The sequence below is a fragment of the Methylobacter luteus IMV-B-3098 genome, from assembly GCF_000427625.1.
Taxonomy (GTDB): domain Bacteria; phylum Pseudomonadota; class Gammaproteobacteria; order Methylococcales; family Methylomonadaceae; genus Methylobacter; species Methylobacter luteus.
In genome coordinates this window covers 1-57671 of sequence record NZ_KE386569.1, presented here as the reverse complement: position 1 = coordinate 57671, position 57671 = coordinate 1, and the positions used below count along the sequence as shown (strand labels likewise).

48 protein-coding genes (1 of these 48 running past the window's edge) are annotated in these 57671 nt (G+C 51.2%); 19 read left to right on the top strand and 29 right to left on the bottom strand.

What is annotated here, in order from left to right:
* Both oadA and METLU_RS0102190 read right to left on the bottom strand, forming a co-directional pair.
* Positions 1 to 860, bottom strand: the start of a protein-coding gene (gene oadA / locus METLU_RS0102195) for a sodium-extruding oxaloacetate decarboxylase subunit alpha (protein WP_027156792.1). 922 nt of this gene lie to the left of the window's left edge; the window shows 860 of its 1782 coding nt (coding positions 1–860); its start codon is at positions 858 to 860; its stop codon lies beyond the left edge, outside the window.
* A gap of 138 nt (positions 861 to 998) precedes the next feature.
* Entirely contained in the window at positions 999 to 1235 is a 237-nt protein-coding gene (locus METLU_RS0102190; RefSeq protein ID WP_027156791.1) for an OadG family protein, read from the bottom strand.
* A 243-nt stretch (positions 1236 to 1478) separates the two neighbouring features.
* Here METLU_RS0102190 and METLU_RS0102185 point away from each other — a divergent pair, with 243 nt between their 5' ends.
* The 10 genes from METLU_RS0102185 (at position 1479) to METLU_RS0102140 (ending at position 15687) form a co-directional block, all read left to right on the top strand.
* Complete coding sequence (locus METLU_RS0102185) at positions 1479 to 2372, top strand: RnfABCDGE type electron transport complex subunit B (protein WP_231383530.1); 894 nt, start codon at positions 1479 to 1481, stop codon at positions 2370 to 2372.
* 84 nt (positions 2373 to 2456) lie between these two features.
* On the top strand, positions 2457 to 7454 hold the full coding sequence (locus METLU_RS0102180; RefSeq protein ID WP_027156789.1) for a 2-oxoacid:acceptor oxidoreductase family protein: 4998 nt from the start codon (positions 2457 to 2459) through the stop codon (positions 7452 to 7454).
* Between the two features lie 201 nt (positions 7455 to 7655).
* The gene (gene rsxC / locus METLU_RS0102175) at positions 7656 to 8999 is read left to right on the top strand and encodes an electron transport complex subunit RsxC (RefSeq protein ID WP_027156788.1); all 1344 of its coding nucleotides are present in this window, start codon (positions 7656 to 7658) and stop codon (positions 8997 to 8999) included.
* Positions 8992 to 10041, top strand: coding sequence for an RnfABCDGE type electron transport complex subunit D (locus METLU_RS0102170; RefSeq protein ID WP_027156787.1), 1050 nt, complete (start codon positions 8992 to 8994; stop codon positions 10039 to 10041). Before rsxC ends, METLU_RS0102170 begins: the two co-directional genes overlap by 8 nt.
* Positions 10042 to 10043: 2 nt before the next feature.
* Complete coding sequence (locus METLU_RS0102165) at positions 10044 to 10745, top strand: FMN-binding protein (protein ID WP_027156786.1); 702 nt, start codon at positions 10044 to 10046, stop codon at positions 10743 to 10745.
* A gap of 11 nt (positions 10746 to 10756) precedes the next feature.
* Positions 10757 to 11434: an electron transport complex subunit RsxE gene (rsxE, locus tag METLU_RS0102160; protein WP_027156785.1), complete on the top strand. Its 678-nt coding sequence runs from the start codon at positions 10757 to 10759 to the stop codon at positions 11432 to 11434.
* Positions 11435 to 11476: 42 nt separating this feature from the next.
* Positions 11477 to 12067, top strand: coding sequence for an electron transport complex protein RnfA (locus METLU_RS0102155; protein ID WP_027156784.1), 591 nt, complete (start codon positions 11477 to 11479; stop codon positions 12065 to 12067).
* Between the two features lie 19 nt (positions 12068 to 12086).
* Positions 12087 to 12269 carry a hypothetical protein gene (locus METLU_RS0102150; RefSeq protein WP_036242794.1) on the top strand — a complete coding sequence of 61 codons (183 nt, stop codon included), beginning with the start codon at positions 12087 to 12089 and terminating at the stop codon, positions 12267 to 12269.
* A gap of 279 nt (positions 12270 to 12548) precedes the next feature.
* Entirely contained in the window at positions 12549 to 12758 is a 210-nt protein-coding gene (gene tatA, locus METLU_RS0102145; RefSeq protein ID WP_027156782.1) for a twin-arginine translocase TatA/TatE family subunit, read from the top strand.
* 274 nt (positions 12759 to 13032) lie between these two features.
* The gene (locus METLU_RS0102140) at positions 13033 to 15687 is read left to right on the top strand and encodes an MMPL family transporter (RefSeq protein WP_051299743.1); all 2655 of its coding nucleotides are present in this window, start codon (positions 13033 to 13035) and stop codon (positions 15685 to 15687) included.
* Positions 15688 to 16046: 359 nt separating this feature from the next.
* Here the strand turns inward: METLU_RS0102140 and nhaD are convergent, their stop codons facing one another.
* The 22 genes from nhaD to METLU_RS0102015 all read right to left on the bottom strand — a co-directional run bounded on the left by nhaD (position 16047) and on the right by METLU_RS0102015 (position 43594).
* A complete protein-coding gene (gene nhaD, locus METLU_RS0102135) occupies positions 16047 to 17486 on the bottom strand; it encodes a sodium:proton antiporter NhaD (RefSeq protein WP_027156780.1) in 1440 nt (479 codons plus the stop codon).
* A 245-nt stretch (positions 17487 to 17731) separates the two neighbouring features.
* Complete coding sequence (locus tag METLU_RS0102130; RefSeq protein ID WP_027156779.1) at positions 17732 to 19810, bottom strand: cation:proton antiporter; 2079 nt, start codon at positions 19808 to 19810, stop codon at positions 17732 to 17734.
* A 585-nt stretch (positions 19811 to 20395) separates the two neighbouring features.
* Positions 20396 to 20890 (bottom strand): thiol peroxidase, encoded by a 495-nt coding sequence (gene tpx / locus METLU_RS0102120; RefSeq protein WP_027156778.1) that lies wholly within the window; start codon positions 20888 to 20890, stop codon positions 20396 to 20398.
* Between the two features lie 111 nt (positions 20891 to 21001).
* Positions 21002 to 22402 (bottom strand): ribosome biogenesis GTPase Der, encoded by a 1401-nt coding sequence (der, locus tag METLU_RS0102110; RefSeq protein ID WP_027156777.1) that lies wholly within the window; start codon positions 22400 to 22402, stop codon positions 21002 to 21004.
* A gap of 1 nt (position 22403) precedes the next feature.
* Complete coding sequence (gene bamB / locus METLU_RS0102105; RefSeq protein ID WP_027156776.1) at positions 22404 to 23597, bottom strand: outer membrane protein assembly factor BamB; 1194 nt, start codon at positions 23595 to 23597, stop codon at positions 22404 to 22406.
* The gene (locus METLU_RS0102100; protein WP_027156775.1) at positions 23597 to 24244 is read right to left on the bottom strand and encodes a YfgM family protein; all 648 of its coding nucleotides are present in this window, start codon (positions 24242 to 24244) and stop codon (positions 23597 to 23599) included. The genes bamB and METLU_RS0102100 overlap by 1 nt, the downstream gene beginning before the upstream one ends.
* A 68-nt stretch (positions 24245 to 24312) precedes the next feature.
* Positions 24313 to 25593, bottom strand: a complete 1281-nt coding sequence (hisS, locus tag METLU_RS0102095) for a histidine--tRNA ligase (RefSeq protein WP_027156774.1) — start codon at positions 25591 to 25593, stop codon at positions 24313 to 24315.
* Positions 25594 to 25610: 17 nt separating this feature from the next.
* Complete coding sequence (gene pilW, locus METLU_RS0102090; protein ID WP_027156773.1) at positions 25611 to 26375, bottom strand: type IV pilus biogenesis/stability protein PilW; 765 nt, start codon at positions 26373 to 26375, stop codon at positions 25611 to 25613.
* Positions 26365 to 27477: a 23S rRNA (adenine(2503)-C(2))-methyltransferase RlmN gene (rlmN, locus tag METLU_RS0102085; RefSeq protein ID WP_027156772.1), complete on the bottom strand. Its 1113-nt coding sequence runs from the start codon at positions 27475 to 27477 to the stop codon at positions 26365 to 26367. The genes pilW and rlmN overlap by 11 nt, the downstream gene beginning before the upstream one ends.
* A complete protein-coding gene (gene ndk / locus METLU_RS0102080; protein WP_027156771.1) occupies positions 27452 to 27883 on the bottom strand; it encodes a nucleoside-diphosphate kinase in 432 nt (143 codons plus the stop codon). The genes rlmN and ndk overlap by 26 nt, the downstream gene beginning before the upstream one ends.
* A gap of 111 nt (positions 27884 to 27994) precedes the next feature.
* Positions 27995 to 28921, bottom strand: coding sequence for a protein translocase subunit SecF (gene secF / locus METLU_RS0102075; protein ID WP_027156770.1), 927 nt, complete (start codon positions 28919 to 28921; stop codon positions 27995 to 27997).
* Positions 28922 to 28944: 23 nt separating this feature from the next.
* Positions 28945 to 30792, bottom strand: a complete 1848-nt coding sequence (secD, locus tag METLU_RS0102070) for a protein translocase subunit SecD (protein ID WP_027156769.1) — start codon at positions 30790 to 30792, stop codon at positions 28945 to 28947.
* A gap of 75 nt (positions 30793 to 30867) precedes the next feature.
* Positions 30868 to 31221, bottom strand: a complete 354-nt coding sequence (gene yajC / locus METLU_RS0102065) for a preprotein translocase subunit YajC (RefSeq protein WP_027156768.1) — start codon at positions 31219 to 31221, stop codon at positions 30868 to 30870.
* A 40-nt stretch (positions 31222 to 31261) separates the two neighbouring features.
* Positions 31262 to 32377, bottom strand: coding sequence for a tRNA guanosine(34) transglycosylase Tgt (tgt, locus tag METLU_RS0102060; protein WP_027156767.1), 1116 nt, complete (start codon positions 32375 to 32377; stop codon positions 31262 to 31264).
* A 521-nt stretch (positions 32378 to 32898) separates the two neighbouring features.
* The gene (locus tag METLU_RS24320; RefSeq protein ID WP_051299742.1) at positions 32899 to 34854 is read right to left on the bottom strand and encodes a hypothetical protein; all 1956 of its coding nucleotides are present in this window, start codon (positions 34852 to 34854) and stop codon (positions 32899 to 32901) included.
* A 135-nt stretch (positions 34855 to 34989) separates the two neighbouring features.
* Positions 34990 to 38139, bottom strand: coding sequence for a TonB-dependent receptor domain-containing protein (locus tag METLU_RS0102045; protein ID WP_027156765.1), 3150 nt, complete (start codon positions 38137 to 38139; stop codon positions 34990 to 34992).
* A 161-nt stretch (positions 38140 to 38300) separates the two neighbouring features.
* Positions 38301 to 39419, bottom strand: a complete 1119-nt coding sequence (locus METLU_RS0102040) for a tetratricopeptide repeat protein (RefSeq protein WP_196806480.1) — start codon at positions 39417 to 39419, stop codon at positions 38301 to 38303.
* A 107-nt stretch (positions 39420 to 39526) separates the two neighbouring features.
* Positions 39527 to 40177: an energy transducer TonB gene (locus METLU_RS0102035; protein ID WP_027156763.1), complete on the bottom strand. Its 651-nt coding sequence runs from the start codon at positions 40175 to 40177 to the stop codon at positions 39527 to 39529.
* An 8-nt stretch (positions 40178 to 40185) separates the two neighbouring features.
* Positions 40186 to 40590, bottom strand: a complete 405-nt coding sequence (locus tag METLU_RS0102030) for an ExbD/TolR family protein (protein WP_027156762.1) — start codon at positions 40588 to 40590, stop codon at positions 40186 to 40188.
* A gap of 35 nt (positions 40591 to 40625) precedes the next feature.
* Positions 40626 to 41216 (bottom strand): MotA/TolQ/ExbB proton channel family protein, encoded by a 591-nt coding sequence (locus METLU_RS0102025; protein WP_036242792.1) that lies wholly within the window; start codon positions 41214 to 41216, stop codon positions 40626 to 40628.
* A gap of 120 nt (positions 41217 to 41336) precedes the next feature.
* Positions 41337 to 42827, bottom strand: coding sequence for a MotA/TolQ/ExbB proton channel family protein (locus METLU_RS24315; RefSeq protein ID WP_051299739.1), 1491 nt, complete (start codon positions 42825 to 42827; stop codon positions 41337 to 41339).
* Positions 42824 to 43594 carry a DUF3450 family protein gene (locus tag METLU_RS0102015; protein ID WP_051299738.1) on the bottom strand — a complete coding sequence of 257 codons (771 nt, stop codon included), beginning with the start codon at positions 43592 to 43594 and terminating at the stop codon, positions 42824 to 42826. The genes METLU_RS24315 and METLU_RS0102015 overlap by 4 nt, the downstream gene beginning before the upstream one ends.
* A gap of 720 nt (positions 43595 to 44314) precedes the next feature.
* Between METLU_RS0102015 and METLU_RS26560 the strand changes: the two genes are divergently transcribed.
* From METLU_RS26560 to METLU_RS0101990, 5 genes are all read left to right on the top strand, one after another.
* A complete protein-coding gene (locus METLU_RS26560) occupies positions 44315 to 45094 on the top strand; it encodes an energy transducer TonB (RefSeq protein ID WP_196806479.1) in 780 nt (259 codons plus the stop codon).
* Between the two features lie 99 nt (positions 45095 to 45193).
* Positions 45194 to 45859, top strand: a complete 666-nt coding sequence (locus METLU_RS0102005; RefSeq protein ID WP_027156758.1) for a MotA/TolQ/ExbB proton channel family protein — start codon at positions 45194 to 45196, stop codon at positions 45857 to 45859.
* A 2-nt stretch (positions 45860 to 45861) separates the two neighbouring features.
* Positions 45862 to 46272, top strand: a complete 411-nt coding sequence (locus METLU_RS0102000) for an ExbD/TolR family protein (RefSeq protein ID WP_027156757.1) — start codon at positions 45862 to 45864, stop codon at positions 46270 to 46272.
* A 101-nt stretch (positions 46273 to 46373) separates the two neighbouring features.
* On the top strand, positions 46374 to 46739 hold the full coding sequence (locus METLU_RS0101995; protein ID WP_027156756.1) for a helix-turn-helix domain-containing protein: 366 nt from the start codon (positions 46374 to 46376) through the stop codon (positions 46737 to 46739).
* Entirely contained in the window at positions 46660 to 47322 is a 663-nt protein-coding gene (locus METLU_RS0101990) for an IS630 family transposase (protein WP_155920403.1), read from the top strand. The genes METLU_RS0101995 and METLU_RS0101990 overlap by 80 nt, the downstream gene beginning before the upstream one ends.
* 59 nt (positions 47323 to 47381) lie before the next feature.
* Here METLU_RS0101990 and htpG read toward each other — a convergent pair whose 3' ends face one another.
* The 4 genes from htpG to leuS all read right to left on the bottom strand — a co-directional run bounded on the left by htpG (position 47382) and on the right by leuS (position 53746).
* Complete coding sequence (gene htpG / locus METLU_RS0101985) at positions 47382 to 49304, bottom strand: molecular chaperone HtpG (RefSeq protein WP_027156754.1); 1923 nt, start codon at positions 49302 to 49304, stop codon at positions 47382 to 47384.
* Positions 49305 to 49758: 454 nt separating this feature from the next.
* Complete coding sequence (holA, locus tag METLU_RS0101970) at positions 49759 to 50784, bottom strand: DNA polymerase III subunit delta (RefSeq protein ID WP_027156753.1); 1026 nt, start codon at positions 50782 to 50784, stop codon at positions 49759 to 49761.
* A gap of 1 nt (position 50785) precedes the next feature.
* Entirely contained in the window at positions 50786 to 51289 is a 504-nt protein-coding gene (locus tag METLU_RS0101965; RefSeq protein ID WP_036242791.1) for an LPS-assembly lipoprotein LptE, read from the bottom strand.
* Between the two features lie 3 nt (positions 51290 to 51292).
* Positions 51293 to 53746 (bottom strand): leucine--tRNA ligase, encoded by a 2454-nt coding sequence (gene leuS, locus METLU_RS0101960; RefSeq protein WP_027156751.1) that lies wholly within the window; start codon positions 53744 to 53746, stop codon positions 51293 to 51295.
* An 82-nt stretch (positions 53747 to 53828) separates the two neighbouring features.
* Here leuS and METLU_RS0101955 point away from each other — a divergent pair, with 82 nt between their 5' ends.
* Together METLU_RS0101955 and METLU_RS0101950 are read left to right on the top strand one after the other, a co-directional pair.
* Entirely contained in the window at positions 53829 to 54314 is a 486-nt protein-coding gene (locus tag METLU_RS0101955) for a zinc ribbon-containing protein (RefSeq protein ID WP_027156750.1), read from the top strand.
* Positions 54315 to 54376: 62 nt separating this feature from the next.
* Positions 54377 to 55153 (top strand): ParA family protein, encoded by a 777-nt coding sequence (locus METLU_RS0101950; protein ID WP_027156749.1) that lies wholly within the window; start codon positions 54377 to 54379, stop codon positions 55151 to 55153.
* A gap of 80 nt (positions 55154 to 55233) precedes the next feature.
* On the opposite strand, the gene lnt is transcribed toward METLU_RS0101950, so the two are convergent.
* Positions 55234 to 56748 (bottom strand): apolipoprotein N-acyltransferase, encoded by a 1515-nt coding sequence (gene lnt / locus METLU_RS24305; RefSeq protein ID WP_036242790.1) that lies wholly within the window; start codon positions 56746 to 56748, stop codon positions 55234 to 55236.
* Positions 56749 to 57161: 413 nt separating this feature from the next.
* On the opposite strand from lnt, the gene METLU_RS28230 reads away from it, so the two are divergent.
* Both METLU_RS28230 and METLU_RS27100 read left to right on the top strand, forming a co-directional pair.
* Positions 57162 to 57341 carry a hypothetical protein gene (locus METLU_RS28230; RefSeq protein ID WP_196806477.1) on the top strand — a complete coding sequence of 60 codons (180 nt, stop codon included), beginning with the start codon at positions 57162 to 57164 and terminating at the stop codon, positions 57339 to 57341.
* Positions 57322 to 57534, top strand: coding sequence for a hypothetical protein (locus METLU_RS27100; protein WP_081678998.1), 213 nt, complete (start codon positions 57322 to 57324; stop codon positions 57532 to 57534). Before METLU_RS28230 ends, METLU_RS27100 begins: the two co-directional genes overlap by 20 nt.
* The last annotated feature ends 137 nt before the right edge of the window (positions 57535 to 57671 follow it).

Here is a 57671-nt window from a genome sequence, read left to right as displayed (position 1 = left end):
CCTTCGAAGGCCGCGTATTTCTTGCGCACGTCGCGGAAATAGGCCGCGATCTCTTCCAGTTTGGCCAGGTCCAGGCCGGTGTCGCGGTCGGTGCCCGCGAGGCTGGCCACGATGGTTTCGGTCGGCGTATGGCCGTAGGTCATGCTCATGGAGGAGATGGCGGTGTCGACGTTGTCGATGCCGGCCTCGGCGGCCTTCAGCACGGCACCGGTGCTCAGGCCCGTGGTGGCGTGGCACTGCATGTGGATCGGGATAGCGACGCTGGCTTTCAGGCGCGTGACCAGCTCGAAGGCGTCATAGGGTTTGAGCAGGCCGGCCATGTCCTTGATGCAGATCGAGTGCGCGCCCAGGTCTTCGATCTGCTTGCCCAGGTCGACCCACAGGTCCAGGGTGTGCACGGGGCTGGTCGTGTAGGAGATCGTGCCCTGCGCGTGCGCGTCGGTCTGCAGCACGGCCTGCACGGCGCGCTGGATGTTGCGCATGTCGTTCATGGCGTCGAAGATGCGGAACACGTCGATGCCGTTGACGGCGCAGCGCTCGACGAAGGTGTCGACCACGTCGTCGGCGTAATGGCGGTAGCCGAGCAGGTTCTGGCCGCGCAGCAGCATCTGCTGGCGGGTACGAGGCATGGCTGCCTTGAGCTGGCGCAGGCGCTGCCAGGGGTCCTCGCCCAGGTAGCGGATGCAGGCATCGAAGGTGGCGCCGCCCCAGGTCTCCAGCGACCAGTAGCCGATCTGGTCGAGCTTGTCGCAGATCGGCAGCATGTCATCGATGCGCAGGCGCGTGGCCAGCAGGGATTGATGGGCATCGCGCAGGACGACTTCGGTGATGCCCAAGGGCTTGTTGTTATGTTGAGCCATGCTATAACCTTTTTGGGTTGGAGTTCGCGGACCTTATGGGTCGGTTTGCGGTTGTATGGGAAATTGGAACGCAGCCTGTCCCCCACGGCGCAGGCCGACGCGCATGGCACCCAGCAGCACGCCGGATGCCGACAGTCATTAATGCCGGGACCGGTACTGATGCACGGCCGCGCTAATCGCGGCGATCACGCTGGCGTCAGTGCTGGTGCTGGCCGCCGGCCGCACTGGGCTGGCGGCTGGCGGCGCATCCGGAAAATAGCGTTGCACCAGTGCCGACATCAGCTTCATGGCCAGCACCAGCATGGCCAGAAACAGGAAAACGAGGCCCATGCCGACCATCATTAACTCTACTCCGCTCATCATCAGTTCTGTCATATGGTTAAACCTTGCTGTTTAAAATTATCCGCCCATTATCCATAAAACTCATACTCTAAACAAACTAAGATAACTAAATTGATGTATTTTTTGGTTTATCATAAAGATATACTTATAATAACCATCAATCATACTTTTCCTAAATACTGAATTTTCGTGTAAAGTAGCGGCCTCTAAGCTAGCAGTTTTTTTACTATGGAAACTGCTGTAGGTCTGCATTTGTATTTTAAGAGTCAGTAATTAATGTTATCACTAGCTAGTATTGGGACCGCTGCCCTGTTTATGATCGCGCTCGGCGTGGTCCTCGCAGCAATCCTGGCTATCGCAAGTAAAAAGTTATTTGTCTATGAAGACCCCCGAATCGATGCCGTGGACGAGATGCTTCCGCAAGCTCAGTGCGGCGCTTGCGGGGTTCCCGGCTGCCGCCCTTTCGCCGAAGCGGTTGTCGCCGGCATTCGAAGCCCCTCCGGCTGCACCGTCAATACACCTGAAGCCAATCAATTGATCGCCGATTACATGGGCGTCGATGTCGGCAGCCAGGAAAAAGTCGTCGCCCGCCTGGCTTGCGCCGGCGGCACACACGTTGCTTATAAGCGAGCTCAATATCAGGGCATGAAATCCTGCCAGGCGGCATCGGTAATTGCCGGCGGCGGCAAAGGTTGCAACTGGGGCTGCCTGGGCCTGGGCGATTGCGCTGATGTCTGCGACTTTGACGCCATATTCATGGATGAGCACGGCCTGCCCATCGTCATTGAAGATAAATGCACGGCCTGCAACGATTGCGTCGTCGTCTGTCCCAAGGATTTATTCTCTCTGCAACCGGTCAGCCATCAATTGTTCGTTGCCTGCAAAAGTCTTGATGAAGGCGATGAAGCGCAGCACGAATGCGAAGTCGCCTGTACAGCCTGCGGAAAATGCGCTGTGGATGCGCCTAAAGGTTTAATCGAGATCAAAAACAATCTGGCCGTCATTGATTATGAAAAGTACGCAGATTTCACGGTAGACCGAACACCGATAGAACGCTGCCCGACCGGCGCTATCGTTTGGATAGACAGCAAATTGGGTACGACCCGCTCCAGCCACGGCAAAGAATCGAAGAAAAAGGTTCTGCGCACGGAATCACTGCCTTTGGGCTAACAGAATTTTTTCACATATTTAATTCTACAAAGCGCCTGAACCGGACGAGCCGGTTTTTGTACGCTTTTACTAGAGGAACCTTGAATGGCTTTTTTCGGCAAAAAAGAAACCAAAACGTTTAGATATCCTGGCATCCGCATGGCCATGGACGGCAGTGCGGCCGTCATCATGGTCGAGCGCGAATCCAGCGATGCTGCCGGCGCTTACCCGATCACCCCTTCGACCGACATGGGCGAAGGCTGGGCCGTGGAAATGGCCAATGGCTATCTGAACATCTCCGACCGGCCGCTGATTTTTGTCGAGCCTGAAGGCGAGCATGCCGCGGCCGGCGTTACCGCCGGCATGTCAATGTCCGGCCTCAGAGCCACCAACTTCACTTCCTCCCAGGGCGCCGCCTACATGCATGAATCCCTGTATGCGGCGGTGGGCAAACGGCTGCCTTATGTCCTGAACATGGCCTGCCGCGCGATCACGAAATCATCGCTGAACGTGCACTGCGGCCATGACGATTACCATTGTATCGATGATACCGGCTTCATTCAGGTCTTCGCCAAGGACAACCAGGAAGCGGCCGACCTGAACATCATCGGCCGTAAAATCGCCGAGCTGTCGCTGAACCCCATCGTCGTGGCGCAGGACGGTTTTTTAACGACGCATCTGATCGAAGCGCTGAACGTGCCGGAAAGAGAGCTGATCGAGGAATATCTGGGCCGCCCCGACGACATCATCAACACGCCGACCCCGGCGCAGCGCATTCTGTACGGCGCGACCCGCCGGCGCATCCCCGAACTCTGGACAGTCGACAAACCGATGATGTCGGGCGTAGTACAAAACCAGGACAGCTACATGCAGGCCGTTGCCGGCCAGCGCCCTTATTTCTTTGACCACGTCAGCGTATTCGCCGACGAATGCATGGACGAATGGTACGAATTGACCGGCCGGCGTTATCACCGTATCGGCCAGTACCGCTGTGACGATGCCGATTATCTGATCATCGCGCAGGGCAGCGTGCTTCATACGGCCGAAGTCACGGCCGATTATCTGCGCGAAAAACGCGGCATCAAGGTCGGCGTCGTCAACATGACCCTGTTCCGCCCGTTTCCGGGTGATCTGATCTCGCATGTCGCCAGAGGCCGCAAAGGTGTCACGGTCATGGAAAGAACCGACCAGCCCATGGCCGAAGATTTGCCGTTAATCCGCGAAATCCGCACTGCCATGGCCAAGGCCGTGGAAAACGGCAACTCCAGTGAATTGCCTTTCCCCGGCTACGCTACTTATAAAAGAGACACCGATTCATCGCCGCTGTATTCGGCCTCTTTCGGCCTGGGCAGCCGCGATTTGCAGCCGGAAGGCATTATCGCCGCCGTCGAGAACATGCTGCCGGACGGCAAGCATCAGAAATTCTTTTACCTGGGCATCCAGTTCGTGCGCGACCAGGCTTACTCGCCCAAACAGGAAATTCAGCAGCAGGCCGTCATCGATGCCTATCCGCATATCCGCGATCTGGCACTGACCGGCTCCGAAAACCCGAACCTGATGCCCGAAGGCGCGATTACCGTGCGCATGCACTCGGTCGGCGGCTGGGGCGCGATCACGACCGGTAAAAATCTGGCCATGACCCTGTTCGACCTGCTCGACTACGAGATCAAGGCCAACCCCAAATACGGCTCCGAGAAAAAAGGCCAGCCGACTACATACTACCTGTCAGCCGCGCCGGAAAAAATCCGCCTGGCCTGTGAATATGCGTTCGTGGACGTGGTCATTTCGCCCGATCCGAACGTCTTCACGCATTCAAACCCGCTGGCCGGCCTGAAGGAAAACGGCGTGTTTATCATTCAAAGCAGCCTGTCTTCGCCTGAAGAGGTCTGGCGCTCGTTTCCAAAAGCCTCACAGCGCTATATCGTCGACAAGAAAATCAAGGTTGCCTACATCGACGGCTTCAAGATCGCGCGCGAGGAAGCCAAAGACCCCGACCTGCAATTCCGTATGCAAGGCATTGCCTTCCAGGGCGCTTTCTTCGAGGCAGCGCCGCTGGCGGCCAACCTGAACAAAAGCAAGGACGAGATCCTGCATTCAATTTACGATACCCTCAACGCCAAATTCGGCAGCAAGGGCAAGCAGGTCGTCGAGGACAACTTCAGGACCGTTAAACGCGGCTTCCTTGAAACCCATGAAATCGATGTCAGCGCCATGGTCGTCGGCGATGTCGCGCCCTGGGCCGAGAAAAAAGAAGCCACAGCGCCGCTAACGTTATTGCGCAAGCCTGCCAACGACGATGCTATTTCCGACATCCATCGTTTCTTCGAGCAGACCGGCAGCAACTATATCAACGGCCGCGCCAATGAAAATCTGGCCGATCCGTTCATGGCGCTGAGCATCGTGCCGGCCGCGACGGGCATCTACCGCGACATGACGCAGATCCGTTTCGAGCATCCGACCTGGATCCCCGAGAACTGCACCGCGTGCGGCGACTGCTACACGGTTTGCCCTGACAGCGCCATTCCGGGCCTGATCAATACCGTCGGCGAGGTCTTCGAAACCAACATCAAGCGCATCGAAAAAAACGGCAAAACAGTCAAGCACCTGCGCCGCGCGATCCGCACTGTCGAGAAAAAATACCATGCATTGGCCGCGACGCGCTCGGAAGGCACGGCATTAACTCCGGTCTTCAACAAAGCCATCGGCGATACGATTGCCGAATACCCGGAAGCGGAACGCGCCGAAGTCTCGACCGAGTTCGAGTGGTTCAGGGACGCCATGGGCTCGTTTAAATTCGCGCTGACCAAACCCTATCACGACGCGGTCAACAAACGCACGCCCAATAACGGCGGCCTGTTCTCGATCACTATCAATCCCATGGCCTGCAAGGGCTGTATGGAATGCGTCAAGGTCTGTAACGATGATGCGTTAAAGGTGTCGACGCAAACGGTCGACAGCATCAAGACTTTGCGCGAAGACTGGGATTACTGGATGGACTTGCCGACCTCGAATCCGAAATACAATCGTATTGACGATATCGATGAAAAAGTCGGCGCCCTGACCAGCATGCTGCTGGACAAGAAAATCTACAGTTCGATGAACTGCGGCGACGGCGCGTGCCTCGGCTGCGGCGAGAAAACCATCATTCACCTGTTCACAGGCGCCGTGACGGCGCTCATGCAGCCGCGCGTCAAGAAGCAGGTCGCCAAAATCGAAGCGCTGATTGTCGGCATGGAGAAACACATCCGCCTGAAACTGGCGGAATCTCTCGATATCAACGATATCGAAGCCATAGAAGCCGCGATTGAAGCGAATAAAAATGTTGACCTGACCCTAGCAAAACTCAGCAGTGCTCTGGATGCGGGCAAACCGTCCAAGCCTATCGATGCAGGCTGGCTGAAATGGGCGTCACAGATTTCCGCCAAACTGAAACATTTGAAGTGGCTGTATCTTGAAGGCCCTACCGGCAACGGCCGCGTGGAAATGGGCATCACCAACAGCACGGGCTGTACGTCGGTCTGGGGCTCCACCTTCCCGTTCAACCCCTACCCGTTCCCGTGGGCCAACCACCTGTTCCAGGATGCGCCATCCCTGGCAATGGGCGTCTTCGAAGGCCACATGCTCAAAATGGCGGAAGGCTTCAAGGCCATACGCATGGCGGAACTGGAACTGGCCGGCAAGTACGACAAGGACGAGCACGACAGATTCTTCAAATATTTCGACTGGCGGCAATTCACGGAACAGGAATACCTGATGTGCCCGCCCGTGGTTTGCGTCGGCGGCGACGGCGCCATGTACGACATCGGCTTCCAGAACCTGTCGCGCTGCCTGATGTCAGGCATACCGATCAAGGTCCTGATCCTCGATACGCAGGTGTACTCGAACACCGGCGGCCAGGCCTGCACCTCCGGCTTCATCGGCCAGATATCTGACATGGCGCCTTACGGCCAGGAAGCCAAAGGCAAGTTCGAGCTGCGCAAGGAAATGAGCCTGCTCGCGATGGCACACCGGACATCCTATGTCATGCAGGGCGCCATCTCGCATGTCAACCACTTGCTGGAAGGTTACATCGACGGCCTGAATTTCCGAGGTCCCGCCGTTTTCAACATCTATGCCGTCTGCCAGCCCGAACACGGCGTGGCCGATGACGCATCGGAAATGCAAAGCCGCCTGGCCGTCGAGTCGCGCGCTTATCCGCTGCTGACCTTCGACCCGCGTCTGGGCGATACCTGGGAGGAGTGTACGTCCATTCAGGGCAACCCGGACCTTGATAAAGACTGGACAACTTACACGCTGAAGTTCGTCGATGAATACGGTCTCGAAGAAACCATGGAAGTGCCTATGATGTTCGCTGACTGGGCCTTGACGGAAGGCCGCTTCCGCAAGCACTTCAAGTTCGTGCCGCCGTCCCGGTGGACTGATGACATGGTGCCGCTGACCGAGTTTATCGACCTGTCCAGAGAGGAGAAAGCCGAGCATATCCCGTTCATTTGCGCCGTGCATCCGGATACGAATACGCTGGTGCGCGTGGTGGTCGATCCCGAAATCGTCCTGTCGACGATCGAGCGGCGCGATTTCTGGCGCATCCTGAAAGGCATCGTCGGCGCCAACCGGCCGACCATCGACTTGAAAGCGATAGCCGATCAGGCCAAAGCGGAAATGGCCTCCAGCATTGCCGCCAACCTGGTGAACATGGTAGGCGGCGGTGATGCCAGCGCTTTAGCCAGCCTATTGACTCCATCGGCCGTAACGGCCGCGCCGGTAGCCACCGCGGCAGAGTCCGCTCCTGCGCCAGCTGCGGCGGCACCTGCTGCGGCGACTGCCGCTCCGGCCGCTAAAGCCGTTGCCGGCGGGCATGAAGCGGTATGGATTGACACGCCCGACTGCACGACCTGTGATGAATGCGTCGACATTGCGCCGGCCATATTCCAGTATAATGCCGATAAAAAAGCCGTTGTCGTCAATCCGACAGCCGGTACTTATGAACAGATCGTGAAAGCCGCTGAAAAATGCACGGCCGTGATCATTCATCCCGGCACACCCTGGAACCCTGATGAGCCCAATCTCGAAAAGCTCATCAAACGTGCGGAGAAGTTTCAGTAAGGACAATTTCTATCTTTAAGGCTTAAACCCAAGATGGATTAAACTGTAAATCTTACGAATGACTGCGGATGCAGTTGCTTAGAGCCCGAAGGAAAGCCCGCACATTAACCCTATTGTGCAAGGCTTGTCCTTCGGGCTCTTCGTGGTTTATGAACACGCTAATTCCTTAGCGTTGTTGTGATTTTTATACTAGTCAGGACTATGAGTTTACTAAAACTATTCGGTAGAAAAACCTTCCCCAAAGGTATACATCCCGCCGAATATAAGGAACAGACCAGCGCCAAACCGACCCGCCGGCTGCCTTTCGCGCCGCAGGTCATCGTGCCTTTGTCGCAGAATATCGGCAAGCCCTCGATCGCTATCGTGCACAAAGGCCAGTCCGTGGAGCGCGGCGAGGTGATCGCTGTCGCTGACGGTCCGCTGTCCGTGCCGCTGCATGCCCCGGTCACGGGCACCGTCAAAGGCATCGAACTCATGCAGACGCCGTCCGGCGCCAAAAAAGACTGCATTATCATCGACACTCAGCCCAGCTCGTCTCAGATTCCGATCCGGGGCGAAGAGCGCGACATAGCGTCCATGAGCCGCGAGGAGCTGATCCAGGCTGTCAAGGATACCGGCATGGTGGGGCTGGGCGGAGGCAGTTTTCCGACGCACTTCAAGATGACCGTGCCGGAAGGCAAGCAAGTACACACGGTTATCGTCAACGGCTGCGAATGCGAGCCGTTTATGACGACCGATCACCGCGTCATGCTCGAAAACGTCAAGAACCTGATCCTAGGCATCCGCATCGCAATGAAATGCGTGGACGCCGGCAAGGCCATTATCGGCGTCGAGGACAACAAACCGGATGTTTTGGCCGCCATCAAGCCGCATCTGCCCCAGGACGGCAGCCTTACGATCGAAGCCGTCGAAACGAAGTATCCGCAAGGCGCCGAGAAAATGCTGGCCTATTCGCTGCTCGGCGTCGAGATTCCGGCCGGCGGCCTGCCGGCCGACGTCGGCCTGGCTGTATTCAATGTCGCGACACTGGCCGAGATCGGCCGCCTGCTGCCGCATAGCCAGGGGCTTATCGAGCGCGTTATCACCATTACCGGCGATGACCTGGAAAAACCCGGCAATTACATCGTCCCCATCGGCACGCCGTTGCGTTACATTCTGCAATATGCAAACTTTACCGGCGAACAGGCGGAACTGATACTCGGCGGCCCCATGATGGGCACGGCCGCCGCTTCACTGGATACGCCCGTTACTAAAGGCACCGGCACGGTCCTGGTGCTCGACCAGCGCGCCACTAAAAATGACGACATTCTGCCGTGCATCAAATGCTCCAAATGCCTGCAGGCCTGCCCGATCAACCTGAATCCGTGCGAACTGGGCCAACTGGCGGCCAAGCGGCGCTATGATGTCATGGAGGAACAGTACCACCTCAATGCTTGTTTCGAATGCGGCTGCTGCAGTTATGTCTGTCCGTCCAATATTCCCTTAGTGCAGTACTTCAGAATCGCTAAAGTACTGAATCGTGAAAGGCACCTGAACAATGGCTGAAAAATCACCCAAAATCGACATACGCACATCGCCCTATATCCGGCGGGCGCCGACCGTCACCGAGATCATGCGCCATGTGGTTTATGCCTTACTGCCGATCTGCGCCTATTCGATTTACCAGTTCGGCATCAGCGCCTTGGCGTCGATGATTATAACGACCTCAGCTTGCGTCGCAACCGAGCACTTTTTCTGCCGCATGGCCGAGAAGCGTTCGACCATCGGCGATTACAGCGCCGTCATCACGGGCCTGCTGCTGGCTCTGACTTTGCCGCCGGGCTTTCCACTGTGGATGGGCGTGGTCGGCGGCTTTGTCTCGATCGCGCTCGGTAAAGCCCTGTTCGGCGGCCTGGGGTTTAATGTGTTCAATCCGGCCCTGGTCGGGCGGGCATTTGTCCAGGCGGCGTTTCCGGTAGCGATTACGACCTGGACGCCGGCTTTTGCCGAGAACCGTTTCAGCGAATTCATCCCGTCCACGCTGGCCTTCCCGTTCATGACGGCCGAGCCTACCGCCGACTGGACGTTGAATACGGCCATCGACGGTTTCACCGGCGCGACCCCGCTGGCGCTAATGAAATTTCAAGGCATCATGACCGATGCACAGGATTTGTTTCTGGGCACGGTCGCGGGCTCGGCCGGCGAGCCCTCTTCATTGCTGATCTTGCTTTGCGGTGCTTATCTGATCTATAAGAAAATGCTCGATTGGCGCATTACCGCCGCCGTCATTTTCGGCACCTTCATAACGGCCGAAATCTTTTATCTTATGGACCCGTCTAAATACCCAAGCGCCAGCTTTATGATATTCTCGGGCGGCTTGATGTTTGCGGCCGTCTTCATGACCACCGATATGGTGTCATCGCCGGTCACGCCGCTGGGCATTTTCATTATCGGCTTTTTGATCGGCTTTATGACGGTCATCATCCGCCTGTTCGGTGCCTTGACCGAGGCGGTCATGTATGCGATTTTGTTCGGCAATGCCGCGACGCCCATCATTGAATCCTTCACTCAGCCACGTATTTTCGGCGCACGCAAAGATAAGGACTAAGCATGAGTACTCCCGATCCGCAGATTCCACAACTGCCTTCCAGTCTGTCACTGATCCAGAAACTGGGTGCCGTCGCCTTGATATCAGGCCTGTTGGTGGCCCTGGTTTATGAATACACGAAACCCATGATAGCCGACAATCAACGTGTGGCACTGGAAGGCGCCTTGTACAATGTGTTGCCGGCCAGCGCCAGCTCCCGCCTGACCTTTCGCCTGGAGGAGAGCGAGCTCATGCTGGTTCCGGACGATACGCCCAATGACGGCAATCTGATTTACGCCGGCTACGATCAAGACCATAAACTGGTCGGCATCGCCTTGACAGCGGCGGCGCAAGGTTATCAGGATACGGTAAAGATCCTGTATGCCTATGATCCGTACAGCAGCTGCATCAAGGATTTTGTCGTCTTGAAAAGCACGGAAACACCAGGCTTTGGCGATAAGATCGCTACCGATGAAAGTTTTCTGAAGAATTTCGAATGTCTGGACGCCAAAGTGAACGACGAGCAATCGGCCCTGGCCCATGATATTAAAACAGTCCGACATGGCACCAAGAAGAATCCCTGGGAAATCGATGCGATTGCCGGCGCCACGATTACCTCCAATGCCGTCGGGCGCATGCTCGATAAAAGCGGGCAACTCTTCCATCCCGCTATTGCCCAGAATTTAAACCTGCTGGAAAAAGCCCAGCTGACAACCCAACCGTAAAGAGGTGATGTATGTCGACGCCTGCCCCTAAACAAGAAACGCCACTGACGCTGGAAATATTTACCGCCGGACTGTGGAAGGAAAACCCCATTTTCGTCATGATGCTGGGTCTGTGCCCTACCCTGGCTGTCACCAATTCGCTGGCCAATGCCTTGGCCATGGGCGCGGCCACCATTTTCGTGCTGGTCGGTTCCAATGCCCTGGTCTCGGGACTGCGCCATTTCATCCCCAAACAAATCCGCATCACGACTTACATCATCATCATCGCGACTTTCGTGACGCTGGTGGATTACCTGATTCAGGCCATCAGCCTGGACATGTACAACGCCCTGGGCGCCTTTATCCAGCTCATCGTCGTGAACTGCCTGATTCTGGGCCGCGCCGAAGCCTATGCGTCCAAGAACGCGTTCAACAAATCCGTCGTCAGCGCCGCCGGCATGGGCGTGGGCTTTACCTTCGCGCTGGCCTGCCTCGGCAGCGTCAGGGAACTGCTGGGCTCCGGCAAACTGCTCGGCTTTCAGGTGTTCAGCGACAGCTTTGAACCGTGGGTCGTCATGATCTTGCCGCCCGGCGGTTTCATCGTGCTGGGCAGCTGGCTGCTGCTGTTCAAATGGGTCGAGCAACGTCGGACCAAGAAAATCATTGGCACTGATGCCGCCACGCATTGCACGGTCAAGCAGAACCCTTAACAGTTTGAAGTATTGGCCTTTTAATTACCTGAGATACCCGTCATGCAAACCGAATCATTAGGCTATCTGTTCCTGAATGCTTTTTTAATCAATAACTTCGTATTGGCGATGTTTTTAGGCCTGTGCCCTTTTGTCGGCACATCGGCAAAACGCGACACCGCGATCAACATGGGCTTGGCAACCACATTCGTGATGCTGATCAGCTCCATCTGCGCCTATGGCATCAATGCCATCCTGGTCAAGTACGATCTCGAATTCCTGCGCCTGATCAGTTTCATCGCCGTGATCGCTGCCGCGGTACAATTGGTGGAAATGATTCTGAAGAAATTCAGTCCGGTACTGTCTCGGGCTTTGGGCATTTATCTACCGTTAATCACGACCAACTGCGCGATCTTAGGCGTTGCTTTAATCCAGACCGCCAAAGGCTATGGCTTTCTGCAATCGGTGGCTTTCAGCGCCGGCGCCGGTGCGGGTTTCGCCCTCGCCCTGATTCTGATGGCCGGGCTGAGAGAAAAGCTGGAGCTGGCCAATATGCCCAGCATTACCCAGGCGGCCGGTTTGAGCATGATGCTGGCCGGCATTCTGTCCATGACGTTCATGGGCTTTGCAGGCTTGGGCGGCGGCGCGACGTAACTCATCAACAGGATATATTATGATTAACTTTTTAATTGCTTTCGGCATTATCTTTTCCTTGATGCTGGGCTGGATTCTGATTCAACAGGCGGCCAGAAAAGTGGCCGCTAAATACCCTGAGTTCGGCCCTGCCAAAGAGGAAGGCTTGGGTTGCGGCAAGAGTTGCGGTTGCCAGGGTAACCGCTGCGAAAACAAGGAATAAGCTTGGCTTCGATGAGTACGGCTCAGCATGGTTGAATGGCTGCATCTTTGCGCTGAACCTATCCTTTTAATCCGTCTCTAAAAATATTTGGCGCCGAACTGCCAAAATGAAATGATTTTCTTAACTTTGCGCGGATTTTTTATCATTTTTAAAATGTCGGCTTTTCAAATGCCCCCTGTATCCGTAGTTGCGCATTTACTATATTCTTGAAATCATTTTGCCAAGCAAAATTCAACTGGCTAATATACTAATAACTGGAACATCTTACTGGAGTTAAAAATGGGTATCAGCGTTACTAAACTGCTAATCGTATTAGCCATCATCATCATTATCTTCGGCACCAAACGCCTGCGTACGCTAGGCTCTGATTTGGGAGACGCGATCAAAAACTTTCGTTCGGCTGTTAAAGAAGGCGAAGAAGGTCAAACAGGCGACGAAGAAAAAGTTAACGATAGTGAAAAACCTTCCTCCAAAAGCGAAGAAAACTAGCTTTGTCATATTGGATTACATGTTCTTGACCTTTTCCATTTGGTTACAGTAATTGCCATCATCCATACTGTCAGGTCATCCCTATTTTTAAATCCCCGATATTTTTTAATGAATTTTGCAGGAGTTTCAATAGCCGGTTTTGCAGCTCAGCCATAGTTGTTTATACTTGTCGGTTTTATCAATCTATTCCAGTCGGACTGGTTTTTTCGTGCCGAATAAAAAATTGCGCGCGGTGGTAAACAAGCCAGTCCAACCATAATCCTTGAAGCATTCGATGAGTAAAACAACCGAAAATCTCCTGGTCAAAACTATTCTCTGGTGGGAAGAAAACATCCTTAACCGACCCTGGTGGCTACTTATATTCTCTCTGGTGGTCAGCGGTTTCATCTTTCAATATACAGCGAACAACCTCACCGTCAATACCAACACGGCCGAGATGATTTCTCCCGAACTGCCGTTCCAGCAGGATCGTATGCGTCTGGAAAAGGCTTTCCCCCAGGACGCCAACACTATATTGCTGGTTATAGAGGGCAAGACGCCCGAACAGACCTCCGCCGCAGTCAAGCGCATCAGCGCCGGCTTGCGCCAGCAAAAAGATCAGATCAAATCCGTTTACCTTCCCGATGAAGGCGAGTTTTTCGATCGCAACGGCTTGCTTTATCTGAGCATGCAAGAACTGCAAGATCTCTCCACGAAACTCGCCAATGCCCAGCCTTTTATGGGTAAGCTGTCGCAGGACAATAGTCTGAACGGGCTGTTCGATCTATTCGGGCAGGCGCTGGATGCTTCCAATGACATCGAGCTTGATATGAACGCTGTCTTCGGCAAGACCAGCGAAGCCTTGCAAGCGGCGCTGGAAGGCCGCCCCTATCAGCTATCCTGGCAACAACTGATGATGGACAGATCCTCGGGGCTGGGTGTCACCAAACGCTTTATCATCGCCACGCCGGTCTTGAATTTTCAGGAGTTTCTGCCCGCCGAGAAAAGCTTGACGGCCGTCAATCAGGTCATTGCCTCCTCACTGACTGACGATGTCTCCGATGTCAGCGTCCGCATGACCGGAGAAGTCGTGCTGGAGTACGAAGAAATGCAAACGGTTACCGAAGGCACCACCATTGCTGGTATCGCTTCGATGTTTTTGGTGTGCATCACGCTCTGGATCGCCTATCGTTCCTTCAAACTGATGTTCGCGACCTTTTTTACGTTGACCATGGGCCTGGTGCTATCCCTGGGCTTCGCTACATTCGCCATCGGGCACTTGAACATGATCTCGATTGCTTTCGGCGTGCTGTTTATTGGCATGGGCGATGCTTACTCCTCACATTTCTGCCTGCGCTACCGTGAACTGAGACAGCGCGGCGAATCACCGCGCCAAGCCCTGCGCGACACGCTCACGTCCACGGGCGGCTCGCTGGCCCTGTGCACACTCACAGCGGCGATCGGCCTGTTCGCCTTCATTCCGACCAATTATGTCGGCGTTTCGGAACTGGGCATCATTGCTGGCACCAGTCTGGTCATCGCGCTGTCAACGACCTTTACCGTCCTGCCGGCGCTAATAAAAATCATGCCGCCTAAAGTGCGGAAAATAGAAGAGAGCCAGCAAACCCATTCCAAGCTGGTATCGAACTGGCCGTTGGTCCATGCGCGCCCGATCCGCTGGATTACTTATGTTTTAGCCGCAGCCGCCCTGGTTCTGCTGACGCAGGTCAGCGTGGATTTCAATCCGATCAACTTGCGCGATCCCAACACCGAGTCGGTCAAAACCTTTAAATATCTGCTGCAATCCCAGGATACCTCGCCAATGACGCTGACATCCCTGGCGACATCCGAGGCGGAAGCACGGGACAAGGAAGCGCGCCTCGAAAAACTCAGCACGGTAGACAAGGCGTTGACGCTGTTCGACTTTATCCCCGAAGATCAGGATGACAAGCTGGCCTTGATAGAAGAACTCGCGCTGATAGTGGGCCCCGTGCTCGATCATTTCCCCGCGCCGGCTAAAGAGGACGCCAAAATCGAGTCCCTGCAAAAATTCCAGACAGTGCTCAAGCAACGCCTGGCTACGGACAACAACAGCGTCATGATCGAGCTGGATGCTACGTTGGATCGCTTCCTTGCCAAACTGCAATCGTTCGATGCCGAAACGCGTCAAACTATCCTGAACCGGCTTCAGGCCAGTATGCTAAATTCGTTGCCGTCAACCATCCAGATTTTGCGCAATAGCCTGCAGGCCGGCCAGATCGATCTGGAGACGCTGCCCGCGGATTTGAGCGAGCGCTGGCTCAGCAAGAATGGAATCTACCGGGTTCAGGCTTTTCCAAAAAAAGATTTGAACGATCTGGAAAATATGCGCGAGTTTATCCTGGATGCTCAGCAGGTTGACCCGCATGTCACTGATTTGCCGGTCAGTTATCTTGAGTCCATGAACGAGGTTATCCGCGCGTTCCAGCAGGCCTTTACCGTCGCCTTCGGCGTCATTACCCTGCTGCTGCTGGTTATTATGCGCAATGTCAAGGATACCTTGCTGGTGCTGTTGCCGTTGCTGCTCGCTTCCCTGTTCACGGCGGCCATGACCGTGCTGATCGATATGCCGTTTAATTTCGCCAACATCATCGCCTTGCCGCTGTTGTTCGGCCTCGGCGTGGACAGCGGCATCCATATGGCGCACCGACTGCACTACCTGAGTTCAAACGGCGGCAATATGCTTAGCAGCAGCGAGGCTCAGGGCGTTTTCTTCGGCACCCTGACCACGATATTCAGCTTCGGCAGTTTGGCGTTCACGACGCATCAAGGCACGGCTTCGATGGGCATTCTGCTCGCCATGGGCCTGCTCCTGACCTTGATTTGCGCGCTGGTCGTCCTGCCGGCATTTAGCATGCTCAGGCTCAAGCCGCACCATTCAAAGAAGCGATCAAATCAATCAGTTTTTTAACGACAAACTGACGACAATGCCGTTAGTCATGGATGATTAACGGCCTTTGATATCCCTCTACTTGAAATCCCACCCGCCTGATCGGCGAACTCGCTGCTTTTGCTGAACACCGGTCTCCCGACCCATCGATCCGGCCGCCGCAACCTGGCTCCGTGCTTGAAACTTCCAACCTCATGCAAGGCCGGTATGGTCTGCATATCTGGCGCAGCCAAACTGCTTTTTCCTGGATACTATCGGGGACTGGAACATCCCGATTCGCCCGGGCTTATTCCGGGATTGTGCTGGATTGGCGAGACTGGTTGAGAATATGGACAAGCCTTCTGCCGACAGCATGAAGGCGCTGCCGGCAGAAGGAAGGATTAGAAATAATCCGCGTTGAGCAGGAAATGCACGGCGATGCTGCCGAAATAACCGATCAAAATCACCGGCATCCATTTCAGGTGCGTGCTGAACGTGTAAATGCCTTTGGCCTGCCCCATCAAACCAACGCCAGAAGCCGACCCGATAGCCAGCAGACTGCCACCTACGCCGGCTGTCAATGTGACTAGCAGCCACTGCCCTTGGGAGATATCCGGCTGCATGGTCAGCACGGCGTACATGATCGTGCCGTTATCGATGAATGCCGAAAAGATACCCACTAGAATGTTGGCAATGGTTGGATCTATTTCGCCGTATAAAAAATTCGAGACAAGTCCCAGATAGCCAAGGAAACTCAAGCCGGCAACGCTCATCATAACGCCATAGAAAAACAGCAGTGTGTCCCATTCCAGATTGGCCACGTTCTTAAATACGTCGAACTCGTGATGTTCATCATCTATAACCGGAATGTCCATTGTGTCGGTGTCTGGCGCTCCATTGGTTTTTCCGGGTGCCTTTTGCATGTAGTAGCTAAAAAACTTCAAGTAGGTCAAGCCCATCAGCATGCCGGCTGCCGGAGGCAGCTCAAGAAAATTCTCAAAGCAAACCGCTGTTATGATAGTCATCAGGAACAGAAAAATTATAATGCCGGCACCGCGCTTGATGACCGGCGCTTCTCTAGCTGCCGCCGGCTGCTCCTTGGGAATCCAGAAATGCATGATTGCCGCAGGCAGGGCAAAGTTGACCATGGCTGGAATTAACAGCGAATAAAAGCTGATGAACGGTACAACTCCTTTTTGCCAGACCAATAACGTCGTGATGTCGCCGAAAGGGCTGAACGAACCACCGGCATTGGTGGCGATAACCACATTAACACAGGAGATGGTGATAAAGCATTTGTTGTCCTTGCCCATGGCCAATAATACGGCGCCCATCAGCAGAGCGGTGGTCAGATTGTTAGCGACCGAAGACAACCCAAAAGACATCCAGCCGGTGATCCAGAATAACTGCCGGTAGCTGAAGTTTTTACTCAACAGCCAAACACGTAGATTTTCAAAAACGTTCCGGTCCTCCATGGCATTGAGATAGGCCATCGAAACCATAATAAACAAAAACAGTTCGGCAAACCCTTCCAGGCTGGTACGGAAAGCCTTTCCGGCAACTTCGCCCATGTTCCCGGAAACGTAAATGAAAGCAATAAATACCCATATCAGGCTGGCTGCAAACACCATGGGCTTTGATTTGCGCAGTTCGGTGACTTCTTCAAACATGGCGAGGATATATGCCACGACAAAAATCCCAATCGCGAGATATCCTACCCAGTGCAGTGTCAGGTCTAAAGGTTGTTGGGAATCAATGGCGGCGTTTTCACCCCCCATAGCGAGCACCGGGAAGCCAAGAGAGATTAAGGCCGCCAAGTATGGCAAAAGCTTTCTAATCATAAAGTCCGTGAAAAATTGTGGAAAATCCGATGGTCAAAATTGTGCGCACTTTACTCGAGTTCAGCAGATCCTGCCAGCTAAATCTGTAACGTATTGATGGCAGTCCGCCTGCAATTAGCTATTCACGGACTGAACTCTTTTGAGGAAAAAAAAGCCTATTTTTGCCCTTGATTGATCCAGGGCGCTGTGAACTCGAAGGGGTACCGGCTTCAGGAAAAAGCCGGTATTTTTAAGGAATGGAAATATCAGTCTTGCAGCTCTTTGTTGAGCGAGATGTACAGTTTGGGAGAGATGATTTCATCCTCGTGCAGCTGTTTCAGTATGTCGCCCTGCAAAGTATGCAACACCCTTTCAGCCGATTGTTGGTTCAACTGCTCCAGTAAGGCCTGATTGGATTGAATCTGCTCTTTCATGTGTTCCTCGGTGCACGCTTGCAGGGCCCGATAAACGGAAAGGACATTTTCTATCGCCTGTTCATCATCAAAGATTTCGCTCAAATGCGACTGTTCCAGCTTGGAAAGTTCACGGATAACTTTCGTTATCAATTTGTATTGCGTGCGATAATACAGATAAATTTCTTCCGGATCAGGCGCTTTGGGCGATAGAAAAAACGCCCGGCGAATGCCGTTGATAATACTTGCATAGATCCAGTCGCTGAAATGCTCGTTCAGTGAAGTCAGCTGCTGCTTGCCGTGCTCCACCCGTTCGACCTGAATTTCCAGAATATCGAGAATTTTCTTATAGCCGGCCTCATTGATTTCCGAACGCCGAAAAATCTCTTTCAGCGCGGCTTTTTCCAGGCCTAACGCATACAGGCGCAGCATGTTCTCGATTAAATGGTCGGAATTATCGAAATTTTGTCTGGCCAGTTCGTGCTGTTGCTGATTCAGGGCATTATAGTAAGAGGACAGGGCCTGATGCTGATGCTCGCTGATTTGTTTCTGTTGGTATAAATCATCGATTTTGTCGATCAGGTCTTTGTAAATCAGGGCCTTGCTTTTGTGATAGCTCATCTCTTCCTGAGAGGAGAGCGAGTCGATCTTTAATAAACGGATTATTTTTCCAATCGTCGTGGCTTTGATCAGCAATGTGAAATAAATACAGCCGATGGTGATGGCGGTAATGAACTCTTTAATGGAGAAAGAGTAAGTCCAGCCGGGCAGACTCAGGTTGTTCGGAATCAGCAACACCATCACGATTGCCAAAGCTCCGCGCAGGCTGCCCCAGGATAATAACTGTTGCCAGCTTTGCGGTATTCTTTCCTCCAGTTTGAGGGCGTGAATGATCGATATCGACGAGTAAACGGATATGATACGCGCCACGGCAACCACGGCGATAATGGCTATAATCGGCAGAATGGCAATTTTTAAATCGATGGAAAGATTGGCGAACATCAGCCCCATCAGGATAAAGACCAGCGAGTTGGCGAGGAAGGCGAAGTAACTCCAGAATTTATCCATGTATTCCTCGACGCCGTGCGACATTTTAAAGCGCCCGTAATTGCCCATGACCATCGAGGCGATCAGGGTCGAGATAATCGAGGACAGATGGATTTCATGGCCCAGTACCACCAGATGCTCTGAAATCAGCTCGGTCAGCAGGAAGGTGAAATGCGCGACCAGCAGGGTCAGCGTGATTTCCAGGTGTTCGTTACCTTTTACCAGTTCAATCAGTTTGGAGAACATGAACCCCATGAACAGACCGAAGATGATGCCGCCGACCAGCATGGTCGTGAACGAGATAAGGCCTGTCAGCAGGGTTGGAAAACCGGTATAGCCATGGATGAACAAGTCCAGAAACACCAGAAACAGCGCAAAGGACGTGGCATCATTAAACAAGCTCTCGCCTTCGAAGATCAGCGTCAAACGATGCGGCGCGCCGTATTCCTTAAATAGGGACAGAACCGCTACCGGGTCGGTTGAGGAAATGATGGTGCCGAATAGCAGAGTGACCAGCAGCGGAATATCCAGGCCCAGCAGTCCAAAAGCCCATTGCCCGACAAAACCGATGAATATCGTCGATATGAGCAAGCCCAGGACGGCCAGTATGCCCATCGAATACTTGTTTTCCTTGACGTTGCGAAATTTCATGTTGTAGGCCGATTCAAAAATAAGAATAGGCAGGAACACGAAAAACAGCGCTTCGGGCGTTAACTGGAAACGGGTGATGAAAGTCAGCGATTCCACCTGAGATATGGGGACTAATAACGATCCGACCACCACTAACAAAACGGTATAAGGGATGCGCGTTTTAATCGCCAACAAATTCACGCCTAATGCGATCAACATCAAGGTAAAAATGGATAAAAAGACGTCAAGATTCATTTAAAGCATTTACCTACTATTTAGAAATATAACCCGAATGCCTGAATCTTCAGGCATTCGTCGGCATGAAAATGAGCCAGTTTGGTTTGCCAGTCTTTCATGGGGCGTGCCGTATCGTCGCAGTCATGCTACTGGCGTAGATCGTTTTTTATATCGGCACCCAATCTGAGCACCAGGCGAGTCATCGTACTCACCGATGCATCCCGGGCAGACGTCTCCTCCAATCAGTCTATTAGTTCATACAGTGCCATGGATTGCACCGCTAACTGCACCTTGATAGCAGTTTCATAAGGCTCCAGTCTAGAGGGCTTGAACCGCCAAAGGGCTGGCCTTTGACGGCATCGGTTGGCACCACAAAGTGTGCATTTTGAAGACCAAGGCAGGGCTGACGCCTTAGTGTAAACTCACTGTTCGAAGTGTTTTCTCCTGCTTCAACAGCTTCCATCTCGCGGGCACGTAAGTCTCCTGAATAGGACTTGGGCATGGATTAATACAGACTCATCTTGTTGCAATGGATATTCTACAACACGTGTCTAATTAATTGAAATTGCTCCAATCTTTTTTAATCTTGTATAAATTTAAAATCTACAGTGCTGCCAATGCGCTTTCGTAATCAGGCTCGCTGGCTACCTCATCAACCAGCTGCGTATAAATCACTTTGTCATTCTCATCAAGAATGACAATGGCGCGGGCCGTTAAACCGGCAAGAATGGTATCGGTGATATAAACGCCATAATCATTGGCAAAGCTTGAACGGAAGGTTGACAACGAAATCACGTTTTTCAGCCCTTCCGTTTCGCAAAAGCGGGCTTGCGCAAAAGGCAGGTCCGCCGAAATCACCAGAACGACGGTATTGTCCAGTTTTGAGGCTTTCTCGTTGAATTTACGCGTTGACGCAGCGCATACGGGCGTGTCGAGGCTCGGCACGATGTTCAGGATTTTCTTTTTACCCGCGTAAGTCGCCAGCGTGACTTCCTGTAATTTGCCGTTAACCAATTTAAACTCCGGCGCCTTGCTGCCGACCGAGGGTAATTCACCCGATATATGTAACGGTTTACCTTGAAACTTAATTGCAGCCATGGCTTGTATCCTCCAGATGGGTAATCAATTAAAACATGCCGAATTTAACGTTCCGATAAAACTGATGAGCAAACTGTTCATGCCTGCCATCGTTAATGCCAGTCCCCGGCATCACTTTTTGCTTTTGGTATGCTTTACCAGCCGCTTGCGTTTTTGTATCTGGCGCTCGGTCAGTTTGTTTTTCTTGCCGTGAAAGGGATTGGCCGGCGATTTGAATTCCAGACGGATAGGTGTTCCTTTCAGACCCAGCTTGTCACGGAAATAGTTCATTAGATAGCGCTTATAGGAAGTCGGCAACACGTCGGTCTGAACACCGTGTATGACCACGATAGGCGGATTGCGCCCGCCCTGATGAGCATATTTGAGCTTGATCCGGCGCCCGTTCACCAAAGGCGGCTGATGCGCAGCCGTCGCTTCGCTCAATATCCGTGTCAGTGCCGGCGTGCTCATGTCGAGCATGGCCGAGTCGTACAGGGTATGCACGACATCGAACAGCTTGCCGACGCCGCTGCCGTGCAGCGCGGAGATCGGGTGTTTTTCAGCAAAATCCAGAAACGACAGTTTGACATCCATCTGCCGCTTGACGGTTTCTTTCTGCTCCGTGGTTAAGCCATCCCACTTGTTCAGGCCGATAATCAGGGCTCTGCCCGCTTCCAGCACGAGGCCCAGCAAATGCGCATCCTGGTCGGTAATACCTTCGCTGGCATCGATGAGGTAAATGACGACATTGGCTTTTTCAATCGCCTGCAACGATTTGATCACGCTGAACTTTTCAATGCCCAGGGATACTTTTGACCGTCTGCGCATGCCAGCCGTATCGATCAGCGTAAACTTCCTGCCGTTGCGCTCAAACGGAATGTAGATACTGTCGCGCGTCGTGCCGGGCTCATCGAACACAACCACGCGCTCTTCGCCCAATAGTCGGTTGACCAGTGTGGATTTGCCAACGTTAGGCCGGCCGACGACGGCGATACCGATACCGCTGATGCCGTCGCGCAGATCTTCGGCCTCTTTATCGGGGGGCGGCAGCAACTGCTCGGCGCGCGCCAACAGTTCGGGTACGCCCCGGCCATGTGTCGCGGCGATTTGTACCGGCTCGCCCAGCGCCAGTGAATGGAAGTCGGCGGCCGCCATATCGCCATGAATGCCGTCTACCTTATTCGTGACCAGGATGACCGGCTTGCTCATTTTTCTGAGCATGTCGGCGATCACCTGATCGGAGGCACTCAGCCCTTCGCGCGCATCGACCATGAAAAAGACGATGTCGGCTTCGTCGAGCGCGACCTGCACCTGTTTTCGGGCACAGCTGTCTATGCCTTCGGCATCATCGGCGATACCGCCGGTATCGACCACCAGACAAGCACGGTTGCCGTGCTTGACACGGCCGTACTGCCTGTCCCGGGTCAAGCCGGGATAATCGGCCACCAGCGCTTCGCGGCTACGCGTTAAATAATTGAACAGTGTGGATTTGCCCACATTAGGGCGCCCAACCAGGGCTATTACAGGTAACATTTTATAAGGACCGGGCTTTTAAAGCGGCAAGCGTGCCATCTTTAGCATAAACATAAACGGTATTATCTACCACGAGGGGTTTGGCATCCATGGCGCTATCAGTCACGTGCACACGGGCCAGTTGCCTGCCGTCACTGGTGGAAAGCCAATGCACATAGCCTTCCAGATCACCGACTACGACATTATTTTCATAAGTGGCCGGCGCTGTCAGTTTCCTTTGGTGCAGATCTTTCTGCTTCCATAATGATGCGCCGGTGCGCTGGTCCAGTTGCCAGACATCGCTTTTCGAATCCGTTAAATACAAATAGCGCCAATCATTGGCCATGCCTGAAGAAGATGAAATCGTCTCGTTACGCCATATCACTTCGCCATCCACCGCCGAGACTGCGGCAATGCCGCCTTGGTAGCTGGCGATGTAAATTACGCCATCCGTTTCTATCGGATCCACATCCAGATCGACCAGCCTTTCAACTTCGGAGCGTCCTGCCGGAATAACGATACTGGTTTCCCAGATATGCTTGCCATCAATCAAGCGCAAGGCGATCAGCTTGCCGTTGTCATAACCGCCCACGACATTCTCACCACTGATCAGCAATGAACCGGTTCCGCGTACGCTGAGCGCCGGCACACTCTGCTCATAGCTCCACAATTTGCCGCCGCTTTTTTCGTCAAGAGCGGTAACGGTGCCATCCGTAGTTCGAACGACGACAACCCCATTGTCGATGACAGGCACCGAAAGCACTTCACTGGACACGCCGGCTTTCCAAAGCACTTCACCGTTTTCAAGGTTTAATGCGATGACTTCGGCATCGCTGGTACCCAGGATCACAGTACCGGCGCCCAAACCCGGACCACCGGAAAAGTGAAATTCGGTTTCAGTTTCCCAGCTCAGATCGCCTGTACTCAACTCTCTGGCCTGCACCAGCCCTTCTCTATCGGCGGCCAGTATTTTTCCGGATCCAATGGCCGGAACAAGCTTTAACGTATGTTCGTCCGCACCAACACCAATACTTGTTTTCCAAAGCACTTCGATCTGAATCTCAGGCGTGATTTCAGTTAGTTCGGCCGGCGGATCGGTATTGTCTTCACCACCCGAAAAGTAATCGGTTAAACCTGAAATCGAATCATTAACGGTGGTCAGTGCCGCACAACCTGGCAAAACGAAACAAATCAGCAAAAGCGTAATAAATCGCATTATTTTTGATTTTGTATAATTTCTGGAGCGGTCAAATCATCGATTTTAAATTGCAGCAACGGTGACTGAGATCCATTCCTTAACGCATTCTGATAAGAGGTACGCGCTTCATCACGACGATCCAACGCGACGTATAAGTCACCCAGTAATTCATCATAATTAGCTGAAAAACCTGATGATGAGGCCGGGTCAACCTTGTTGATGACCTGTAGTCCCTGCTCATATTCGCCCGTCGCGAGCATCAGGCGCACCAGTCTGATTCGGGCGATATGGCTCAATTCGTCATCCGATTTTGCCGCAAGCTTTTCCAGAATCTGCCTGGCGGCAGCCAGATCGCCCTGCTGAACCTTCAGTTTTGCCTCCATCAGGCCGCTGTATAACGCATATTCCGTCTTGGCGAATTCCTCTTGCGCACGTTCGGCGAGTTTTTCAGCCGATTCCTTTTTGCCGGTATCAGCCGCTGACAGTAACTGATCGTATAAGGCTGAAGCTTGCGCTGTCTGCTCCTTTTTATAACTTCGCCAGTAATTCCAGCCCAGAATAAGGGCGATACCCACTGCTAGGCCGACAATGGTCGATACGCCGTTTTCTTTCCACCATCTTTTTAACGCTTCTACCTGTTCTTCTTCTGTATCGTAAATTGCCACGTGTTTTCTCTTGTGTGTGATTATTAAGGAAACGGTAAAATTTTATGCCCGCCAGATACTGTTTGAAGCTAGCGGGATTGCAGATGCTCTTTAAAAAATGCAATGGCTTGCGGCTGGGACAAGGTCTGTTGCTCTTGCTCATGCCGTAGGGATTTGATACCGACCTCGCCGCGACTGACTTCATCATCGCCCAGGATGATGGCATATTCGGCGCCTATTTTATCGGCCTTTTTAAACTGGCTTTTGAAGCTGCCGCCGCCGCAATTGACCTGAAGCTTCAAACCGGGAATTTCTTCCCTGATGGTTTCGGCAAAACGCAAACCTTCCTTTTCGGCTTTTTCGCCTACGCGGATCATATAAACGTCTACGGGTCTAGCCACTGGGACAGTGTCCAGCATTTCCACCAAGGCCAGCAGCCGCTCCATGCCCATGGCAAAACCGACCGCATGATTGGCTTTGCCGCCCAATTGTTCGATCAAACTGTCATAGCGGCCGCCCGCACAAACGGTGCCCTGCGCGCCCAGTTCATCGGTCACCCATTCAAAAACGGTCTTGCCGTAATAATCGAGGCCTCGCACCAATCTGGAGTTGAGTTCGTATGAGATACCCAGATCATCGAGCGTGGCGGTCAGCATATTAAAATGATTGCGGCTGTCATCGCCCAGATAAGCCATTAATTCCGGCGCATTGGCGACTACTTCTTTCATGGCCGGATTCTTGGTATCGAGGATACGCAACGGGTTGGTTGCCAGACGGCGCAAGCTGTCCTCATCCAGCTGATCCAGATGCCCTTGGAAATAGCTGACCAATGTTTCCCGATAAAGCGCCCGCTCGGCAATCGTGCCAAGCGAATTGAGCTGCAATCTGACCTTGTCGCGGATACCGAGTTTTTTCCACAAACGATCTATCATCAGGATCAGCTCGACATCAATATCGGGGCCGGCCATGCCGTAGGCTTCCACGCCCAGTTGAAAAAACTGGCGGTAGCGGCCTTTCTGCGGTCGTTCATGGCGATACATAGGCCCGTAATACCACAGTCGGTGTACCTGATTGTGCAGCAAGCCATGCTCCAGGCAGGCCCTGAGACAGCCAGCCGTACCTTCGGGCCGAAGCGTCAAGGAGTCGCCGTTCCTGTCTTCGAACGTATACATTTCTTTCTCGACAATATCAGTCACTTCGCCGATAGAGCGTTTAAAAAGTTCCGTTTTTTCTACGATAGGCAGCCGGATTTCACTATAGCCATAAGCGCCGAGTACGTCTCTTATGATGTGTTCCGCGTATTGCCAGAGCGGTGCCTGCTCGGGAAGCACGTCGTGCATCCCGCGAATTGCTTGAATATTATTTGCCATGAGTATGATAGAGCCTGTTAGCGTTGAGCAGGCGTGGTCTTTTTTGCTTCGTTCGAAAGAGGGAATTTTTCCAATAATTGCTGCCGGTATTCTTCGGCCGGCTCCTGATTACCTAGCGCACGCTCAGCCTGCATCGCATACCATAAGGTTTCAGACGTATGAGGCGCCACATCGAGATAGCGCTGCAAATAGCCCTTCGTTGCCCAATATTCGCCTTTTTTATAGCTGAGCTTTTGCATTTCCAGCAATGCGGGCGCATAGGTCTTATTTGTATCCAATGCTTGCCGGAAATAAGTTTCGGCTTTTTGCGGCTGCCCCATACCGACCTGGCAACGTCCGAGGTTGGTCAACGCCATCCACGGCCTGTCATTTAACGGTGTGGAGGTTGCCTGGGTCAATAAGGCGACGCCCTCCTCATACTTGCCTCGCTCGCAAAGGAAACGACCATAATTGTTTTGCGCGCCCAGATCATCAGGCGCCAGTTTCAGCCCTGTCTCATAATGATCATTGGCTTCGTCATACAGGTTGATTTTTTCATACAGAAAAGCCAGCGCATTATGCACCTTGACATTGTCCGGGTCTTTCTTCAGCGCCACCAACAGGTTCTCTTTAGCCAGTTCCAGCTTATTCATGCCCATATAGCGCACGCCCAGCTCTAGATGGACATCGGCGGATTCTTTATTTTTTGCGCTTTTTCCGCCCATCCCGGCGCAGGCGGTCAATACCGATGTCAGCAGGATGATACTAAAAAGCTTAATGACTTTGCTTGATTCAGGCTGCACGTTCGGAACTCGCAAGTTTGATTTTCAGATGTCTACGACTTTTATCCGCTACTTTTCCGACCAGCTGGCCACAAGCGGCGTCAATGTCCTCTCCACGTGTGCGCCTGACTGTCGTAACGATCCCGGCCTCGTTCAAGAGCATTCTGAAACGGTTGATCGTCTCGTTGCTGGAACACCGGTAGGGAGAGTTCGGAAAAGGATTAAACGGAATCAGATTCAGTTTTGACGGCACGCTTTTTAATAGCTTGATCAATCCCCGCGCGTCCTGCATCGAGTCATTAATGCCCTCCAGCATCACGTATTCAAACGTAATCTTGCGTCGCGGTGCGATCTTGACGTTTTCTCTACAGGCTGCCATCAGCTCCTTGAGCGGATATTTTTTATTGATGGGGACCAGTTCATCCCTCAATTCATCGGTCACGGCATGCAACGACACGGCCAGGCTGACGTCGCAGACTTCCGTCAAGCGATACATGGCTGGTACCACGCCTGAGGTGCTGATCGTGACGCGGCGCTTGGACAGTCCGTAGGCGAAATCATCCATCATCAGGTTCATGGCCGCCACGACGTTGTCAAAGTTCAGCAACGGCTCACCCATGCCCATCATGACGACATTGGTAATGCGGTTGTCGGGACCTAAGCGCTTCTGAGCGACAAATACCTGTCCGATAATTTCAGCCGTCGTCAGGTTACGGTTAAAACCCTGCTGAGCCGTGGAGCAAAACGAGCAGGCCAGAGCGCAGCCAATTTGCGAAGACACGCAAAGCGTACCGCGCCCTTCCTCTGGAATGAAAACCGTTTCCACTCGGTTGCCGCAATGAGTCTGTAACGCCCATTTGCAGGTACCGTCTGTAGCGATTTGTTCCACGACGATTTCGGGCGTTTCAATGCAGCAGTGTTCATTTAAATACGCGCGCAACGATTTGCTTAAATTGGTCATCAGGTCGAAGTCCTGGACGTCTTCCTGATAAATCCATTTAAGCAGTTGCGTTGCGCGGAAAGGTTTCTCGCCTATCTCGACAAAAAAAGCCGCGAGGCCTTTTCTGTCGAAATCTAGCAGATTGATGCGTTTTTGATTAGCGGGTACGTGCACAGAGTTCATTTTCTGAGAAAAAGAAAGCGATTTCCCTTTTGGCTGTTTCCAACGCATCGGAGCCATGCACGGCATTTTCGTCGATGCTGTTGGCGAAATCAGCGCGAATGGTGCCGGCTGCAGCTTCCTTAGGATTGGTGGCGCCCATCAGTTCGCGATTTTTCAGAACCGCATTTTCACCTTCCAATACCTGCATCATGACCGGACCTGAAATCATGAAAGACACCAGGTCTTTAAAGAAGCCGCGCTCTTTGTGTTCCGCGTAGAAGCCTTCAGCCTGTTCTTGAGTTAAATGCACCATTTTAGCGGCAACGATTTGTAAGCCGTTTTTTTCAAAGCGGCTGTAAATTTCGCCGATGACATTTTTTGCTACAGCGTCAGGTTTAATAATTGAAAAAGTGCGTTCTATCGCCATGTGTTTCAAAACTCCAAATTTAAATAAAAATTAATAACTATTTATTATATCCGATAATGACCGGCTATTTCGAAGATACCTGAAAATATTGCCGGTCAAATACTGTTTTCATTAAGGCATTTGATCGATATCCGCGCCTTCTTTTACCGGTATCATCAAGTCTTCAGCGCTGACGCCCCAAGTTAAAGCCAAGGCACTGGCGACAAAAATGGAAGAATACGTTCCGACAAATACGCCGAATAAAAGTGCAATCGCAAAATTATGAATAATGGCGCCGCCTAGGAATGCCAGGGCAAGCAACACCAGCACGACCGTAAAAGAAGTCAGTATGGTCCGGCTCAACGTTTCATTCAGCGAAATATTCATGATTTCTTCCGATGAGCCTTTTCTGAATTTTCTGAAATTCTCGCGAATACGGTCAAAAACGACAATGGTGTCATTCAGCGAATAACCGATCAGTGCCAGGATCGCCGCCAATACTGTCAGATCAAATTCCAAACCGAAAATGGAAAACAAGCCTAACGTGATAATCACATCATGCACCAGCGCAGCTACCGAACCCAAAGCGAACTTCCACTCAAAACGCCAGGCCACATAAATCAAAATGCCGATCATCGAAAACAATAACGCCAGACCGCCATCTTGAGCCAGCTCTTCGCCAACCTGAGGCCCTACAAATTCAACCCGACGCAATTGCGCAGATTCCGCCGCATTTTTATTGATGGCCTCCAGCACCTTGGTGCTTAATTCCTTTTCGCTGATGCCTTCATGAGTTTTCAGACGAATCAACACATCCTTGGTTGTACCATAATGCTGAACGGTAGCATCGCCGAAACCAGCTTCATTTAATGAATTACGCACTACCGACAGGTCGGCCGTTTGCGGATAGCCTACTTCCACGAGCGTACCGCCGGTAAAGTCAATACCCAACTGTAATCCTCGCACGGCAAGCGAAGCGATCGAAATGATCAGCAAAACACTGGATAATATCAGCGCTATTTTGCGTCTGCCTAAAAAGTTTATATTTCGTTTTAACATGTTCTTAATCTTCTCTACAGAGCCTAAATAGACAGTTTCTCAACCCTGCGGTTGCCGTAAATCCAGTTAATGATCATCCGCGAACCGACAGTTGCGGTAAACATTGAAGTCAGGATACCAATTGATAGTGTCACGGCAAATCCTTTCACAGAGCCGCTGCCGAAAACGAATAACATGATAGCGGTCAGCAAAGTCGTCAGGTTGGAATCGAAAATGGTCGCAAACGCTTTTTCATAGCCCAGAAAGATACTGGATTGCGGCGAATTGCCGTTTCTGATTTCTTCACGAATACGTTCAAAGATCAAGACGTTAGCATCAACTGACATACCGACCGTCAAAACGATCCCGGCAATGCCAGGCAACGTCAGAGTCGCCTGTAACATCGATAATATCGCCACCAGAATAACCACGTTAAACGCCAGTGCAATATTGGCCACCACGCCGAAAAGCCTGTAATAGACCGCCATAAACGCCAGCACCAGGACAAAGCCCACCGTTGCCGATGTTACACCTTTGTTGATGTTGTCCTGTCCAAGGCTTGGTCCGACTGTGCGTTCTTCCACGATATCGACCGGTGCAGCCAATGCCCCTGCTCTCAAGAGGAGAGCAAGATTGCGCGCTTCCTCAGGGCTATCCAGACCGGTTGTCTGAAAGCGTTTGCTAAAGGCGTCGCGAATCGTTGCCACACTGATGACCTTCTCGACTTTTTCCTTATGGAAAACCTTCTGGCCATTGATCACTTTGGTGTTGACTTTGTATTCAATAAAGACCACCGCCATAGGTCTGCCAATATTGGCTTGGGTGATTTTGCCCATCTTCGTGGCGCCAACGCCGTTCAGCGTAATCGATACCATAGGCTGGCCGTCCTGATCCATGCCCGATGAGGCATCGACAATCTGGTCACCGGTCACGATAACGCGCCGATCCAACAGAATGGGGCTGCCGTTTTTGTCATAATATAAACGACTGGCCACGGGAACCTGACCCCGCACAGCCTTCTGCACGTCATGTTCGACATCAACAAGCCGGTATTCCAGGGTCGCCGTGGTGCCGAGGATTTCCTTGGCGCGCGCCGTATCCTGCACGCCGGGCAACTGCACGACGATACGATCCTGACCTTGTTGCTGTATGACAGGCTCCGCCACACCGAGCTCATTGACTCGGTTGCGTAATGTGGTCATATTTTGCGCCACGGCGAATTTTTTAATCTCGCGAATTTCGGCTTCGGAAAGTTTCAGCCACACTTCATCCTGAGCAGCCGGCTCAGTCAGATCCAGCGTGCGAAAATCCTTACCCAGCAATGACAATAAAGCCGGTTTTTCATCGGCTGATTTCAGTTTGACTTTAATGTAGCCATTATCTTTGGAAACTGAATGATAATGGATTTTTGCGCTTCTTAATGCCAGGCGAACATCTTCATTGTAACGTTCTTCAGCCTGCTTGACGGCCGCATCCATGTCTACTTCGAGCAGGAAATGCACACCACCACGCAAGTCCAGGCCCAGGTACATAGCCTTGGCGCCCAAGGATTGCAGCCATTCCGGTGTAACAGGCGCCAGATTTAACGCCACCGTATAATCGCTGCCCAGTTTATCTCTGAGCAGATCTGCCGCCTTGAGCTGATCATCCGTGTTGTTAAACCGGACTAAAACACGGCCTTCCTTAAACTCAAACGACTTGACACCAAATCCAGCCGCTTTAATAGCGGATTCGACCAGATCTGCCTGTGCCTGCTCTACTTTGGTTTCTCGTGTTGACGAGACCTGAACAGAAGGATCGTCGCCGTACAAATTCGGTAACGCGTAAACAAGCCCGACCATAAAAATGATCAGGATTAATAAATTTTTCCAAAGGGGGAAAGTGTTCTGCATGTGTTATTCCATCGATTGAACAACGTCTTAGTCGTATCGACTATTGCCGACAAGCTCTGACACCGGGGACAATAATTAAGCTTTATTAACCTTTTTGGCTACCGCTTTGTAAGTTCCTTTTGGCATCAGGCTGGCAATGGCATGACGCTGGACTTGAATAAAAATGTTGTCGCTAATTTCAAGCTTGACGAAATTCTCGTCCAGATCAACGATCTTGCCCAGAATGCCGCCGGTAGTCACGACTTCGACGCCCTTATTCAAGGCCGCTAGCATCTGCTTTTGTTCTTTGGCTTTCTTGGCTTGCGGACGCAGGAACAGAAAATAGAAAAACACCAGAATCCCCAACGGAAACAGCATGCCTTCAATACCGGGTTGTTGGGCTGCAGGAGCCGCGGCTTCCGCTAAAGCGTCAGAAATAAAAAAACTCATCATTATCCTCGGTTGTTATTATGTAATAAAAATTTAGCCATTATGCCACAGTCGGCACGGCTTTTCCTCGTTGTTGGTAAAATTGCTTGACAAAAGCACCCAGCTCTTGCCTTTCAATCGCATCGCGTAATCCTTGCATCAGGCTCAGGTAGTAATACAGGTTGTGAATGGTATTGAGCCTGGAGCCCAGCATTTCTCCACATCTGTCCAGATGTTTCAGATAGGCTCTGGAATAGTTGCGGCAGGTATAGCAGCCACAGGACTCATCCAGGGGATTGGTATCGAATTGATACTGGCTATTCCTGATTTTTATCACGCCGGTAGTGGTGAAAAGATGGCCGTTGCGTGCATTGCGCGTTGGCATCACGCAGTCGAACATGTCAATACCGCGCCTGACTGCTTCAACCAGATCTTCCGGCGTACCGACCCCCATCAGATAACGCGGCTTATCGACCGGCATTTTAGGGTGCACGACGTCGAGCGTGTTCATCATTTCCTCTTTCGGCTCGCCTACGGACAAGCCGCCGATAGCGTAACCATCAAAGCCGATATCGACCAGTCCGTCTATCGACTCCTGGCGCAAATGCTCATACATGCCGCCCTGCACGATGCCAAACAAGGCGGATTCATTATCGCCATGCGCTTTCTTGCTGCGCGCCGCCCAGCGCAAGGATAGGCGCATGGAGTCTGCCGCCTCATGAACGGTCGCCGGATACGGCGTGCATTCGTCAAATATCATGACGATATCGGACCCGAGATCACGCTGCACCCGCATCGATTCTTCGGGCCCCATGAAAATCGAGCTACCGTTGATGGGTGATTTAAAAGTGACGCCCTGTTCGGTAATTTTTCTTAACGCGCCGAGACTGAATACCTGAAAACCGCCGGAATCGGTCAGGATGGGTTTGTTCCATCCCATAAAATCATGCAGATCGCCATGTATCTTCATGACTTCAGTGCCCGGCCGCAACATGAGATGAAACGTATTCCCCAGAATAATCTGCGCGCCGACGCCCGTCAGGTCTTCCGGCGTCAATGATTTAACGGCGCCATAGGTGCCGACTGGCATAAAAATCGGGGTTTCTACAATGCCGCGGGCAAATTTGAGCCGGCCGCGCCGGGCGTGACCGTCAGTATTGATTAATTCGAATTGCATTATAAATTCAGGAAAAAGGGTTCTGAATGGATGTTGAAAAAACTGGGGTATTCGCCGCTGCCCTGTGGCCTTACTATCCGGCCGCCATTATATAAGAATAAAAAAACCATTGTCAGTTATCTTAACTGATGTTACGCAGTTGTAGGGGCGGACCTGCGTGTCCGCCCTGTGTCCGGTGCACGACAGGTTACCGAAAAACCATTGGCCGAGGGGGAACCGTTGGGCAAGGGCGAACACATAGGTTCGCCCTTGCCCAACTAAAGCCTGGCCTTTCAGACGATGAAGCCACTGAATTGCATAAAGGCCAGGCTTTAACAATCTGTCGCCAGCAGGCAGGATGAAAACGCCCCCCATGCGTAACATCAGATCTTAAGATCAATGAATTTGATAGGGCGGATCATTTTGTTTCGCACAAAAAAAAGCAGCGGTCTGCATCTGCAAGCCGCTGCCTCATGCTGTTGTCTTATACGTAAAATCTTATCTGGATTTTACAATATATTACAAGATGATTTTAACGAACCTTAGTTCAAGCCGAAGGTCCAGCCTTTAGTCCAGTTGTCATTTTCGTCAGCAAATGCGCCGGAATAACTGGTAGCGTCAAAAAAACTATCCGCCACAGGCGCGCCGGCTGAGAGCAGCGGCGATGCAGGTGCAGGCAGGAAGTCGTTTAACTGGGGATCCGCCGCTTCATTGCCCTCTTGCGTCATAAACCAGTCGCTGACAAGGAAGGCATCGCCCGCCTGTTCGTTGAAATTAACGGGACAGTCGACGTAAGTATTGACCATAGTCAATTGACCGGTCAAATTACCCGGGATGCCGGCATTTTGGAAAGTGGCGTCGGAATCGATGTTCAAGCAGGATCTGCGGAATCCGGTGAACACAGAGTTGTAAATATTGGCGCCGGTGCCGCGTCTGAGCAATGCACCGTCGCCACCAACACCGGGATTGCCGGTGCCGATCGCGGTGATGTTGGCCAACATCGGTTTGGAACGCGGCAGGCTGTTGAAATCGCCTTCGTTGTTATCGGCTTCGATACCATTGTCGCCGTCGTCCTCAATTTGTTTCATCAGCACGAATTGCGCCTTGCCGGTCCAGCCCTGTCCCCAATCGACATTGTCGTCGGAGATGCCAGTAGTGACGACATGCTTGAAGTTTACGGCGCCGCCGAACATTTCGATACCGTCGTCACTGCCTTTGTGTAGCTGAACAAAATCGATCGTGGTGCCAGAACCTACGCCTAGTAAGGTCAAAGCGTTCAATTCCTGGTCCGGACGAATCTGGTTGCCGGCGAAGCGGATTTGCGCGTATTTGAGGATACCGCTGTTTTCGTTGGCCTCATTGCCGCCGTAAGGTCGGGTCAGAGCCTCGTCGAATTGTACACAGACGGCAACCGAAGTATTACAACCGTTAACCGGAGCGTTGCCTGCGATGACAACCCCCCCCCAAGCGCCCGGAGTCAGCGCGTCTGTGTCATCATCAGCCGGACCGGTAAAAATGATCGGATGTTGCGGCGTACCGACGGCATTGATTTTAGAGCCCCTGTTGATATAAAGGAAATCGGCGCCGGCCTGGCCAACGATACGGGTATCGGGTTCGATGGTCAAAGTGGCCGGTTGCGCATTATCGCCGCCGATATCGACGCCGCCCGACAGCACCCATAAAATCTCATTGGATAAAGTCACGTCCTGCGTGATGCTGCCGGACAATAGACAGGCATTCTCGCCCAGCGGCTGCGAAAACTCCGGACAACCTGTAAACTCGGTGCTGTGCAGTCTGGTGACTGTGAAGCGCATGGGGTTGAATCCGGGCACCAGTTCCAGTTCGGCGAAAGAGGCAGCGCTGCCGTTATCGATAGTCACCTTTGGAATGAACACCTTGTTGACGGCTGGATCAAAATGAGCGCGCTCGCCGGCGGGTTGCGCGACTACAGCACTATCGGTCAATTCAAACAGGAAAGGGCTGGTTCCAACCAACTTCAGGGTGGCGTCGACAGTGTTCGCCTTGGAGGCGCTTACCGGGATATCGACAGCCTTGATGCGCAAGGTTGAAGTGGCGGAATCAAAATTCGCTATCCCTTTAGAGCCGGGTTCCAGTTTGGTGACGGTGAAGCGCATGGGGTTGGATCCGGGCACCAGTTCCAGTTCGGCGACAAATTCATCGCCGCCATTGTCGACGGTGACGGATGGAATGAACACTTTGTTGGCGACCGGATCAAAGAGCGCGCGTTCGCCTGCGGATTGCGCGATTTGCACGGCTTTGGTCAGATCAAATTGAAAAGGTTCGGAAGTTCTGGTCATCGCCAGAGTGGCATCGAAAGTATTCGCATCCACATCGACCGCCTGGATATGCAAGGTCGAGGATGCGGAATCAAAATTGGCGGCGCCGGCATTGGCCGCGCCGCTCAATACCGTACCACCAAAGATGGTCAGGACCGTCAGGATGGATTTGTGTGGTATAAAAGTTGTCGGTGATAGCATTAAGTTTGCTCCTTGGTTATGTATTGCTTGTGTTAAAGGTCGAGCTTGTAAGAACCCCGCAAGTGCCTTTCGGATTGTAAAGGCCCTGTATGAAATCAATGTGACATCAACAAACGGCAATCAGGCCTGCCGTGGTCAGAACTCCATCTGAAGGCCCAATCTGAACTCGCTGCCCCGCCTGAAACTACGGGTGACTTCATTGCCTTGGGTCACAACAACCTTGTCGTCAAGCAGATTTCGGGCATTGAAGGACACGGTGAGGTGATCCATAAACTTGTAGCGAAAAACGAAATCAAGCTGGTCGAACGGTTGTTCATATTTATCGGGAGCCCCCAGTGAACCCACTTCAGTGATGCGTTTGCCGACGGTGTTGTAAAGCAGCGTGGCGGTAATCCCGTTATCCGGATTGTCATAGCCGACCTGGGCGTTGACGATATACTTGGAATGGCCTTGCAAGGGTCTGAAATTGGTCGTCTGGGTCTGTAAATTTTCGGGCTTGAGCTCGATTTCCGATTCCGACCAGGTATAGTTGCCGCCGATATAAAAGTTTTCCAGCTCGGGTGCAATGAAATCCAGGTTTTTCAAAGCTTCGACCTCGAAACCATAGAGCTCGGCCCTATCGGCGTTTTGCAGCGTCAGCAACCCCGCGGGCCCTGGCAGCAAAATGGTTTCGATCGGATTGGCCAATTCTTTTTGAAATACGCCGAAGCTGAAGTTTTCGCTTCCGGAAAAATAATATTCCCAGCGGATGTCGTAATTGGTCACTTCGGTCTGCTGCAAATCCGGATTGCCCACCGTTTCCTTGTCATTGTTCGGATCGGTGAACGGCGCCGGTGAAAGTTCGCGAAAATCGGGGCGCGACAGCGTTTCAGAATAACTGAAACGCAATTGTTGCTTGTCGGTGACAAACAGCGTGGCCGCTGCCGAGGGCAGCAGATCTTCCTGAATCAGAGACGACATAATGGGCGCTTTGTCCGGATTGAATAATTCAAAAGTCGAGACTGTCTGATTGTTGTCTTCAACCCGGACGCCTCCGGTCAGGCGAACCCGTTCGAACAAGGTAACATCGCCTTGGCCGTAGTACGAAAACAGTTTCTGGCTCGCATCATAGTTATCGGTCGCCCGGGTGGTTTCGCCCAAGACGAAGCCGTTTCGCCCGATCAGGTCGTCGCTCAGAATAGCTTCCAGCGACTCCCGTCCCAAAACATCCTGCTTGCGAGACTCGGGCCCTGACGGATTGAAGCTGAAGCGTCTGATGGCCGAATCCCGGGTGAGTTCGCGATCTATGAATCCCGATGACAGGGTGGCGGTCAGATTTTTGTGAAATTCAAAAGGAATGGCCAAATCGACGCGATAACTCAAATCATCGTCATTGAGCTCCGAGAACACGCTCTGGTTGCTGTCCGCGCGCCGGGAAAAAAAGTAGCGGCCGTTGATCTTGTCGAACCGGTATTCGCGCTCGTCGGGCGAGTCGCGGCCGGCAGACGCGCGGGAAATGATCCAGTTTAATTTGATATCCTTTAGCCAATCGATGCCGTCGAGCAAATTATAATGACCGATTCTGTTCAGAGCATGCTCGCCGCCCCATTGACCGACGATCAGGCTGTTCTCGATATAGCGAAGCCGCGAGCGTTTGATATCGGTGGCATCGGCGTCGCTAAAACCCTCGGTGATACGTGCTTCGTCAAATGTCTGGCGCAGAATAAGGCCCTTGGCGAACAGTTTTTGATGCTCGGTATAATGGGCTTCCAGGCCCAAATAGCCATTGGTCTGCGTTTCCCGCTCGGTACGGCGCATCATGAATTCAGTTCTGGGATCGAGCCGTCCCCGGTTGACGCTGAACTCATTCAACTCTTCATTCTGGGTGTCCCAGGCATCGGACCAGCGCAAGGCACCGATGTAACCGACACCGAAATCGCCGGCCTGGTATGCGTCGCCTATACCAAGGCTGACACGGTGATCCGGTCCTATCGACTTCTGCTCGATATCCCAGACGCCGGATAAATCGCGTCCAAAGCCGTCAATCTCTTTCTCCGTGAACCCGTCAGGATTGAAGAAGGATTTCGGTGTAATGGTTTGGCCGCCGGCCAGGGCTTTTTGCAGGGAATCCGGCAGTGCGCGGGTTCCGTCGTCGGCGCCAAAAAAATCCAGGCCGCCGCCGTCATAGCGTAAGCCGTCAGAAAATGTGGTGTCGTCATTAAAACTGATCTGGTAGCCGAGATCGAAGAAAAAGTCGTCCGGAATACTGCGTGTGCGCAGCTCGACGGTACCGCCGGCGAATTCGCCCTGGCGGTCGACCGAATAGGATTTTTGAATCAGGATACTGTCCAGCACGTTGTTCGGAAACAGATCCAGGGGCACAACCCGTCGGGTCGGATCCGGCGAGGGAATCGACATGCCGTTCAGCAGCGTGCTGGAATAGCGTTCCCCCAAGCCGCGGATGAATACAAACTTGCCGCCCACCAGCGACAAGCCGGTGGCACGCCGCAGCGCACTGGCGGCATCGGTGTCGCCACTCCGGGTGATTTGTTCAGCGCCCAGGATATTGCTGACGGCGGATGTTGTCCTCTGCTCCTCGATAATTGAGGCCAGACTGCCGGCAATATGAGGCTCGAGCACCATATGTTCCGGCAACTCGAGTCCTTTGGGGGTGAGAGAAAAACCCTGGGTTGTGGTGGAGTCCGCCAGCACCTGGACTTTGTCCTTGATCTGGGTACTGAAATCGGAATGCAGTACAGAGATGCTGTACTCGCCAACCGGCATCTCAATTTTAAATTTGCCTTGCGGGCCGGTTTTTATTTCCGAGCCCATGCCGCTGATGAAAACCTGAGCGCCGGTTACCGGTTTTTGGGTTTCAGCGCTGACAACCTCGCCTTCGAGAACGCCTTTGCCAAGCGCTTCAGGCTTTTTTTCCGTTGCCAAAGACGTTTGAACTGCCGCCGAACTTGAACTTTCAATCTCTATAATGGGATCTTGCCCATGACCGAAGGTTGTGATGATCAACTGGGTATTTTCCCCTGCCTTTAACGGTACATCCAGATCCAGAATTTCCGCGCCATTCTGCCGGAATGAAAAATGATGCTGGCCGGGCTCTAGCTTCATCAGTGCGGAACCATCGCTGTCCGACTGCACCCGCTTGCCGCCGTCCACAACGATGTCGACCTGGGAAAAAGGTTTGTCGCTTTCAAATAAATAGATGTAAACCGAAGCGGATTCCTCGGCATGTGCGCTAGAAACCAGGCCCAAAAGAGACAGTAATACGGTAGAGCAATAATTCTTGGTCATAAAGGATACTAACTTCGGGCAGTTGCCGAATTTGATGGGTATGAAATATCAATGATTATCGATCAGTCAGAATATCAATGCGGTACAAGGGCAAAGTGGCAACCGGTAAACGGGTTTCACGCCTGAGGCTGTTCCCGGCTCGGGAGGGGTGAGGCTGATTGTTAAGCGCATTTCCATTTTTCGGTCTCGCATTCCTGCATTAATCTTTGTAGTTCCATGGCCTGCTTGAACAGGCCGGGCTCTTTGACATGGCTCAGGTGTTTTTTGGCTTTGTCAAAATCACTCACCGCATAGGCGGAATAAGCCAAGGCGTAGCGAACGCTCTGATCGTTCAACAAACGATTCCTATGCAGCGCGGGCTCCATATTGATGACCATTTCGTACTGCTTCAGGCCGACCAAAATGGCCAGCCGCTGTTTGAGTTTTGTCGTTTGGTCTGAAATTTGCGCATTCAATTCCAAGGCCCGATAAAAACGGCCAGCGCGCTTGTACAATTCAGCCGCTTCCGCTATGAATTCCGGATGATATTGAGAAGCCTGCTCCAATATCTCGGCTGCCGCATTAGTCATGCCCTGATCCAGATAAGTATGCGCCAGCACTTTGGCGATAGTGACATGTTCGGGATAACTCAAACGCGCGACTTCCAGAATATTGGCCGCTTCATCAAACTGGCGACTGAGCCGCAGGGCATTTCCTATCGCCACAAAATCCTCGGCCTTGGCGACCGATTTAGCCAGATATTCCCGTCCCAGTTCAGCGGCGTTTCGATACAGCCCCAAGTCCAGGGCATAGAAAATTTTTCGTTCCAGGAACTTGTGGTTATCAGGAAACAAGGCTTCCCCCAGCGCAAGCGCATCCCAGGCTTTGCTGTATTGCTTCAGCAACCAGTGCGCTTGCATCTTCATTTCCAGCAGCGCCGGATAGGTTTTAAAGACATCGCCGGCCCGATCGATGGTCGCCAATGTTTCCTGATACGCTTTCAAGCCATACTGCGCCTGCGCCAGATAGACGAAAATAACCGGATCGGCCTGACCGTTTGCAATCGCCTGCTTCAAACTGTCCCTGGCCGACGCCAGGTCTTTCAGCCCCATTTGCGCCATGCCCAGCAAGGTGTAATAGCGCGCCAGATCCAGTCCTTCCTGAGCCAGGTCTATGGTTTGCAGCGTTTTGATCGCGCGGTCGTGGTTGCCGTCCTTGATCAACATAGCCGCAAGCGGCATTAATTCGCCGACCGGGAAGGTATCCGGATCCTTTTTGTCGTTGTCTTTGGCATAGCTCACGGCGATGCTGCAATTCAACAGCAGCAAAAGCAAAATCCGGCAGGACTGGCCGATAATAAAGCTCCGAGATACCTTTTTTGTTGTAACAAACCTTATCATGCGATTGACTACCCTAATCCGAATCGTATTTTCTGCTTGGCCCATACCTTGACCGCTTTACCCTGATACTGAGCGGGCGTAAAACGCCAGTTTCTGATACCGGCAACGGCGGAGTCGTCGAAAACGCCTTGCGGCGAAGACTCAAGCACCTGAATCTTGTCGACCGTGCCATCCACATCGATTAACAGCGACAGCACGACATAGCCCTCGATGTTGCGTTTTTTGGCGGTTTTTGGATAAACAAAGCTGCTTTTAACTTTAGGCTGCGGCATCGTGTCAACGGAATCCTCGGTCATCACGGAGGCATTGGCATTCCCCAATAAACCGTTATCCCCCACATCAAGCTCTTCCGTCCCCAGGCCCGACAATCCCAGGTCGATGCCCGATAAACTGGAATTCAGTCCGGTAATGGGCGCCGGGGCCCGCGTTTGTTTCGGTCTCGCCTTGGGCTTGGGTTTTTCAACTTTCTTCTTGGGCTTGGGCTTTTCCTGTTTAACCACAGTCATTTCCGTAGGCTTGAGCTGATCGGTTTTATCCGCTTCATCGCCCATACGGTTCATCAATAAAACGGTGCCGAATACGAATATTGGCCCCACTACCATGCCGATGAAGCCCGAGACGTATTTACTCCGTTTCTCGGTAATCTTGATAACAGTCACTGTAAAACCTAACCTGCCTCTTTTTTGGTGGCGACGCCAACGCCTTGAGCACCGGCCAGGCGCGCCTGATCGACGACTTCAACCAGTTTTCCGGCGGGCACGCCGTCATCGGTCACGACCAGGACGCTGGCCGAAGACGATGCCTTTAACAAATCCCTCAACTTGCTCTGAATCAGCCAAACCCTGATAGGCTTGCCGTCCAGATAGGTTTCGCCCGCCTTGTCGATATATAAGCGTATCGCCTTGGAGGACGCCGTGTTGGCACTGGAAGCGCTCGGTCGTTCCAGGTCGAGTTTCATGTCTTTGACAAACGTCGTGGTCACCATGAAAAAGATCAACAAAATGAATACAATGTCGATCAGCGGCGAAATATCCATCGCCTGTGAATAATCAGTCTTTTCTCGATATCTCATTGAAATTAAGCCGTTTCAGGTTTGGTGAATAACGTTTATTTGAGCGTTCCAAGGCAAAGCAGATCTTTGGCCTGTTCAAGCTCGGCCTGGATACGACGCTGTTTGCGATCCAGTGCGCTTTTGGCCAGAACGCCGGGAATAGCCACTGATAACCCCATTTGGGTGGTAAACAACGCCTGGGAAATACCCCCTGCGATACCGCCGGATTGACTGAATAAAGCCATTTCGGCCAATGACTCGAACGTTTCGATCATGCCGGTCACAGTCCCGAGCAAACCCATCAAGGGTGCTATCGCTACGACAATCTTGATTAAGGCGGTATATTTTCTGATCTCTTTTTCGTAGACATAAAACTCGGAATCGAGATGCTTGCGTAAATTCTTGGGCGCCAGTTTTTTAAGCGCGAAGCCGTCGCGCACGGCTTCTTCCACGATGTCTCTGGGCCTATGCTGCCAATCGCCGTTTTCCTGCCTGACCAATTCACGGATACTGTAGCGACCGTTGCGCCTGAGCACCCAAAACCGATATCCCAATCCATACCAAAGCAGCATGGTAAGGAATAATAGCGGCGGCATGACAAAGCCGCCTTTGTCCATGAAATCTTTTATTTCACTCAATAATTCCATCACAATCGCTCCCCCAACATTTTTTATTCCTTAGCGCTCCCCAGATATCGCGCCATCCGGTCCGGCTTGCCGGAACCGCTGTACTGCGCAACAAATCGAGGCTACGAGGATTTTTTTAAGCTAGACAAATTCCTGCTCCAGCTCACTAACGCCAGAAACCTGTCGACCCGTTATGACTGCGGAGTTATTTAGCTTGTGCATACGCTCTGGATTTTCACGGTCGAGCAGAATATTGGTGGCTTTGAGCGCAATTTCCTCAAGATCGTATTTAATGCTGTCCGACCAACTGGACAACAACGTCCCGGCCAGCACGGCCGGTATGGCGACGACCAGACCCAGCTCCGTTGTCACCAGCGCTACCGAAATGCCACTGGACAGCATTTTTGGATCACCAGTGCCAAACTCCGTAATAATGTCGAATGTCTGGATCATTCCGGTTACCGTTCCAAGCAGCCCCAATAACGGTGAGACGGAGGCAATCACCAGAATAGCGGAACCGAACCGATTCAGCGCCCCGGCTTCGTGCAACATGGCCTCGGAAATGACATCGTCCATATGATCCCGGTTGCCATGTGAATTTTGAATGGTGGCGGTCAGAATCCTCGCGAACGGCCCTTTTTGCCGCTGGCAGTAGCTCAACGCCTCTTTTTCCTGGTCGTTTTGCAGCAAAGGGATGACTACTTTGGCTATGGATTGAGGATTGCGCGAGGCTAAATACAGCAGCAAGCAGCGAATGCCGATCAAAATCAGGGCAACCCCGCCCAGACCGACAATGACCCAACCGATCATGCCGCCGGATTCGATGACGCCCAACACAGTTTTCTCCTGTTTTTCATCCACCGCTTTTTCTTTCGATTCAAACAAGAAAATCTTCAATGCACTCGGCACTTTTCCGGCTAATACGCCTTTGGCTACATCCGCTGCAGGTTCGCCCCATAATTTCAAACGGCCCGCACCCGCAGGCACCAGAATGCCGCTGTCTGTGTCGCTTACGCCATAGGCGGCGATATTCCCCACTTTAACGACCGTACCGGCCACTTCAGCCCCGTCATTGGTAAAAAAGCTTTCGCTTTGGTGCCGGATGCTGCCCAGGTCTTTAAGCAAATCCGTTGCCTGCCGGAACAGCATGGCCAGCTTGATTTCACCGCCCGCAGCCGCAAATTCGGCGTTGCCTTCAAGAGAGCGCCCATAGGCATCAAGACTGGCGTTGCCTTGCGAATAAGTCATCTGTAACAGATCACTGCTATCGTTCAAAACCTCGTCCTTACGCTCGGCATCAGCCAAGCTCGTTCTGAACTTGTCTTCTTTGGCGGATAATTCGATATTCTTTTGCTCAAGGCTGTCGATTTTCCGCTGGATGGTCTTTTCCGTATTATCAGCCTGAGATTTGAAGCTATTAAGCCTCTGTTCCAATTCCTTTTTTTGTGCCTGCAAAAAAGCAAACTCTCTTTTGTAGACGGCTTCCAATGAACCCCGCGTTTCTTTTTTAGGCTCCTCCTTGGGTGCTGGGGCGACTTGCGCGGACGCTGGCGCTTGTTTCTGAGTTTCTTGCGAAAGCCCTGCCTGAATCCAGACAGAGCTCAATAAACAGCCAATTAACAGACGCTTCATTTAAGCCCCCAAGGATTAGGCAATTCAAAATAACCCTGCCGGATTTGTTTTTTCAGCGAATCAAACAAGACTGAAATCCGTTCTTTTTCCTTCGGATCTTTCAGTTCTATAAAGCGCCATTGTCCCGATTGCTTTACCGCCTGGCCAAACCGGTTATCGCTGGATTGGAAATAAAGAAAAACAGTGCCTAATTTGGCTACATCGACCAATCGCTTTTCACCGTCAAGGTCGATTGTCTGGCTATAAACGCCGTTCTCCCTCGTCAACCGAATTTCATCCTCAATGAAAGCCCAAACTCTATTGGCTGCTTTTTTAGGCTCCAATACCCGGCTCTCAAGCTGGGATCGCAAATTTGCAAGCTCCGACAGGCGCTCTTCAACTTTAAAAGGCAAACCGTCCTGAACGGATTGCTTTAAATCGTCCAAAGCGGTCAGCACAACAGGGAGCAATGATTCCTCCCCGCTTTTGGCTTCCGCCGTAGCCTGTTCGTATTTGACCAGTGCTTGTTGCAACTTTTCTATTGCGACTGTCTGGCGCTGATTTTCAACACTCAAATCGGACATTTGCGAACTCAAGGCATCCATTCTCGTTTTATGGGATTGTTTTTCCATGTCCAACTGGGATTGCAGTTCCTCGACTTCGCCGCGCATTGAAATCAAGGTTTTTGCAAGGTTCTCCATGCTGTCGGCCCCGGCCGGCAAACTGGCGCTCAGCCCCCCCATGACCAGCACTATCGCGCCGGATTTAATTGTAGTTACAACATTCATTATTCATTTACACCCGGTAAACCTGTTAATTGATAATCCATACCCGAGAAAAACCAAGTTCATATAAATAATTCGGCCCAACACCAGCGCCTGAACCCATGAACTTATGTAAAGCATGTAATCCTAAAGCAGTATTGTTAAGCTTTAGTGTCAGTTGCTTTACTGTTGGGTTACAGTTTGGTTACAGTCGCTTGCTCGATTTGAATCATTGAAGACTGATCAAAAGCACCCTGCCGCGCCTAAGGGATACCAAAACCATGGAGAGTGTAACCAGGGGTGAAAAGGATGTACCTCGACGTCCGCATTCCAGGGAAGTCCTGCAAATTTTTCTATACGGATATTTGTCGGTAACTGGAGACGCCTTGAGAGCCATCATTCCGGCACTTTGCACTCCACCTTTCTCCCGCCGCTCGCAAGAGAGAATGAGCAATCAACAAATCAAATACTTTTTTAAAACGGCCTGATTCATGCCTTTTTCAAATAATTATTTGAGATTATTAAAAAATTTACCGTTTATGAAGCGAGTGGGCTAAAATACCGCCCCTTAAAAACACATCAATAGATAAATATGCCGGCCCGAGGTTTTAGACCCTATTCACTCCGGCTCCAATCCGACTGTAAGCAACTTCAAGCTTTAGAAATTTGCAGACTGTTCAAAAACCAGAGCGACGCTCGACTGATCAAGACTTAATGAATTTCAGTGACGTAATGATACCGATAGTGCAAGAAAAACCAGCCCTGCTTGACCGATTGACTGCTGAGGCAAGTCTACGCCCCATGGTTGGGTTACTGGCGATTCTGGTGCTGTTGCTGCATTTACTCGTCATTATCTGGCTATTAAAGCCAGCCGAACCGGTTGCCGTGACACAGCCGCCGAAAGTCATGGAAGTGGCTTTGCTTTCCGCGCCGAGTCCGAAACCCGCAGCAGCCCCTCCGGCTCCGCCAAAACCGGTTCCACCTAAACCAAAACCGGTTCCGCCTAAAAAAGTTCAGCCGAAAAAGCCGCCTGTCAAACAACCGGTCAAAAAGCAAACACCGGCTGTCAGTAAACCGGCCGAACTGCCAAAACCGCAGCCTGTTGTCGAGGAGCCGCCCCAGACACAGCCCTCGTTATCCGACTCGACTCAAGCAACGGAAACGTCCGCGCCGGCGCCGCAGCCTGCTGTTAACCCATCCAGCAAGCCTGCTGAAAAAGCCGGAGTTGCCGAAGCTAACAGCAAAGCGGTCGTTTCCGGCGTTAAACCATTGGTGCGCGTTCAGCCCGATTACCCTCCGCGCTTGCGTAATCGACGTATTGAGGGCTGGATTAAAATCGAATTCACCATTACTACGAACGGGGCCGTGACAGATGCCGTCGTTGTTGATGCCGAGCCCGCTGATGTTTTTGACGATGTAGCATTGAAAGCCATCAAAAAATGGAAATTTGAAGCAAAGCAGGTCAATGGCGTAGCAGTTACTCAGCGCGCTGTGCAAATACTTAAATTTCAATTATCGAAGTAATGATAATGATGGGTTTAAATACCTTATATTCATGAGCCGCCAGTTTGCTGACCGTCCCGTTATTTTTACTTTGAACGACTCAAAAAGGAGAAGATCTTAATGTTCCATGATATTTCGCCCACCGCTATTGTCGACGGGACTTTATATATTCTGTTAGCTTTTTCGGTAGTGACCTGGACGCTTATTATTTTTAAATCCTGGCAATTTTGGAAAAACAGCTATTGGAACCGGCTTTTCAACGGCGCATTCTGGGGATCTGCCACACTGGCTGATGCAAGAGCTTTGCCTGCAAGCACTTTCAAAGGACCGCAAGCACGAATTGCACGGCAAGGATTGGCATGGTTGACTGAAAGCAGGCAAACTTCCACCAAGAACCTTAAGTTTAGCGGCACACCCAGCGAGCTGCTGGAACAATCGCTGTTCGTTCAAATGCAGGAAGAACAGCATTTGATGGAAAGCGGCCTGACCATGCTGGCCAGTATCGGCAGCACAGCACCGTTTGTCGGTCTATTCGGAACGGTTTTAGGTATCATGCACGCCATGCATGATATTACTGCAAGCGGTTCGACCAGTCTCGATGTCGTAGCCGGCCCCATCGGCGATGCGCTTGTCGCCACTGCTATCGGCATTGCCGTCGCCGTACCGGCTGTATTGGCTTATAACTTTTTCCTGCGCCGCGTCAAATTGCAACGCGCCGGGTTGGAGAATTTCGTGACCAGTTTCATGCATGCCGCATTAAGCACAGACCTGCACAGCAAGGATTAGAAATGGCTTTTAAAACTCAATCCGAAAACGAAGACAGCATGAGCGAGATTAACGTCACCCCGCTCGTTGACGTTATGTTGGTGTTGGTGATAATTCTTCTAGTGACCGCGCCGTTACTGACACAATCAGTGCATGTAACGCTGCCGAAAACCGCCGAGACGACAGCGAATGTGGAGGAACAGCCCTTGCAGCTCGGCATCGACGAGCAAGGCGGCATAACGCTCAACAAGCAACCTGTTGCGGATCTGGCTGCCCTGGAAACCGTCTTGAAGAGTGAACTGGTGAAGAATCCCGAAGTTGCCCTGCATTTGTATGCCGACCAGGGCGTCGTCTACGGAAAAGTCGCCGAAGTCATGGCCGCCGTGCAACATGCAGGGCTGGCTAAAATAGCGTTTGTGACTGTAGAACAGTAACAATTTTTGCTGCATCGTCATCAAGTTTTAAAGCAATTATCTTTTAGATAAAAACATGATATAAACTAACCTCTTGTTAAACGAAATGAGCCATTTTTATCATGCCCAAGCCTTATTCCGAAGATTTACGCAGCCGGGTGGCTGAAGCGGTTGCCGCAGGCCACACCGTGCGGGCCGTGGCTTTACAATACAAAGTCAGTCCGGCCTTTGTCTGCCGAATGCACGCCTTGTGGCGTGAAACCGGAGCCGTTCAAGGCAAGCCCTTTGGCGGCTACAGACGCTCGCGGCTGGAACCTTATGAAGCCGCCATCAAGGAACAGTTAGCGAGTAGTCCGTCGATGACCTTGCAGGAACTGCAGGCTTGGCTGGGACGCGAACACAGCCTAAGTGTTTCGATCTCGGCCATTGATAAGTTTATTAGGCGCAAGCTGGGCTATCGCTATAAAAAAAACGCTGGTCGCCAGTGAGCAGCAACGCGCAGATGTCGCGATGGCCCGAGAGCAATGGCAAGCCTGGCAGCAAACCTGCGATCTGTCAAAGTTGGTGTTTCTGGATGAAACGGGCGTCTCCACGAACATGATCCGTCGCTATGGCCGGGCCTTGGNTGGCGCCCGCTGTCGGGATGCGGCACCGGCAGGCCATTGGCAAACCCTGACCTTCATTGCCGGCTTGCGTGCCGACCGGCTCACCGCGCCCTGGTGTCTGGACCAGGCCATGACGGGCGAAGCCTTCAAGGAATATCTGCGCTCGCAACTGGGACCGACCTTGAAGCCCGGCGACATCGTCATCTGTGACAATCTGTCCGCCCATAAGGTGGCGGAAGTCCAGNCCATTGTTGAAGCGCACGGGGCGACGATCCAATATCTGCCGCCCTATAGTCCTGAGCTGAATCCGATCGAGCAAGTCTTCGCCAAACTGAAGGCGTTGCTGCGCAAGGCCGCCGAGCGCACTTACGACAAGCTCTGGCAACTCATTGGTAAGCTGTTGGATGAGTTTCAAGCGGATGAGTGCCTCAATCTCTTCAGGCATTCAGGCTATGTTTCTACGTAATAGATAATTGCTCTAGCGGACATAAAAAAGGCTGGAGAATATCCAGCCTTTTTTTGTTTTTAGTGCAGCAATCCCTGCAACAATCCGTTCAGCTTATGAACAAAAGCGGCCGGATCGTCGAGCTGCCCGCCTTCGCTCAAGATGGCCTGATCGAACAGGATATGAGCCAGATCAGCAAACCTCGCATCATCCTGCTCGTCCTTCAGGCGCGCCACCAGCGGATGCGTCGGGTTGATTTCGAAGATGGGCTTTTTGCCGAAGCTCATGGACTGGCCGGATTCCTTCATGATGCGCTCCATGTTCAGGCTCATGCCGTAAATATCCGAAACCAGACAGGCGGGCGATTCGGTCAGGCGATGGCTTAAGCGCACTTCGCTGACTTTATCGGCCAGTACGTCCTTGATCTGTTTCAGCACCGATTCAAAGTCCTTATTGGCTTCTTCCTGCTCTGTCTTGTCCGCTTCATCTTCGAGTTTGCCTAAATCCAGATCGCCTTTGGCAACCGACTGCATGTGCTTGCCGTCAAACTCGCCCAGATGCGAGACGAGCCATTCATCAATACGGTCGGACAGCAGCAGCACTTCGATGCCTTTCTTGCGGAAAATCTCCAGATGCGGGCTGTTTTTGGCCGCCGCGTAACTATCCGCTGTGACATAGTAGATTTTTTCCTGGCCTTCCTGCATTCGGCTCACATAATCTTCCAGCGTCACATTCTGTTTATCGGTGTCGTTGTGTGTCGAGGCGAAACGCAACAGTTTGGCGATGCGGTCTTTGTTGGCATGATCTTCTATCGGTCCTTCTTTTATGACGGTGCCGAACTCGGACCAGAACTTCTCATATTTTTCCGGCTCGTTTTTAGCCATGCCTTCCAGCATGCCCAGCACTTTTTTGACGGCGCCCGACTTAATGGTGCTGATCTGCTTGCTTTGCTGCAGAATTTCGCGCGACACGTTCAGCGGCAGTGAATTAGCGTCAATGATGCCGCGAATAAAGCGCAGATAACGTGGCATTAGTTGTTCGGCGTCATCCGTGATGAAGACTTTGCGGATATATAGTTTCACGCCATGCTTGGCTTCCCTATCCCACAGATCGAACGGCGCATGTGAAGGCACATAAAGCAATAATGTGTATTCGTTGGCCCCTTCCACTTTGCTGTGCACGTAGGCCATCGGGTCCTGATAATCGTGGCCGACATGCTTGTAGAATTCATTGTAATCGGTTTCGGAAATTTCCTGACGGGCTTTAGTCCATAAAGCCGATGCGCTGTTGATAGTCTCTTCTTCAGGCGCGGCGGGCTTTTCTTCCTCACCTTCCTCATTCATAGACGGCATAGGTTCTTTGTCCATGACGATAGGCAGGGAAATGTGGTCGGAGAACTTTCTGACAATGGAGCGGATACGGTAGCCGTCCAGGAACTCGCTTTCCGATTCTTTCAAATGCAAAACGATTTCAGTGCCGCGTTTGGGTTTGTCTATGGACTCGATCGTGTAATCGCCTTCACCGGTCGATTCCCAACGTACCCCTTCATTAACCGGCGCACCGGCTTTGCGCGTCGTCAGCGTCACTTTGTCGGCGACAATAAAAGCGGAATAAAAACCGACGCCGAACTGGCCTATCAGCTCACTGTCTTTGGCCTGGTCGCCTGTCAAGGCTTCAAAAAACTGCTTGGTGCCGGATTTGGCTATTGTGCCGATATGTTCCTGCACTTCCGCACGGGTCATACCGATGCCGTTATCGATGATCGTAATCGTGCGTTTTTCCTTGTCAAATTCGAGGCGGATTTTCAGCTCGCTGTCGCCTTCGTACAGGCTGTCATTGGACAACGCCAGAAAACGCAATTTATCTGCCGCATCGGACGCGTTTGAAATCAGCTCGCGCAAGAAGATTTCCTTGTTGCTGTACAAGGAATGAATCATTAAATGCAGAAGGTGCTTAACTTCGGTTTCAAAACCTAGGGTTTCTTTCTTTGCTTCAACAGTCATCTTTATTGTTCCTGATAATGAAAAACGGGATGACAGCGGATATTGGGGCGCATTTATTTTTTTCAAGCCCAGGCCCAGAGGCTGATGAATGTCCGGTTGAAATTGACTGCTTATGGCGCTCGCTGAACCTTGCCCTTATTGAAAATACGCTCCGAGCCGGCTATTGGTATTGCTACGGGCCATTAATTATGTGTTCGCAGGGGACCTGTTTTGCTGTTGTGATAAGCGCTGATCGGTAATACCATCAGTTTGCTCATGAATAATGCGCAGCGTTACTGCTGCTGGCAGATCATATTAACAGCTGCCCAGGATAACGATTATGCGTGTTTTTTATTGAAGACGAAATTGGCCTAGCCCTGATTTTCGCCGCAATTATTGCCCCAATGCATACGAATGGCGGCAATCGCGACTTTATCAGAATTGATGATGACTGTTTTTTGCGCCAGCGCCAGGTTCAGACTGTCCCTGCCATAACCGGGATTGACGCGAATGTCAGACAAATAGTCCGTAGCGTTTCCCACGCATCCCCTTTCTGCTGGCCTTTAATTTGCCGATCAGCCTTGGCGCTTAACAATAATATACCATTCAAATCCTGCTCACTAAGCCTGTTCAGTGCATGACTAACCAGCTGCTTACGTTTATCCCAGATCTGATTGTTTTTGAATACCAGCTCTCTGCTTTGTCCCTGAGCTATTGCTCTTTTCATCTTGATCAACGTTCTGGCTTCACGGGTGAAAGCCCATAAGACCACCGGCGCTGCAACACCTTCCGCCTGTAAGCCGGAGAGCACTTTGAAAATGCGTTTTGTACTGGCTCCCAACACGCAATCGATCAGCTTGAACACATCGTAGCGGGAACTGTCCGCTACGACATCAAGAATCTGCTGCTCGCCCAGATGTCCAGGACCATACAGTACATAGAGTTTCTCTATTTCCTGAGCGGCGGCAAGCAGGTTGCCTTCAATCCTGGACGCCAGCATCTTCAGTCCTTCCGGATCAGCGCTGAGTCCGCGCCGCTGCATTCTTTGCTGCAACCACCGGATTAAATCTTGCCCTTCCAGAGGCCAGACCTGAATAAAAACCCCGACCTTCTCCAGAGCCTGTAACCAGCGTGTCTTTACTGCGCTACTAGCCAATTTGCCAGCCGTAACGAGCAAAACCGTGTCGGCTGGCAGGCGTTCGCAATAAGCAGTCAATGCTTTTGCCCCTTCTGTTCCGGGTGCACCGGAAGGCAGCCTTAAATCAATGATTTTTTTATCCGAAAAAATGGAATATGAATCGGCAGCCACCGTCAAATCATTCCATTCAAACCCCGTTTCGACGGAAAAGACTTCGCGCGTCAGAAAACCAGCCTGCCTTGCGGCCTTTCTGACGGCATCGGCCGTCTCGCCAAGTTGTAACGGTTCGTCACCGCTAATAAAGTAAACAGATGCCAAGCCCTTTTGCAACTCGGCACCTAATTGCTCGGTCTTTAAGCGCATGCTATTTGGCGTTCGCCTCTAATACAACCCGGGCACGATCGACTATAGCGCGTACGGCCTGTTGATACATTTCATTACGGATCACGGCTTCTTCGCCTTCTTTAGCCATAACATCCTGTTGGTCATTGAAGTAATCACGCCTGATCTCGACCGGTTGACGATTCGCCAGCACGGATTTGCCGGAATCGAGCAGTTCATATTCCAACCGATAGAACAATTCAAATTCTTCAGCTTTGCCCCTGGAACTCAGAGACAATGCCCGCCGATTAAAGTCCTCTCCAAATATTCTGATGATCATACCGGCCCCTTCTGGCGAATTGGCAAGCCTACCAGCCGAGGATCTTAATGTACGTTTAAATTGTTCCCGTAATGGTGTTGAACCACCATCCATATAAACATTCTTCATACCCACTGGCAAATCAAGCGCGCCGCGTAGATGGTAACCGCACGCGCTCAATAATAAGGCCATAATGAAGATAACTGCTTTTTTTGTCAGCACACACATCTCTTAAACTACGATATTGACCAGCTTTTTAGGCACAACAATGACCTTTTTGACCGGCTTGTCTTCAATAAACCGCTTCACACTTTCATCAGCCAGCGCCATGGCTTCCACTTCATCTTTAGACGCTGTTGTAGAAACGGAAATTTTACTGCGCAATTTGCCGTTTACCTGGATCACCAGCTCTAACGAATCCAGTTCCAAAGCCGTTACATCGACTTCAGGCCATGACTCGCTGACAACTGCTTGCTGATGACCTAAATCCAGCCACAACTGATGACAGATATGCGGCACTATCGGTGACAACATCAACACAATTGCTTCCAGCGCTTCCTGGCGAATCGCCTTGCCATTTTCGGACTCATCATTGAATCTGGACAGCGCGTTAACCAGTTCCATATTGGCGGCGATAGCTGTGTTAAAGGTATAGCGCCTGCCAAGATCATCCGTTACTTTCTGGATGGTTTGATGCAACTGACGTCGGATAGCCTGCTGGTCTTCGGTTAATGTCTGTTTATCCACTTTTTGAGCCGAGCCGCCTGCATTGATATGCAGATAAGCCTGTTTCCAGAGCCGTTTAAGAAATCGAAATGCACCCTCGACGCCGCTGTCCGACCATTCCAGGGATTGCTCAGGGGGGGCTGCGAACATGATGAACAGGCGCACAGTATCGGCACCGTATTGATCGATCAAGGCTTGCGGATCGACTGTATTGCCTTTGGATTTGGACATTTTGCTGCCGTCCTTCAGCACCATGCCTTGCGTCAACAGCTTTTTGAACGGCTCGTCACATGTCAATAAGCTTTCATCACGCAATAATTTGGTATAAAAACGCGCGTACAACAAGTGCAAAATTGCATGTTCGATACCACCGATATATTGATCAACCGGTAACCAGTACTTGGCGTTTTCATCAAGCATGCTATTGACACTGCCGCTGCTGGCGAAGCGTGCAAAATACCATGAGGATTCCATGAATGTATCAAAGGTATCGGTTTCGCGGCGCGCTTCTTTTCCGCAAGTCGGGCAATTCACATGGGAAAATGTCGGGTGGGCAACCAATGGCGATTGCGATCCATCCAGCACTACATCACGCGGCAATTCCACTGGCAGATCCTGCTCGGGAACCGGGACCGTACCACAATCATCGCAATAGATAACTGGAATTGGCGCGCCCCAGTAACGCTGGCGCGAAACGCCCCAATCACGCAGGCGGAAATTGATTTTGCGCAGGCCTTTGCCGGCATTTTCCAGCGTCTCCGCAATCACCGTAAAAGCCTGCTCTGACGTTAATCCGTCAAACTCGCGTGAATTGCGCAAGATGCCTTTAGCGGTATAGGCCTGCTCGGAGCAATCAGTCTGCTCACCGTCTTTAGCAAAAATCACCTGTTTGATCGCAATGCCATACTTTTGAGCGAACTCAAAATCTCGCTGATCATGAGCAGGTACTGACATGACCGCGCCGGTGCCGTAACCCATTAGCACGAAGTTGGCAATCCAGACTGGAACTTGCTCGCCGGTTATCGGATGGATGGCTTTGATGCCTGAATCCACGCCCCGCTTCTCCATTGTCTCCATGGCTGCTTCGGACGTTTCCATAACTTTGCACTCGTTAATGAATGCTATGAGCTCAGGCTTGTTTTCGGCGGCTTTTTGCGCCAAAGGATGTTCGGCCGCAATAGCCAAGTAGGTGGCACCCATCAGGGTATCAGGCCGGGTCGTATAAATCCTTAAAGGCTGCTCCATATCGGCCACTTGGAAATCCATTTCCACACCTTCGGAACGGCCGATCCAGTTGGCCTGCATAGTCTTAACCTGTTCCGGCCAACCATCCAATGTTTCCAAAGATTGCAGTAATTCATCCGCATAGTCCGTAATCTTCAAAAACCATTGCGCGATTTCTTTCCTTTCCACTGGCGTATCACAACGCCAGCAACAACCGTCGATAACCTGCTCGTTAGCCAGCACGGTCATATCATGCGGGCACCAGTTGACCGGCGCAGTTTTTTTATAAACCAGGCCTTTTTCCAGCAACTTAATGAAGAACCACTGCTCCCAGCGATAATAAGACGGATCACAAGTCGCTATTTCCCGTTGCCAGTCATAGCCGAAACCCAATCGCTTAAGCTGATCGCGCATATAGTCAATATTGTCATACGTCCAGTCGGCAGGGTGAACACCATGCTTCATGGCCGCATTTTCCGCCGGCAGGCCAAATGCGTCCCAACCCATTGGCTGCATGACATTCTTGCCCAACATGCGCTGGTAACGGCTGATCACATCGCCAATGGTATAGTTACGAACATGCCCCATGTGGAGTTTGCCGCTGGGATAGGGGAACATGGATAAGCAATAATACTTTTCCTGAGTCGAAGATTCCGACACGTTAAACACACCTGAATCTTCCCAGGCTTTTTGTACCTCTTGCTCAATAACTAATGGCTTATAATTTTCTTGCATCCTTCTCGTCTTTTACCAGTCAAAAGCGTTAGAATACCGCACAGCAGCTTAAATCTAAAGCGCCTTTTTCAGGAGTTGAACCATGAATAAAAATAAATTTATCACTGCCTATAACGAGCTCATGAAGCATCTGCACGAAACCATGGATGAGGCTATTCATTCTTTAGCAGATGCACTGGAAATTTCAAAAGAAAAAACCAGGAAATCCACTGATTTGACCAAGGATGAAATCGATCAAGTATCGGGTTATGTCAAGCGAGATATTGAACATGCCGCGCATGGCCTATCTGAAACAAAAGATAGTGATTCACTTTCGGAGTGGTTTAAATTTGATATCGAGCTGATTGAAAATTTCGCATTGGATGCTTTTTTAGGCCTTGCCGATAAAACGCGTCTTGAACTTGCAAAACTTGAACAATTGGCGGAGCTAAACACTTATCGTACGGGTGACATCACAGGGCCAGGAACCTTTGTTTGCGATCAATGCGATAAGCAAATTGCATTTAAATCGACCAGTGAAATTCCCGAATGCCCGGCTTGTCACGGTAAAACTTTTGTCCGCCTTTGATATTACTGGTCTAGGCTTTATAATACGAGTTTTATCTATTTGATTCCATGGGGAATAACAACATGCGCAGGGTCATTTTCAATCAGAAAGGCGGTGTCGGCAAATCTACGATTACCTGCAATTTAGCCGCCATCAGTGCCGTTGAAGGCAAGCGTACTCTAGTGATCGATCTGGATGTTCAAGGCAATTCCACGCAATACCTGCTCGGCAAAAAAGTCAGCGAAAGCGAAAAAACTATTGCTCATTTTTTTAAAGACAGCTTAAGTCTTGGCCTGTTCGGAGGCAATACTTCCGGGCTTGAAAATGTCATTCATGAAACTCCTTTCCCAGATCTGTTCGTTATTCCTTCTCATCCTGATCTTGAACCCTTACAAGCTCGCCTGGAATCGCGCTATAAAATCTTTAAATTAAAAGAGGCGCTGGAAAAATTGCAGGGTTTTGATGCGATCTATATGGATACGCCCCCCATTCTCAACTTTTATAGCCAATCTGCTTTAATTGCTGCGGATAAATGCTTGATTCCTTTTGATTGCGATACGTTTGCCCGAGAAGCGTTATATTTATTAATGCAAGCTTTGAAAGAAGTTAAGGCCGACCATAACCAAAATCTTGAAATTGAAGGCATCATCGTCAACCAATTCCAAAAACAGGCGAATTTGCCTCGTCAACTAGTTGATCAGCTTGTTGCAGAAGGACTGCCCGTACTGGCAGCGATGATTTCACCTTCGATCAAAGTAAGAGAATCACATACAGAATCGCAACCGTTAATACATTATGCGCCCAACCATAAGTTGACCGACGAATTCAGAGCGTTACACGCAGAAATTCACAGCAGCTAAATCTTTTTTTCTCAGGGGTAATGCTATTTGTTACTCCTGAGCATTTTCATTAAAGAGAAAGTACCGCTTAAGTATCACTCTTATAGTGAGACTTCTCTGCCCTTCTGATAAATACCGCCATACCCAATCAAGGCCAAGAGTAAAAGCCCTATTACACTCATAATCGCCCTATCTCCGAATCTAGCATATGGTGTCATCCCCTCCATAGGAATTATAGCTCCGCTAATCACCGCAGTTTCAAATAAAGGTGCTTGATTGATAATTTTTCCTTCAGGCGACACAATTGCAGATATTCCCGTATTTGCCGCCCGTAACAAAAAGCGCCCCGTCTCCATTGCGCGCATTCTTGCAATTTGCATATGCTGATGGGGCTCCAATGAGTCTCCAAACCAGGCATCATTAGTCACGTTAACCAGATAAGCGGCCTCTGGCAAACCTCGAATATTCACATCACTGAAGGCATCTTCATAACAAATTGAAGTTATGAACGAATAACCTCCTGCTTTTAATAGCGGTTGATCTGTCCTACCTGGCAAAAAATTGGCTAATGGTATATCCAATATATTTAACAAAAAACCAGACAAGGGTTGTAATGGTAAATACTCTCCAAACGGCAATAAATGACTTTTTCGGTAAATACCGACATTTTTGCCTAAAGTTATTGCCGCATTATACTTTTCATGCTGTAAATTTTCTTTTATGGGGATACTGATAATCAAGTCAGTATTATTCTTTGCCGCTTCAGCGCTTAATGGTAATAAAAAAGAGTCATTAACCTCGGATAGAAAAGCAGGTACCGCAGTTTCAGGCCAAACAATAACATCCGAGTCCCAATGCTCTTCCGTCATTGACTTGTATTTCTGCAGAGTATGATTTCTGTTCTCAAGCTTCCATTTTTGACTTTGAGAAATATTGCCTTGGATTAAAGAAGCTTTGATAGGAGAGCCAGCAGTTTGAGTCCATTTTACAGTCTTTAACCAAGTGCCTGTGCTCCATAACACAGCAATAATAACTGTTAATAACGCAAGATGTCTTTTATAAAATATCAGGATTACGGCAGCGGATGCAGTAAATGCTAATAAGAAACCGGTACCATATCCTCCTAGAATAGGTATATAACCTGCTAAAGGGGTTTCCAATTGAGAATATGCAATTTGCAACCATGGAAATCCATTAAGCAACAAATATCCACGTACATATTCTATAATTATCCAAATAAGAGGAATCGCAAAAAGCTGTAAAATTTTAGCATTTGGTGGCATTAACTTTGCTGAAAGATATCCAGATAATGCTGGAAATAATGCCCAAAGAATAATAAACAAGCTCGTAAGCATAATCGAACTCAGCAGATCCGCTCCTCCAAAGTCATGAATACTGATGTAAACCCAAGATACTCCTAAACCGAATGAGCCTAAACCAAACAGATAGCCTCTTAGTGCTGCCCGTCCTGGGCTTATATTTTGCCAGGAAGCAAACACAAAAATCAGTGCCGCAAGAGCTAAATAGACATAATCAAATGGGGCAAAAGATAAAGTCAGTAAAATACCGGCAATCAATGAAACTAAATCCCAATATTTACTATTTGAAAAGCGCATAAAACCAATACTGATCTGAATGATAGGCAGACAGGATAAGCCAATCCGGCTATTTTTTAAATCAACCTTATATAAAAAAATTGGCTCTTATTGGATTCCAGGGAGATATCCAACCCTATTTGAAAACTTAAAATTGAGGATCAGAATCCCTACATAGGATGGATGATTACCCTACATCAGCTATCAGACAATGCCAAATGTTTTGAAACGATTCGCGCCCTGCGCTGGCCGGATAAAGTGTCTTGCCCCATTGCGGTTCAGAAGCCATTATCAAGCAGGGCAAGGATGATACCCCACCTGAATGACAGCGCTATAGCTGCAAAGCCTGTCAGCGCAAATTCGACGATTTAACCGGCACGATTTTCTCGGGCCGCCATCAACCCTTGAAAATCTGGGTGCTGTGCTTATATTTTATGGGCTTGAACTTATCAAACGCGCAGATTTCCCGCGAGCTGGATTTAAATGAAGCGGACGTTCAGCCAATGACCCGACAGTTGCGTTCAGGGATGGTCAGCAAAAGACCGGCGGTAGTGCTGAAAGGCGAAGTTGAATGTATGGGGTCGCCGGGCATAAATGCCAGCCAGAAACCGTAAAAAAAGACCGAAAAGGTCGGCGTCACCGGTTAAAAGGCGCTTCTGGACGCGGCACGCTGGTCAAGGAAAGCCGCCGATATTGGGCCTGATTCAACGCGGCGGACAAGGGGTCATTCAGATGCTGGAGAATGTTCAGCAAGCGACCGCCCAGCCCGTTATTCAAAGCACGATAGCGCCTGGCACGCTCATTTAGCGATGAATACGCGATTTATGCGGAGCCGGAACCACTCATACTGCCACGCTGAGCGGTTGCCCCTCAATCGTAGTGCCTTTTATGGATGAACAACTATTCTGGGCGTACCAACTGCAACATTTAGGTCTTGCGTCAGC

What these genes read in the sequence shown, in the direction of transcription:
- METLU_RS0102190 (WP_027156791.1), bottom strand. Translation starts at nt 1,235, where the DNA reads ATGACAGAACTGATGATGAGCGGAGTAGAGTTAATGATGGTCGGCATG.
- METLU_RS0102185 (WP_231383530.1), top strand. Translation starts at nt 1,479, where the DNA reads ATGTTATCACTAGCTAGTATTGGGACCGCTGCCCTGTTTATGATCGCG.
- METLU_RS0102180 (WP_027156789.1), top strand. Translation starts at nt 2,457, where the DNA reads ATGGCTTTTTTCGGCAAAAAAGAAACCAAAACGTTTAGATATCCTGGC.
- rsxC (WP_027156788.1), top strand. Translation starts at nt 7,656, where the DNA reads ATGAGTTTACTAAAACTATTCGGTAGAAAAACCTTCCCCAAAGGTATA.
- METLU_RS0102170 (WP_027156787.1), top strand. Translation starts at nt 8,992, where the DNA reads ATGGCTGAAAAATCACCCAAAATCGACATACGCACATCGCCCTATATC.
- METLU_RS0102165 (WP_027156786.1), top strand. Translation starts at nt 10,044, where the DNA reads ATGAGTACTCCCGATCCGCAGATTCCACAACTGCCTTCCAGTCTGTCA.
- rsxE (WP_027156785.1), top strand. Translation starts at nt 10,757, where the DNA reads ATGTCGACGCCTGCCCCTAAACAAGAAACGCCACTGACGCTGGAAATA.
- METLU_RS0102155 (WP_027156784.1), top strand. Translation starts at nt 11,477, where the DNA reads ATGCAAACCGAATCATTAGGCTATCTGTTCCTGAATGCTTTTTTAATC.
- METLU_RS0102150 (WP_036242794.1), top strand. Translation starts at nt 12,087, where the DNA reads ATGATTAACTTTTTAATTGCTTTCGGCATTATCTTTTCCTTGATGCTG.
- tatA (WP_027156782.1), top strand. Translation starts at nt 12,549, where the DNA reads ATGGGTATCAGCGTTACTAAACTGCTAATCGTATTAGCCATCATCATC.
- METLU_RS0102140 (WP_051299743.1), top strand. Translation starts at nt 13,033, where the DNA reads ATGAGTAAAACAACCGAAAATCTCCTGGTCAAAACTATTCTCTGGTGG.
- nhaD (WP_027156780.1), bottom strand. Translation starts at nt 17,486, where the DNA reads ATGATTAGAAAGCTTTTGCCATACTTGGCGGCCTTAATCTCTCTTGGC.
- METLU_RS0102130 (WP_027156779.1), bottom strand. Translation starts at nt 19,810, where the DNA reads ATGAATCTTGACGTCTTTTTATCCATTTTTACCTTGATGTTGATCGCA.
- tpx (WP_027156778.1), bottom strand. Translation starts at nt 20,890, where the DNA reads ATGGCTGCAATTAAGTTTCAAGGTAAACCGTTACATATATCGGGTGAA.
- der (WP_027156777.1), bottom strand. Translation starts at nt 22,402, where the DNA reads ATGTTACCTGTAATAGCCCTGGTTGGGCGCCCTAATGTGGGCAAATCC.
- bamB (WP_027156776.1), bottom strand. Translation starts at nt 23,597, where the DNA reads ATGCGATTTATTACGCTTTTGCTGATTTGTTTCGTTTTGCCAGGTTGT.
- hisS (WP_027156774.1), bottom strand. Translation starts at nt 25,593, where the DNA reads ATGGCAAATAATATTCAAGCAATTCGCGGGATGCACGACGTGCTTCCC.
- rlmN (WP_027156772.1), bottom strand. Translation starts at nt 27,477, where the DNA reads ATGAACTCTGTGCACGTACCCGCTAATCAAAAACGCATCAATCTGCTA.
- ndk (WP_027156771.1), bottom strand. Translation starts at nt 27,883, where the DNA reads ATGGCGATAGAACGCACTTTTTCAATTATTAAACCTGACGCTGTAGCA.
- secF (WP_027156770.1), bottom strand. Translation starts at nt 28,921, where the DNA reads ATGTTAAAACGAAATATAAACTTTTTAGGCAGACGCAAAATAGCGCTG.
- secD (WP_027156769.1), bottom strand. Translation starts at nt 30,792, where the DNA reads ATGCAGAACACTTTCCCCCTTTGGAAAAATTTATTAATCCTGATCATT.
- yajC (WP_027156768.1), bottom strand. Translation starts at nt 31,221, where the DNA reads ATGAGTTTTTTTATTTCTGACGCTTTAGCGGAAGCCGCGGCTCCTGCA.
- tgt (WP_027156767.1), bottom strand. Translation starts at nt 32,377, where the DNA reads ATGCAATTCGAATTAATCAATACTGACGGTCACGCCCGGCGCGGCCGG.
- METLU_RS24320 (WP_051299742.1), bottom strand. Translation starts at nt 34,854, where the DNA reads ATGCTATCACCGACAACTTTTATACCACACAAATCCATCCTGACGGTC.
- METLU_RS0102045 (WP_027156765.1), bottom strand. Translation starts at nt 38,139, where the DNA reads ATGACCAAGAATTATTGCTCTACCGTATTACTGTCTCTTTTGGGCCTG.
- METLU_RS0102030 (WP_027156762.1), bottom strand. Translation starts at nt 40,590, where the DNA reads ATGAGATATCGAGAAAAGACTGATTATTCACAGGCGATGGATATTTCG.
- METLU_RS0102025 (WP_036242792.1), bottom strand. Translation starts at nt 41,216, where the DNA reads ATGGAATTATTGAGTGAAATAAAAGATTTCATGGACAAAGGCGGCTTT.
- METLU_RS24315 (WP_051299739.1), bottom strand. Translation starts at nt 42,827, where the DNA reads ATGAAGCGTCTGTTAATTGGCTGTTTATTGAGCTCTGTCTGGATTCAG.
- METLU_RS0102015 (WP_051299738.1), bottom strand. Translation starts at nt 43,594, where the DNA reads ATGAATGTTGTAACTACAATTAAATCCGGCGCGATAGTGCTGGTCATG.
- METLU_RS0102005 (WP_027156758.1), top strand. Translation starts at nt 45,194, where the DNA reads ATGTTCCATGATATTTCGCCCACCGCTATTGTCGACGGGACTTTATAT.
- METLU_RS0102000 (WP_027156757.1), top strand. Translation starts at nt 45,862, where the DNA reads ATGGCTTTTAAAACTCAATCCGAAAACGAAGACAGCATGAGCGAGATT.
- METLU_RS0101995 (WP_027156756.1), top strand. Translation starts at nt 46,374, where the DNA reads ATGCCCAAGCCTTATTCCGAAGATTTACGCAGCCGGGTGGCTGAAGCG.
- htpG (WP_027156754.1), bottom strand. Translation starts at nt 49,304, where the DNA reads ATGACTGTTGAAGCAAAGAAAGAAACCCTAGGTTTTGAAACCGAAGTT.
- holA (WP_027156753.1), bottom strand. Translation starts at nt 50,784, where the DNA reads ATGCGCTTAAAGACCGAGCAATTAGGTGCCGAGTTGCAAAAGGGCTTG.
- METLU_RS0101965 (WP_036242791.1), bottom strand. Translation starts at nt 51,289, where the DNA reads ATGTGTGTGCTGACAAAAAAAGCAGTTATCTTCATTATGGCCTTATTA.
- leuS (WP_027156751.1), bottom strand. Translation starts at nt 53,746, where the DNA reads ATGCAAGAAAATTATAAGCCATTAGTTATTGAGCAAGAGGTACAAAAA.
- METLU_RS0101955 (WP_027156750.1), top strand. Translation starts at nt 53,829, where the DNA reads ATGAATAAAAATAAATTTATCACTGCCTATAACGAGCTCATGAAGCAT.
- METLU_RS0101950 (WP_027156749.1), top strand. Translation starts at nt 54,377, where the DNA reads ATGCGCAGGGTCATTTTCAATCAGAAAGGCGGTGTCGGCAAATCTACG.
- lnt (WP_036242790.1), bottom strand. Translation starts at nt 56,748, where the DNA reads ATGCGCTTTTCAAATAGTAAATATTGGGATTTAGTTTCATTGATTGCC.
- METLU_RS28230 (WP_196806477.1), top strand. Translation starts at nt 57,162, where the DNA reads ATGGGCTTGAACTTATCAAACGCGCAGATTTCCCGCGAGCTGGATTTA.
- METLU_RS27100 (WP_081678998.1), top strand. Translation starts at nt 57,322, where the DNA reads ATGCCAGCCAGAAACCGTAAAAAAAGACCGAAAAGGTCGGCGTCACCG.